The 55,269-nt window shown below is 71.8% G+C and carries 54 protein-coding genes and 1 pseudogene (2 of these 55 running past the window's edge); 26 read left to right on the top strand and 29 right to left on the bottom strand.

Features of this window, described 5'->3' with window-relative positions; translation table 11 throughout:
• Both DK427_RS06215 and ubiG read right to left on the bottom strand, forming a co-directional pair.
• Positions 1–59: the 5' end (the start) of an NADPH:quinone oxidoreductase family protein gene (locus tag DK427_RS06215; protein ID WP_109950498.1), read on the bottom strand. The gene continues 913 nt to the left of window position 1, outside the view; only the first 59 of its 972 coding nucleotides appear in the window; its start codon is at positions 57–59; its stop codon lies beyond the left edge, outside the window.
• 87 nt (positions 60–146) lie between these two features.
• Complete coding sequence (ubiG, locus tag DK427_RS06210; RefSeq protein ID WP_109950497.1) at positions 147–920, bottom strand: bifunctional 2-polyprenyl-6-hydroxyphenol methylase/3-demethylubiquinol 3-O-methyltransferase UbiG; 774 nt, start codon at positions 918–920, stop codon at positions 147–149.
• A gap of 170 nt (positions 921–1,090) precedes the next feature.
• Here ubiG and DK427_RS06205 point away from each other — a divergent pair, with 170 nt between their 5' ends.
• The 5 genes from DK427_RS06205 (at position 1,091) to DK427_RS06185 (ending at position 8,299) form a co-directional block, all read left to right on the top strand.
• Positions 1,091–2,326 (top strand): aspartate kinase, encoded by a 1,236-nt coding sequence (locus DK427_RS06205; protein WP_109950496.1) that lies wholly within the window; start codon positions 1,091–1,093, stop codon positions 2,324–2,326.
• Between the two features lie 99 nt (positions 2,327–2,425).
• Positions 2,426–4,693, top strand: a complete 2,268-nt coding sequence (gene ptsP / locus DK427_RS06200) for a phosphoenolpyruvate--protein phosphotransferase (protein WP_109950495.1) — start codon at positions 2,426–2,428, stop codon at positions 4,691–4,693.
• A gap of 60 nt (positions 4,694–4,753) precedes the next feature.
• Entirely contained in the window at positions 4,754–5,839 is a 1,086-nt protein-coding gene (gene prfA / locus DK427_RS06195) for a peptide chain release factor 1 (RefSeq protein WP_109950494.1), read from the top strand.
• An 83-nt stretch (positions 5,840–5,922) separates the two neighbouring features.
• Positions 5,923–6,759, top strand: a complete 837-nt coding sequence (gene prmC, locus DK427_RS06190) for a peptide chain release factor N(5)-glutamine methyltransferase (RefSeq protein WP_109954037.1) — start codon at positions 5,923–5,925, stop codon at positions 6,757–6,759.
• Between the two features lie 508 nt (positions 6,760–7,267).
• Positions 7,268–8,299: a DUF4167 domain-containing protein gene (locus DK427_RS06185; protein WP_109950493.1), complete on the top strand. Its 1,032-nt coding sequence runs from the start codon at positions 7,268–7,270 to the stop codon at positions 8,297–8,299.
• Between the two features lie 162 nt (positions 8,300–8,461).
• Here DK427_RS06185 and DK427_RS06180 read toward each other — a convergent pair whose 3' ends face one another.
• The 4 genes from DK427_RS06180 to DK427_RS06165 all read right to left on the bottom strand — a co-directional run bounded on the left by DK427_RS06180 (position 8,462) and on the right by DK427_RS06165 (position 11,664).
• On the bottom strand, positions 8,462–9,217 hold the full coding sequence (locus DK427_RS06180) for a hypothetical protein (RefSeq protein ID WP_109950492.1): 756 nt from the start codon (positions 9,215–9,217) through the stop codon (positions 8,462–8,464).
• 7 nt (positions 9,218–9,224) lie between these two features.
• On the bottom strand, positions 9,225–9,950 hold the full coding sequence (locus DK427_RS06175; protein ID WP_109954036.1) for an RlmE family RNA methyltransferase: 726 nt from the start codon (positions 9,948–9,950) through the stop codon (positions 9,225–9,227).
• Positions 9,947–11,050, bottom strand: coding sequence for a Ppx/GppA phosphatase family protein (locus tag DK427_RS06170; RefSeq protein WP_109950491.1), 1,104 nt, complete (start codon positions 11,048–11,050; stop codon positions 9,947–9,949). Before DK427_RS06170 ends, DK427_RS06175 begins: the two co-directional genes overlap by 4 nt.
• A 143-nt stretch (positions 11,051–11,193) precedes the next feature.
• Positions 11,194–11,664 (bottom strand): response regulator, encoded by a 471-nt coding sequence (locus DK427_RS06165; RefSeq protein ID WP_109950490.1) that lies wholly within the window; start codon positions 11,662–11,664, stop codon positions 11,194–11,196.
• A 309-nt stretch (positions 11,665–11,973) separates the two neighbouring features.
• Between DK427_RS06165 and DK427_RS27315 the strand changes: the two genes are divergently transcribed.
• From DK427_RS27315 to DK427_RS06145, 4 genes are all read left to right on the top strand, one after another.
• Positions 11,974–12,780, top strand: a complete 807-nt coding sequence (locus DK427_RS27315; protein WP_109950489.1) for a cold-shock protein — start codon at positions 11,974–11,976, stop codon at positions 12,778–12,780.
• 138 nt (positions 12,781–12,918) lie between these two features.
• Entirely contained in the window at positions 12,919–13,173 is a 255-nt protein-coding gene (locus tag DK427_RS06155) for a hypothetical protein (RefSeq protein WP_109950488.1), read from the top strand.
• A gap of 204 nt (positions 13,174–13,377) precedes the next feature.
• Positions 13,378–14,589 carry a L,D-transpeptidase family protein gene (locus tag DK427_RS06150; RefSeq protein WP_245930966.1) on the top strand — a complete coding sequence of 404 codons (1,212 nt, stop codon included), beginning with the start codon at positions 13,378–13,380 and terminating at the stop codon, positions 14,587–14,589.
• Between the two features lie 213 nt (positions 14,590–14,802).
• Positions 14,803–15,693: an MBL fold metallo-hydrolase gene (locus DK427_RS06145; protein WP_425452555.1), complete on the top strand. Its 891-nt coding sequence runs from the start codon at positions 14,803–14,805 to the stop codon at positions 15,691–15,693.
• Between the two features lie 153 nt (positions 15,694–15,846).
• On the opposite strand, the gene DK427_RS06140 is transcribed toward DK427_RS06145, so the two are convergent.
• From DK427_RS06140 to DK427_RS06125, 4 genes are all read right to left on the bottom strand, one after another.
• Positions 15,847–17,313 (bottom strand): amino acid permease, encoded by a 1,467-nt coding sequence (locus tag DK427_RS06140; protein ID WP_109950486.1) that lies wholly within the window; start codon positions 17,311–17,313, stop codon positions 15,847–15,849.
• Positions 17,314–17,405: 92 nt separating this feature from the next.
• Positions 17,406–18,077, bottom strand: a complete 672-nt coding sequence (locus DK427_RS06135) for a TenA family protein (protein ID WP_109950485.1) — start codon at positions 18,075–18,077, stop codon at positions 17,406–17,408.
• Positions 18,078–18,124: 47 nt separating this feature from the next.
• Positions 18,125–18,799 carry a response regulator gene (locus DK427_RS06130; protein WP_066928120.1) on the bottom strand — a complete coding sequence of 225 codons (675 nt, stop codon included), beginning with the start codon at positions 18,797–18,799 and terminating at the stop codon, positions 18,125–18,127.
• Entirely contained in the window at positions 18,796–20,244 is a 1,449-nt protein-coding gene (locus DK427_RS06125; protein ID WP_425452554.1) for an ATP-binding protein, read from the bottom strand. Before DK427_RS06125 ends, DK427_RS06130 begins: the two co-directional genes overlap by 4 nt.
• 102 nt (positions 20,245–20,346) lie before the next feature.
• On the opposite strand from DK427_RS06125, the gene DK427_RS06120 reads away from it, so the two are divergent.
• Positions 20,347–21,303, top strand: coding sequence for a DUF6925 family protein (locus tag DK427_RS06120; RefSeq protein ID WP_245930819.1), 957 nt, complete (start codon positions 20,347–20,349; stop codon positions 21,301–21,303).
• A 189-nt stretch (positions 21,304–21,492) separates the two neighbouring features.
• Entirely contained in the window at positions 21,493–22,443 is a 951-nt protein-coding gene (locus tag DK427_RS06115; protein WP_109950483.1) for a hypothetical protein, read from the top strand.
• A 128-nt stretch (positions 22,444–22,571) separates the two neighbouring features.
• Here the strand turns inward: DK427_RS06115 and DK427_RS06110 are convergent, their stop codons facing one another.
• From DK427_RS06110 to DK427_RS06090, 6 genes are all read right to left on the bottom strand, one after another.
• Positions 22,572–23,186 carry a 2OG-Fe dioxygenase family protein gene (locus DK427_RS06110; RefSeq protein ID WP_109950482.1) on the bottom strand — a complete coding sequence of 205 codons (615 nt, stop codon included), beginning with the start codon at positions 23,184–23,186 and terminating at the stop codon, positions 22,572–22,574.
• 46 nt (positions 23,187–23,232) lie between these two features.
• The gene (locus DK427_RS06105) at positions 23,233–23,805 is read right to left on the bottom strand and encodes a hypothetical protein (protein ID WP_109950481.1); all 573 of its coding nucleotides are present in this window, start codon (positions 23,803–23,805) and stop codon (positions 23,233–23,235) included.
• 56 nt (positions 23,806–23,861) lie between these two features.
• Entirely contained in the window at positions 23,862–24,215 is a 354-nt protein-coding gene (locus tag DK427_RS26090) for a hypothetical protein (RefSeq protein WP_162559696.1), read from the bottom strand.
• Between the two features lie 372 nt (positions 24,216–24,587).
• Positions 24,588–25,568 (bottom strand): tetraacyldisaccharide 4'-kinase, encoded by a 981-nt coding sequence (gene lpxK, locus DK427_RS06100; RefSeq protein WP_109950480.1) that lies wholly within the window; start codon positions 25,566–25,568, stop codon positions 24,588–24,590.
• On the bottom strand, positions 25,568–26,869 hold the full coding sequence (locus tag DK427_RS06095) for a 3-deoxy-D-manno-octulosonic acid transferase (protein ID WP_109950479.1): 1,302 nt from the start codon (positions 26,867–26,869) through the stop codon (positions 25,568–25,570). Before DK427_RS06095 ends, lpxK begins: the two co-directional genes overlap by 1 nt.
• Complete coding sequence (locus DK427_RS06090) at positions 26,866–27,639, bottom strand: lysophospholipid acyltransferase family protein (protein WP_109950478.1); 774 nt, start codon at positions 27,637–27,639, stop codon at positions 26,866–26,868. The genes DK427_RS06095 and DK427_RS06090 overlap by 4 nt, the downstream gene beginning before the upstream one ends.
• Before the next feature lie 286 nt (positions 27,640–27,925).
• On the opposite strand from DK427_RS06090, the pseudogene DK427_RS06085 reads away from it, so the two are divergent.
• Together DK427_RS06085 and DK427_RS06080 are read left to right on the top strand one after the other, a co-directional pair.
• A pseudogene (locus tag DK427_RS06085) lies at positions 27,926–28,030 on the top strand (VIT family protein); the annotation flags it as partial.
• 167 nt (positions 28,031–28,197) lie between these two features.
• Positions 28,198–29,127 carry a metallophosphoesterase family protein gene (locus DK427_RS06080; protein WP_109950477.1) on the top strand — a complete coding sequence of 310 codons (930 nt, stop codon included), beginning with the start codon at positions 28,198–28,200 and terminating at the stop codon, positions 29,125–29,127.
• A gap of 38 nt (positions 29,128–29,165) precedes the next feature.
• On the opposite strand, the gene DK427_RS26660 is transcribed toward DK427_RS06080, so the two are convergent.
• Together DK427_RS26660 and DK427_RS06070 are read right to left on the bottom strand one after the other, a co-directional pair.
• The gene (locus DK427_RS26660; protein WP_204165279.1) at positions 29,166–29,324 is read right to left on the bottom strand and encodes a hypothetical protein; all 159 of its coding nucleotides are present in this window, start codon (positions 29,322–29,324) and stop codon (positions 29,166–29,168) included.
• A 254-nt stretch (positions 29,325–29,578) separates the two neighbouring features.
• The gene (locus DK427_RS06070) at positions 29,579–31,123 is read right to left on the bottom strand and encodes an acetolactate synthase large subunit (RefSeq protein WP_109954034.1); all 1,545 of its coding nucleotides are present in this window, start codon (positions 31,121–31,123) and stop codon (positions 29,579–29,581) included.
• A gap of 175 nt (positions 31,124–31,298) precedes the next feature.
• Between DK427_RS06070 and DK427_RS06065 the strand changes: the two genes are divergently transcribed.
• The 5 genes from DK427_RS06065 (at position 31,299) to DK427_RS06045 (ending at position 36,094) form a co-directional block, all read left to right on the top strand.
• Positions 31,299–32,897, top strand: coding sequence for an ABC transporter substrate-binding protein (locus tag DK427_RS06065; protein ID WP_109950475.1), 1,599 nt, complete (start codon positions 31,299–31,301; stop codon positions 32,895–32,897).
• Between the two features lie 125 nt (positions 32,898–33,022).
• Positions 33,023–34,441: an amidase gene (locus DK427_RS06060; RefSeq protein WP_109950474.1), complete on the top strand. Its 1,419-nt coding sequence runs from the start codon at positions 33,023–33,025 to the stop codon at positions 34,439–34,441.
• Between the two features lie 18 nt (positions 34,442–34,459).
• Complete coding sequence (gene nthA, locus DK427_RS06055; RefSeq protein WP_109950473.1) at positions 34,460–35,101, top strand: nitrile hydratase subunit alpha; 642 nt, start codon at positions 34,460–34,462, stop codon at positions 35,099–35,101.
• The gene (gene nthB / locus DK427_RS06050) at positions 35,098–35,763 is read left to right on the top strand and encodes a nitrile hydratase subunit beta (protein ID WP_109950472.1); all 666 of its coding nucleotides are present in this window, start codon (positions 35,098–35,100) and stop codon (positions 35,761–35,763) included. Before nthA ends, nthB begins: the two co-directional genes overlap by 4 nt.
• A 10-nt stretch (positions 35,764–35,773) precedes the next feature.
• Positions 35,774–36,094, top strand: coding sequence for a nitrile hydratase accessory protein (locus DK427_RS06045; RefSeq protein ID WP_109950471.1), 321 nt, complete (start codon positions 35,774–35,776; stop codon positions 36,092–36,094).
• A 69-nt stretch (positions 36,095–36,163) separates the two neighbouring features.
• Here DK427_RS06045 and DK427_RS06040 read toward each other — a convergent pair whose 3' ends face one another.
• Complete coding sequence (locus DK427_RS06040) at positions 36,164–37,036, bottom strand: chorismate mutase (protein ID WP_109950470.1); 873 nt, start codon at positions 37,034–37,036, stop codon at positions 36,164–36,166.
• 54 nt (positions 37,037–37,090) lie between these two features.
• Entirely contained in the window at positions 37,091–38,329 is a 1,239-nt protein-coding gene (locus tag DK427_RS06035) for an acyltransferase family protein (protein ID WP_109950469.1), read from the bottom strand.
• 297 nt (positions 38,330–38,626) lie between these two features.
• Between DK427_RS06035 and metX the strand changes: the two genes are divergently transcribed.
• Both metX and metW read left to right on the top strand, forming a co-directional pair.
• The gene (metX, locus tag DK427_RS06030; RefSeq protein WP_109950468.1) at positions 38,627–39,841 is read left to right on the top strand and encodes a homoserine O-acetyltransferase MetX; all 1,215 of its coding nucleotides are present in this window, start codon (positions 38,627–38,629) and stop codon (positions 39,839–39,841) included.
• Positions 39,838–40,521: a methionine biosynthesis protein MetW gene (gene metW / locus DK427_RS06025; protein WP_109950467.1), complete on the top strand. Its 684-nt coding sequence runs from the start codon at positions 39,838–39,840 to the stop codon at positions 40,519–40,521. Before metX ends, metW begins: the two co-directional genes overlap by 4 nt.
• A gap of 111 nt (positions 40,522–40,632) precedes the next feature.
• Here metW and DK427_RS06020 read toward each other — a convergent pair whose 3' ends face one another.
• The gene (locus tag DK427_RS06020; RefSeq protein WP_109954033.1) at positions 40,633–41,649 is read right to left on the bottom strand and encodes an alpha/beta fold hydrolase; all 1,017 of its coding nucleotides are present in this window, start codon (positions 41,647–41,649) and stop codon (positions 40,633–40,635) included.
• 142 nt (positions 41,650–41,791) lie between these two features.
• On the opposite strand from DK427_RS06020, the gene DK427_RS06015 reads away from it, so the two are divergent.
• Positions 41,792–43,183 (top strand): MFS transporter, encoded by a 1,392-nt coding sequence (locus DK427_RS06015; RefSeq protein ID WP_109950466.1) that lies wholly within the window; start codon positions 41,792–41,794, stop codon positions 43,181–43,183.
• Positions 43,184–43,270: 87 nt separating this feature from the next.
• Here DK427_RS06015 and DK427_RS06010 read toward each other — a convergent pair whose 3' ends face one another.
• Positions 43,271–43,606, bottom strand: coding sequence for an SWIB/MDM2 domain-containing protein (locus DK427_RS06010; RefSeq protein WP_109950465.1), 336 nt, complete (start codon positions 43,604–43,606; stop codon positions 43,271–43,273).
• Positions 43,607–43,944: 338 nt separating this feature from the next.
• Here DK427_RS06010 and DK427_RS06005 point away from each other — a divergent pair, with 338 nt between their 5' ends.
• Complete coding sequence (locus tag DK427_RS06005) at positions 43,945–44,379, top strand: PRC-barrel domain-containing protein (RefSeq protein WP_109950464.1); 435 nt, start codon at positions 43,945–43,947, stop codon at positions 44,377–44,379.
• 20 nt (positions 44,380–44,399) lie between these two features.
• On the opposite strand, the gene DK427_RS06000 is transcribed toward DK427_RS06005, so the two are convergent.
• The 3 genes from DK427_RS06000 to DK427_RS05990 all read right to left on the bottom strand — a co-directional run bounded on the left by DK427_RS06000 (position 44,400) and on the right by DK427_RS05990 (position 46,653).
• A complete protein-coding gene (locus tag DK427_RS06000) occupies positions 44,400–45,011 on the bottom strand; it encodes a pyridoxamine 5'-phosphate oxidase family protein (protein ID WP_109950463.1) in 612 nt (203 codons plus the stop codon).
• 128 nt (positions 45,012–45,139) lie between these two features.
• Entirely contained in the window at positions 45,140–46,021 is an 882-nt protein-coding gene (locus tag DK427_RS05995) for a transporter (RefSeq protein ID WP_109950462.1), read from the bottom strand.
• A gap of 122 nt (positions 46,022–46,143) precedes the next feature.
• A complete protein-coding gene (locus DK427_RS05990; RefSeq protein ID WP_109950461.1) occupies positions 46,144–46,653 on the bottom strand; it encodes a hypothetical protein in 510 nt (169 codons plus the stop codon).
• 80 nt (positions 46,654–46,733) lie between these two features.
• On the opposite strand from DK427_RS05990, the gene DK427_RS05985 reads away from it, so the two are divergent.
• Positions 46,734–47,444, top strand: coding sequence for an SIR2 family NAD-dependent protein deacylase (locus DK427_RS05985; protein WP_109950460.1), 711 nt, complete (start codon positions 46,734–46,736; stop codon positions 47,442–47,444).
• A 217-nt stretch (positions 47,445–47,661) separates the two neighbouring features.
• Positions 47,662–47,883, top strand: coding sequence for a hypothetical protein (locus DK427_RS05980; protein ID WP_109950459.1), 222 nt, complete (start codon positions 47,662–47,664; stop codon positions 47,881–47,883).
• A gap of 291 nt (positions 47,884–48,174) precedes the next feature.
• Here the strand turns inward: DK427_RS05980 and DK427_RS05975 are convergent, their stop codons facing one another.
• The 3 genes from DK427_RS05975 to DK427_RS05965 all read right to left on the bottom strand — a co-directional run bounded on the left by DK427_RS05975 (position 48,175) and on the right by DK427_RS05965 (position 51,485).
• Positions 48,175–48,552 (bottom strand): hypothetical protein, encoded by a 378-nt coding sequence (locus DK427_RS05975; RefSeq protein ID WP_109950458.1) that lies wholly within the window; start codon positions 48,550–48,552, stop codon positions 48,175–48,177.
• 108 nt (positions 48,553–48,660) lie between these two features.
• Positions 48,661–51,012 carry a xanthine dehydrogenase family protein molybdopterin-binding subunit gene (locus DK427_RS05970; protein WP_109950457.1) on the bottom strand — a complete coding sequence of 784 codons (2,352 nt, stop codon included), beginning with the start codon at positions 51,010–51,012 and terminating at the stop codon, positions 48,661–48,663.
• On the bottom strand, positions 51,009–51,485 hold the full coding sequence (locus tag DK427_RS05965; RefSeq protein WP_109950456.1) for a (2Fe-2S)-binding protein: 477 nt from the start codon (positions 51,483–51,485) through the stop codon (positions 51,009–51,011). The genes DK427_RS05970 and DK427_RS05965 overlap by 4 nt, the downstream gene beginning before the upstream one ends.
• A 539-nt stretch (positions 51,486–52,024) precedes the next feature.
• Here DK427_RS05965 and DK427_RS05960 point away from each other — a divergent pair.
• On the top strand, positions 52,025–52,270 hold the full coding sequence (locus tag DK427_RS05960; protein WP_109950455.1) for a hypothetical protein: 246 nt from the start codon (positions 52,025–52,027) through the stop codon (positions 52,268–52,270).
• 196 nt (positions 52,271–52,466) lie between these two features.
• Here the strand turns inward: DK427_RS05960 and DK427_RS05955 are convergent, their stop codons facing one another.
• The gene (locus DK427_RS05955) at positions 52,467–54,455 is read right to left on the bottom strand and encodes a potassium transporter Kup (protein WP_109950454.1); all 1,989 of its coding nucleotides are present in this window, start codon (positions 54,453–54,455) and stop codon (positions 52,467–52,469) included.
• 317 nt (positions 54,456–54,772) lie between these two features.
• Between DK427_RS05955 and DK427_RS05950 the strand changes: the two genes are divergently transcribed.
• Positions 54,773–55,269, top strand: partial view of a MarC family protein gene (locus tag DK427_RS05950; protein ID WP_109950453.1) — the 5' portion only. It continues 199 nt past the right edge of the window; 497 of the gene's 696 nt are visible here — the first part of the coding sequence; the start codon lies at positions 54,773–54,775; its stop codon lies off the right edge, out of view.

Here is a 55,269-nt window from a genome sequence, read left to right as displayed (position 1 = left end):
ACGGTCTCGAGGCCGAGATCCTCCGGCTTGCCCAGCCTCGTGCACAGCAGCGCCCGCATCGCGTCCTCCCCGTCGTCTCCCGGCGATGCCCCGGCAAGCGCCGCCCCGCAAGAGGACTTTCGGGCCGGGTCCGGGGATCAGGCCGATCAGGCCGGCTTCTCGGCCGCGACCATGTAGTTCACCGCCGTGTCCCGGCTCTGGCGCCAGCCGTCGTTGAGCGGGTTGTAGACTACCCCTTGTGTATCGACCGGCGTGACGCCGCCCGCACGCAGCATCCCCTTCAATTCCTCGGGGGTGATGAACTTGTCCCAGTCGTGCGTGCCCTTCGGCAGCCAGCCGAGCACGTACTCGGCCCCCACGATGGCGAGCGCGAAGGAGCGCAGCGTCCGGTTGATGGTGGCGGCGAACAGGAGGCCGCCGGGCTTCACTGCCGCGCAGGCCGCCCGCAGGAAGGCCTGCGGGTCGGGCACGTGCTCGATCACCTCCATGGCGAGCACCACATCGAAGCGGGCGCCCTCGGCCGCCACAGCCTCGATCGTGTCGGCGCGGTAGTCGATGGCGAGCGCCCCGGCCTCGGCATGGGCGCGCGCTACCGCGAGGTTCTGGCCCGCCGGCTCCAGCCCGGTGACGTTCGCGCCGAGGCGCGCCAGCGGCTCCGCGAGGATGCCGCCGCCGCAGCCGATATCGATGACGCTGAGGCCCTCCAGCGCGAAGGGCCGGTCGGTCTCGCGGCCGTGGTGCCGGCAGACCCGGTCGCGGATGTAGGCGAGGCGCACCGGGTTGAAGCGGTGCAGCACCCGCATCGGCCCGGCCTCGTCCCACCACGTCGCGGCGAGCGCGTCGAAACGCGCCACCTCCGCCGGGTCTACCCGACCGGATTCGACCCGGCCCGCCGTTCCTTCCGTGCCTGCACCGGCCATGCTTGCCCGATCCGTTCCGTGACGCCCGACTTTAGACTGCCTCCGACCTGGCGGCCGGCTTGTTGACAGCCCCTCCCCCCGCTTGTACCCGCCCAAACCCGAGCCGGTACAGCCGCCGGGCCCTGTCCGCGGCACCGGGACGCTTCTCTAAGACACAACGCGGACGCGACATGCCCCGTCTGGTGATGAAGTTCGGCGGCACGTCCGTCGCCAACGTGGATCGGATCCGCAACGTGGCCGCCCACGTCGCCCGCGAGGTCGCGGCCGGCTACGAGGTCGCGGTCGTGGTCTCGGCCATGTCCGGCAAGACGAACGAGCTCGTCGCCTGGGTGAAGGACGCCGACCCGCTCTACGACGCCGCCGAGTACGACGCGGTCGTGGCCTCGGGCGAGCAGGTCACCTCGGGGCTGCTGGCCATCGCGCTCAGGAAGATGGGCATCCCGGCCCGGTCCTGGCAGGGCTGGCAGATCCCGATCCTCACCTCCGACGCGCACGGCTCGGCCCGCATCGCGGAGATCGACGGCGCGCGGCTCGATGCCAGCTTCAAGCGCGGCGAGGTCGCGGTGATCGCCGGCTTCCAGGGCATGCACGCCGAGACCGGCCGGCTCACCACGCTCGGCCGCGGCGGCTCGGACACCAGCGCGGTGGCGGTCGCCGCCGCCATCGGGGCGGAGCGCTGCGACATCTACACGGACGTGGACGGCGTCTACACCACCGACCCCCGCGTCGTTCCGAAGGCCAAGCGCATGGAGCGCGTGACCTTCGAGGAGATGCTGGAGATGGCCTCGCTCGGCGCCAAGGTGCTGCAGGTCCGCTCCGTCGAGCTCGCCATGGTGCACCGGGTGCCGACCACCGTGCGCTCCTCCTTCGATCCGCCGGACGCCGCGCGCCCCGGTACCCTCATCTGCGACGAGGACGACATCGTGGAACAGCAGATCATCACCGGGATCGCCTTCTCGCGCGACGAGGCGCAGATCACGCTGCGCCGCGTGAAGGACAGCCCCGGCGTCGCCGCGGCGATCTTCGGCCCGCTGGCGGACGCCAACATCAACGTCGACATGATCATCCAGACGGTCTCGGGCGACCAGTCGACCACCGACATGACCTTCACGGTCCCGGCCGCCGACTACGAGCGCGCCCGCACGGTGCTCGACCAGCAGGCGGAGACGATCGGCTTCGCGCAGATCGAGGGCGCCACCGACGTGGTGAAGGTCTCGGCCATCGGCGTCGGCATGCGCTCCCACGCGGGCGTGGCCGCCAAGGCGTTCCGGGCGCTGGCCGCCAAGGGCATCAACATCCGGGCGATCACCACCTCGGAGATCAAGTTCTCGGTGCTCATCGACGCGGCCTATACGGAGCTTGCCGTTCGCACGCTCCACTCGCTATACGGCCTCGATCAGGCCTGAACCCCGGGGGGAGGGCGCCGCGCGGCGCATGCCGTCTGGCGTCAAGGTTGCAGGGCTGGTGAACGCCGAACCGGCCCCTGACGCTGGAATGACGAGACGATGCCCGCTGCGCCCGGAGGCCCGCGCCTGCTGCTGCGCCGCCTCCGCGAAGCGATGGCGGAGCCGGTCAGCGCACAGGCGCGCCTCGACCGCATCGTCGTCGTCCTGATCGCCGCCAACGTCGTGGCCGAGGTCTGCTCGGTCTACGTCCTGCGCGACGACAACACCCTCGAACTCTTCGCCACCGAGGGCCTCAACCGCGAGGCCGTGCACCTCACCCGCATGCGCGCGGACGAGGGCCTCGTCGGCCTGATCGCCAAGACCGCCGAGCCGCTGGCGCTCTCGGACGCCCAGCAGCATCCGGCCTTCTCCTACCGTCCGGAGACGGGCGAGGAATCCTTCCACGCCTTCCTGGGCGTGCCGCTCTTGCGCGCCGGCAACACGCTCGGCGTACTCACCGTCCAGAACAAGACCTACCGGGTCTACTCCGAGGAGGAGATCGAGGCGCTCCAGACCACCGCTATGGTGCTCTCGGAGATGATCGCCTCGGGCGAGTTGCAGGCGCTCGCCCCCGATGCGGGCACCGCCGCGCGCCGCGCGGTCAGCGTGCGCGGCACGGTGCTGGCCGAGGGGATCGGCCTCGGTCACGTGGTGCTGCACGAGCCGCGCATCGTCGTGAAGACGCTGATCGCCGAGAACAGCGAGCGCGAGATGAGCCGCCTGGAGGCGGCGATCGAGAACGTGCGCTCGGCCATCGACGACCTCGTCGAGCGCGGCGACAAGCTCGGTACCGCCGAATCGCGCGAGGTGCTGGAGACCGTGCGCATGTTCGCGCACGACAAGGGCTGGCTGCGCCGGATGCGCGAGGCGGTGGGCTCCGGCCTCACGGCGGAAGCCGCGGTCGAACGGGTGCAGTCCGACAACCGCGCCCGGATGATGCGCCAGAGCGATCCCTATCTGAGGGACCGCCTGCACGATCTCGACGACCTGACGAACCGGCTGCTGCGCGAGCTGATCGGCCAAGAGATGATCGGCTTGGCCGGCTCCATCCCCGAGAACGCGATCCTGGTGGCCCGCTCGATGGGCCCGGCCGCGCTCCTCGACTACGAGCCCGCCCGCCTGCGCGGCCTCGTGCTGGAGGAGGGCGGCCCGACGAGCCACGTCGCGATCGTGGCCCGCGCGCTCGGCATCCCGGCGGTCAGTGAGGTCGAGAACGCCTCGGCGCTCTGCGATGCCGGCGACGCCATCATCGTGGACGCGGTGGCGGGCGAGGTGCATGTCCGGCCGGGCCCCGAGATCGAGGCGGCCTATGCCGAGATGGTGCGCCTGCGCGCCCGCCGGCAGGAGCAGTACCGGGCGCTGCGCGACGTGCCGGCCGTCACCCGCGACGGGGTGCGGATCGGCCTGCATCTGAATGCCGGCCTGCTGGTCGATCTCACGCACCTCAACGAGACGGGCGCGGAGGGGGTCGGCCTGTTCCGCACCGAATTGCAGTTCATGGTGGCGCAGCGCATGCCCTCGGCGGCCGAGCAGCAGGCGCTCTACCGGGCGGTGCTCACGGCGTCGGGCGACAAGCCGGTCACGATCCGGACGCTCGACATCGGCGGCGACAAGATCCTGCCCTACATGCCCAAGCTCGAGGAGGAGAACCCGGCGCTGGGCTGGCGGGCGATCCGCATCGGCCTCGACCGGCCGGCGCTGCTGCGCGTCCAGTTGCGCGCCCTCCTCAAGGCCTCGGACGGGCACCCGCTCAAGATCATGTTCCCGATGGTGGCGACCGTGGACGAGTTCGTCCGGGCCCGGGCCATCGTCGAGCGCGAGAAGGCGCATCTGCGCCGCCACGGCTACGCGCTGCCCGCCGACTGCAAGCTCGGCGCGATGATCGAGGTGCCCTCGCTGCTGTTCCAGATCGACGAGATCGCGCGGGAAGCCGACTTCCTCTCGGTCGGCTCAAACGACCTGATGCAGTTCCTGTTTGCGGTCGACCGCGAGAATCGGCGCGTGGCCCACCGCTTCGACCCGCTCTCGGTCGCGGCGATCCGCGCCTTCCGGCTGATCGCCGAGCGCGCCGAGGCCGCGGGCTGCCCCGTGACCGTCTGCGGCGAGATCGGCGGGCGCCCGCTCGACGCCATGGCGCTGATCGGCATGGGGTTCCGCAACTTCTCGATGTCGCCGGCCGCGATCGGCCCGGTGAAGGCGATGGTGCTCAGCCTCAACGCGGGCGCGGTCACCGCACTCATCGACGTCGAGATGGCCCGCGGCCACGACGGCGACAGCCTGCGCCCGGCGCTCGCAGCCTTCGCCAAGGCGCACGGCGTGCCCATCTAGGGGGCAGGCGCCCCGCGCGTCCGCTTCTCGCCATTCCTTCGTCACGAACATGCCAGGGCGATGATCCCCTTTCCCCCCGAGCGCCTCGACGCGATCCTGACCCGTCACGACATCGTCACCGCGACGCTCGCGGCCGGCACCCTCGAGTCCGACGCTGTGGTGCAGCTCTCGCGCGAGCTCTCCGACCTCGACCCCGTGGTGGCGGCGATCCACGCCTACCGGGCGGCGGCCGCCAACCTCGCGGGCATCGAGGCGATGATCGACGAGCCCGGCCAGGATTCCGAGATGCGCGCGCTCGCCGCCGAGGAGAAGCCGGAGGCGGAAGCGGCTCTGGAGCAGGCGCACCGGGCCCTGCAGCTGATGCTGCTGCCCAAGGACGCGGCGGATGAGAAGAGCGCGATCCTCGAGGTCCGCGCCGGCACCGGCGGCGACGAGGCGGCGCTCTTCGCGGGCGACCTGTTCCGGATGTACGCCAAGTACGCCGAGTCCAAGGGCTGGCGCGTCGAGGTGATCTCGGAGAGCGAGGGCACGGTCGGTGGCTACCGCGAGGTGGTGGCCGAGGTGAAGGGCCGCGGCGTCTTCGCGCGGCTCAAGTTCGAGAGCGGCGCCCACCGGGTCCAGCGCGTCCCCGACACCGAGACGCAGGGGCGCATCCACACCTCCGCGGCGACCGTGGCGGTGCTGCCCGAGGCCGAGGAGGTCGACATCGCCATCAACGAGGCCGACCTGAAGATCGATACCATGCGGGCTCAGGGGGCGGGCGGCCAGCACGTCAACAAGACGGAATCGGCGATCCGCATCACTCACGTCCCCTCGGGGATCGTGGTGTTCGTGCAGGAGGAGCGCTCCCAGCACAAGAACCGGGCGCGCGCCATGGCGCTGCTCCGGTCGCGGCTCTACGAGGCCGAGCGCACGGCCAAGGATTCGGCCCGCGCCGCCGACCGCAAGGCCCAGGTCGGCTCCGGCGACCGCTCGGAGCGCATCCGCACCTACAACTTCCCGCAGGGGCGCGTGACCGACCACCGCATCAACCTGACCCTCTACAAGCTGGAAGAGGTGCTGGCCGGCCCGGCCTTGGACGACCTCGTGGACGCGCTGGTCACCGAGCATCAGGCGGAGCTGCTCGCCGCCGAGGGGATGGCGTGAGCGGAGACGCAGGGCACGACGCGCCCTCCCCGCCCCCCTCTGCGGGGGAAGGGCTCAAGCCCGACACGTCCCGCCGCGGCGCCCTGCGATATCTGACCGAACACCTCGCCGCCCACGGCATCGCCAACCCGGCGGGCGAGGCGCGCTTCCTCGTCCTCGACCTGCTCGGCTTGGAAAGCTTCGATCTCGTCGGCGCGGGCGCGGCGCCGATCGGTCCGCATGGCGCCGCGCGCCTCGCGGACGCCCTCCACCGCCGCCTCGGCGGGGAGCCGGTGGCGCGCATCGTGGGGGCCTGGGAGTTCTGGGGCCTGCCGTTCCGGCTCTCGCCCGAGACCCTGGTGCCGCGCCCCGACACCGAGACCCTGGTGGACGCAGCCCTCCGCCTCCGCCCCGACCGGAGCGCGCCCCTGCGCATCCTCGATCTCGGCACCGGCAGCGGCTGCATCCTGACGGCGCTGCTCCACGAATACGCCCGCGCCTTCGGGGTCGGCCTCGACCGCAGCCCCGGCGCGCTTCGCACCGCCCGCGCCAACGCGGCGCTGAACGGCGTGGGCACCCGCGCCGCATTTCTCGCCGGGGATTGGTGCGATCCGCTCGCCGGCCCCCCTTTCGATCTCGTGGTCTCGAACCCACCTTACATCGCGACGCCGGTCATCGCGGGCCTCGCCCGCGAGGTGCGGGAGCACGATCCGATGCCGGCCCTCGACGGCGGCGCGGACGGGCTCGTGGCGTACCGGCGCATCCTCGACGCGCTGCCGGCCCGCCTCGCCACGGGCGGCGCGGCGCTTCTGGAGATCGGGTTCGATCAGGCGGCGGCTCTGGACGATCTGGCCGGGCGCAGAGGCTTCGATCGGCGGACGGTGGTACGCGATCTTGCCGGCCACGACCGCGTCATGATCCTGACGCAGGAGATATTGTGAATCCGGCTCGGCAAGGTGCCGGCACCGCGACGCGGGCGCCGAGACTCGACCGCGGAGTCTCGACCGCCAAGACTCATGAACCCCAGGATCTGCAACGGGTTGGAAAAAATGCTTGTTGCTTTTCCCGATCGCCGTTAAAGTCGGCTTGCAGATCGCGAACGTTTCGTTAAGACGAGCGGGTGTAAGGTCGGCGACGATCTCCTCCGCCGAATTGTTCGCCGATCTTCTGGCTTCCGGACAAGCGCGTTCCCGATCCAGCGCCGCGGTCCGGTGCCGCTCGAGCCTGACAATCGACCGGCGTCCTGGACGCCGACAGGAGCCCGAGGCATCGGGCAGGCGGCCGCAAGGCCGGCGGATGACCGAGGTCATCCCGGCGCGGTCCGCACGGGCGAGCCGCCGCAGGAAGCGGGCGCGGCTTCCCGCGGGGACATCCCGACGCCGTACACCAGACGCCTTTCGCGTGAACGAGGGTCATCTGAGACCGATGAGACCAAACCAGAACCGACGGATGCGCGGCCGCAACCGGCCGAAGGGCCCCAACCCGCTGACCCGTTCGTACGAATCCAACGGCCCCGACGTTAAGCTCCGCGGCACCGCCCAGCACATCGCCGACAAGTACGCCCAGCTCGCGCGCGACGCGCTCGCTGCCGGCGATCCGGTCGCGGCGGAGAACTACTTCCAGCACGGCGAGCACTATTTCCGCATCATCTCCGGCGCGCAGGAGCAGAACCGGCCGCAGGCCGGCCTCGGCTACGCCCGCCAGTCCTTCGAGGACGAGATGGAGGAGGGCGACGAGGAGGGTCAGGGCTCGGGTCCGAACGGCCAGGGCTACGGCGCCTACGGCGACGAGTACGGCGATCCCGGTCAGCAGCCCCAGCCCTACGAGTCCCGGCCCGACTACCAGCAGGACGGCCGGCAGAACCGGAACGAGCGCCGCGAGCGCTTCCAGAACAACCGCAACGAGCGTCCGCGCTACGAGAACCAGGGCCGTCAGGACGGGCGCCAGGACTACCAGCCGCGCCAGGACTACAACCGGCAGGACGGGCGCCCCGACAACCGCCAGGACAGCCGTCAGGACAACCGCCACGAGGGCCGTCAGGACACCCGCGACAACCGCTTCGAGAACGGCCGCGGCGAGTTCCAGCGCGGTGAGCGTCAGGAGCGCCCCGAGCGTTCGGATCGCGACCGTCAGGAGTACCGGCCGGAGCGCCAGGAGCGGCCTGAGCGTCAGGAGCGACCTGAGCGGCAGGAGCGCGCCGAGGCCCGAACGGAGCAGCCGCGCGAGAGCAGCCCCCGCCGCGAGCGGCGCCGCGAGGAGCCCCGCGCCGTCGAGGACGCGCCCGCCGGCCTGCCCGCCTTCCTGATGACGCCCCCGCGCCCGGCCCCCGCTCCGGAGCCGCAGCCTGCCGAGGCCACGCCCGCGCCGACCGAGGCCTCCGAGGAGGCCCCCGCCCCGAAGACGCGCCGCCGCCGCCGCCCCCGCTTCGAGGGCACGGAGGGTGAGGCGCCCGCCAAGGCCACGGCCGACTCGGCCGAGTGATTGTTCTGGACAGGACGAGGCCGCCCCGGGAGACCGGGGCGGCCTTTTTCGTGGGCGCTGTCCGAGAAGCTCAGGGGTTTGGACAGAGGGCACCGGTTCCTCGCGTCCTCCCTCTCCCCTCGGCGGGGGAGGGAGAGTGCGGGAGCGTGCGAAGGTGTCGGCCTACGGCAGGGACAGCCCGTCCCGCGCCGCGGCCCAGTCCGGATAGGCCCGCACGCTGTGCACGAGCCGCCGGTGGCGCTCGGCCTCGCCGAAGGGGGCGAGCTCCCAGTCCCAGGACAGCGGCGCCGGGGGCAGCGAGACGCCGAACAGCAGGTCAAGACGATCGGTGACCCGGCCCGCGCGATCCTCCGTGCGCTGCTCGGTATCGGTGACGAGGCAGACCCGGCCCGGCAGCCGCCCCAGGGCCGCCAGATGGGCCGCGACGATCTCCGCGCCGAGACGCTCCGGCACCGGCAGCCCGGCGGCCTCGTGCCGGTCGACCGGCACGACTGGCAACTGCGTGAGGAGGTTGGCCGAGACCGTGAGGTCGGCCCGCCCGCAGAGGTCGCCGACAGGATCGCCCGCTCCCGTCAGGTCCGCCGTGACGAGGCGGACATGGCCGAAGCGCCGCGCGGCCAGCCGCGCGCTCAAGGGGTGGACGGCATCGACCAGGACGACCCGCTCGAACGCGGCGGCGAGTTCGGCCAGCGGCACGTCCGCGAGGGGGCCGGAGCCCAGCACCACCGCCTCGCGCCGCAGCGGGAGGTCGGCGCAGGCCGCCAGCACCGCAGCCCGGGTATGGGCCGCGTGGGGGGCCCATACCCGGCGGCAGCGGCGGGCGCGGGCGGAGAGCAGCACGCTCTCGCGCACGTAGCCGAGCCGGCGGTGCCGCCAGGGCGCGGGGGTGGCGAGCCAGAGCGCGAGGTCCAGCAGCACGGACGCCCTACTCCGTGTCCGCCTCCAAAGCCCGGCCGGCCGGGCCGCGATAGCCCGTGGCCAGCACGTAGAGCTCGCTCGAATCGGCCCGGCTCGCCGGCGGCTTGATGTGGCGCACCAGCGCGAAATCGCGCTTGAGGTCGGTGAGCAGCGCCCCCTCTGTGCCGCCCTGCAGAACCTTGGCGAGGTAGGCGCCCCCCGGCGCCAGGATCTCGCGGGCGAACTCGGCCGCGGTCTCGGCCAGCCCGATGATGCGCAGGTGGTCGGTCTTCTTGTGGCCGGTGGCGTTGGCCGCCATGTCGGACATCACGAGGTCGGCGGGGCCGCCGAGCAGCGCGGTCAGCCGCTCGGGTGCCTCCGGATCGAGGAAGTCGAGGGTGATGAACTCGACGCCCGCCATCGGCTCGATCTCCAGGAGATCGATGCCGACGACCTTGCCCGCGGGTCCGACCACCCGGGCCGCGACCTGCGACCAGCCGCCGGGCGCCGCCCCCAGATCCACGATCCGCTGGCCTGCCTTGAGCAGGTGGAAGCGCTCGTCGATCTCCAGGAGCTTGTAGGCCGCGCGCGAGCGGTAGCCTTCGCGCTTGGCGCGCGCCACGTAGGGATCGTTGAGCTGGCGCTCCAGCCAGCGCTTCTGCGAGACGGTGCGCCCGCGCGCGGTCTTCACCCGCTGCTTCAGGTCGCCCCGCACGCCCCCGGTGGAGCCGGCTCCGCCGCGCCTGTCGCTCACCGCCAACCCCCGCGGCGCCAGACGCCGTCCTCGCGCATCATGTTCATCAGGAGCCCTTCGCGTAAGCCCCGGTCGGCGATGCGCAGGCGATCGGAGGGGAAGGCGCGCCGGATCGCCTCCAGGATGGCGCAGCCGGCGAGCACGAGATCGGCCCGGTCGCGGCCGATGCAGGGGTTGTCGGCCCGCTGCTCCAGGCGCGTGTCGAGCAGGTCGTCGATGGCGCCCGCCACCTCGTCCTCGCTCATCCAGAGCCCGTCGACGCGCCTGCGTTCGTAGCGGGCGAGGCGCAGGTGCATGGCGGCGATCGTCGTCACCGTTCCGGAGGTGCCGAGCAGGTGGAAGTGGGGTGCGGTCGCGGCCGCGGCGGCGCGCAGCGCGAAGGGGGCGAGCAGCCCCACCACTTCCTCGACCATGCCCTCGAACATCAGCCGGGTCACCTCGGCGCCCCCGTGGCGCTCGGCCAGCGTCACCACGCCGACGGGCAGGGAGTCCCAGGCGCGGATGCGCAGCGTCGGGTCGGTCGAGGGGTTGGCCGCCGAGCCGTCGAGCCACGCGATCTCGGTGGAGCCGCCCCCGATGTCGAAGATCACCACGGATTCCGCCCGCGGGTCGGCGAGCGCGGCGCAGCCCGTCACCGCGAGGTAGGCCTCGGTCTGCCGGTCCACGATCTCGAGATCGAGCCCCACCTCGGCGCGCACCCGCTCGACGAAGGCCGCCCCGTTCACCGCGAGCCGGCAGGCCTCGGTGGCGATGATCTTGGCGCGCCGCACGCCGCGGGCCTGCATCTTGGCCCGGCAGATGCGCAGGGCCTCGACGGTGCGCTCGATCGCCGCCTCGCTCAGCCGGTCGGAATTGCCCAGCCCTTCGCCGAGCCGGACGATGCGCGAGAAGGCGTCGATGACCCGGAAGCCGCTGGAGGCGGGCTCGGCGATCAGCAGGCGGCAGTTGTTGGTGCCGAGATCGAGCGCCGCGTAGGCGGGATTGCGCCGGCCCTCGCGCCCAGAGGGCCTCTCGCCGATTCTCTCGCCTTGTCGCTCGCGGAAGCCCCCCGCGCCGTGGGCGGGGCGGGCCGGCGCGGCAGCGGCGCTCTCGTCCCTCATCGGCGCTGTTCGAACTCTCTCACACCGGCCCCGGCAGACCGCCCGGCCGTCATTCGGGATTGAGACTACAGGCTTGCCCGTGAAGCGCAATCGCCAGATGGGACGCGGGACCACCGTCCGAGATGGGCCAGGGGCCTTGCGCGTCAGGCGATCGCCTTCAGCGCCGCTTGACGCGGGGTGGGACGCAGCAGGCTCTTCACCTGGTTGTAGGGCCGCGGCCGGTTGATCACCTCGTCGAGGCGCGACCACAGCGTCTTGGGCGAGAAGGGCTTGGCGATGATCTCGTTGACGCCGAGCGAGATCGCCCGGTCCACCACGTTGCGGCGGGGCTGGGCCAGCATCAGGATGATCGGGATCGTCGGGCAGGGCGAGGTCGAGGGCGTGCGGGCCAGCCGGATGAACTCCTCGCCCGAGAGGATCGCGAGGTCCCAGTCGATGATGCTGATGTCGGGCTTGCTCTCGGCCAGGACGCCGAGCGCCTCGGCCCCGTCGGGCGCCTCCAGCACGCGCTTGATCCCGACGCGCATCAGCATGTCGCGCACGATTCGGCGGATGTAGAGGCTCTCGTCCACGACGAGGGCGGAGATGTCGGGGAAAGTGGGCGTCGCGATCATCGCGGGGTCCAGGTGGGAGCTCGGAACCGAGCCCCCGCACCCTAGTCCGGAAGGATTACGGACTTTGCTAACGCCTTCGAGAGACAGGGCCGAGCCCGGCCGCGCCGCTCTGCAATGGAGACGAAAATTTAAACTTGCCGTGCCCGTCGCGCCACAAGGACCTTGCAGTCAAGGCCCGATTGCGTCAGGACTGAGGCGTTGGTCTTGGTTACCGCGACCGAGAGTGATGGTAGTGCGGGGCGTGGGCTGTCGAGCCGGCACGCACGCGGTATGCTGGACGTGCGGCGGGACGGTTTTTGCGAGCTTTCTATGGGACGTGGTCGTGATTTTCGGGGGCCGCAGAAGCGCGGCTTCGATGAGGGTTCCGAGCCGAGCTGGCCGGATCAGGCACCGCCGAGCGGCGGGTACGGCGGTGGCGGCTACGGCGGCGACCGCTTCGGCGGCGGCGGCGGTGGTGGTTTCGGCGGCGGTGGCCGCTTCGGTGGCGGCGCGCCGCGTGGCGCCGGCCCGGCCCAGGCCCCCTCGGGTCCGGAGCGTGATGCCACGGTGAAGTGGTTCAACAAGGAGAAGGGCTTCGGCTTCGTCGAGCTGGGTGACGGCTCGGGCGACGCCTTCCTCCACATCCGCGCCGTCGAGGCGGCCGGCCACGACGATCTGCAGCCGGGCACCAAGCTGACGGTCCAGACGGCGCAGGGCCAGAAGGGTCCGCAGGTCACGAACGTCACCAGCGTCGACACCTCGACGGCCGAGGCTCCGGCCCCGCGCCGCGAGATGCGCCCGCGCACCGGCGGCTTCGGTGACCGGGGCGGTTACGGCGATCGCGGCGGCTACGGCGGCGGTGATCGCTTCGGCGGCGGCGACCGTTTCGGCGGCGGCGGTGGCGGTGGGCGCTTCGCCTCCGGCCCGTCGGTCGAGATGACCGGCACCGTGAAGTGGTACGACCCGGCCAAGGGCTTCGGCTTCGTCTCCGTCAACGACGGCGGCAAGGACGTGTTCGTGCATCGCTCCGCCCTGTCGCGCGCCGGTCTCGACTCGCTGGCCGAGGGCCAGCAGGTCACCCTCGGCGTGGTCGAGGGCCAGAAGGGCCGCGAGGCCCAGAGCATCACGGTCGACTGAGCGACCGATCCAGCGGATCCGCGGCGGCCTCGCTTCCGCCGCGATCCCGACGTGACATCAGACGGCGGTCCGGAGCGTCCGGGCCGCCGTTTTTCGTGCTCGGTCCACGGCCGGGACATCATCGCGAGAGAGCCCCGGATGCGCCGTGCCCTGCCCTGCCTCGCCCTGCTGCTCCTCGCCGGCCCGGCGGGGGCGGAGGACTTCACCGGCTTCTACGCCGGGGTGAACGCGGGCTACGCCTTCGGGCGGGACGGCGGGCGCGGGCCGGCCTTCGTACCGGGCGCGCCGGGGGCGGCGCCCGGCACAGACCTTCCGCCGAGCGCGGCCGGCGCCGCGCGCCAGATGCAGGGCGCGCCCCGCCCGGTGAGCGACGCTCCGCGCCTGCCGCGCTGAAGGCACCGGCCTCGTTCCGCGAGATCGCCTCGCGCGTCTCCCGGCACGGGGATGAGGCCCCCTGCCCTGGACCGAGACGCTGCGCTTCGCCCGCTTGCGGAGCCTCACGCCCGCCGCAATACCGGTACAGAATCGTTAACCGTGCCCGCACGACGATGCGCCGGCATCGCGCCGCGCGCCGCGGCGATCCCGTCCGGGCCGTTCATGCCGCCGCCCCTCCGCCGCCTCCTGCCGATCGCCCTGCTCGCCGGCCTCGCGGCGGCTCCGGCGGCGCGCGCGCAGAACGCCAAGGCCGAGGCACCGATCCCGGCCGCCACCGTGGCGTTGATGCAGGCCAGGGGCACGGACCCGTCGAGCCCGGTCCTGTTCCGGGCCTATAAGAAGGAATCCGAAATCGAGGTGTGGAAGCGGGGCCCCGGCGGCCGCTTCGTCCACGTCAAAACCTTTCCGATCTGCCGCTGGTCCGGCCAGCTCGGGCCGAAGCGCCAGACCGGCGACCGCCAGACGCCGGAGGGGTTCTACACGGTGCCCAAGCGCCAGATGAACCCGAACTCGCGCTACTATCTCTCCTTCGACATCGGCTACCCCAACGCCTACGACCGCGCGCATGGCGGCACCGGTTCGGCCGTGATGGTGCACGGCGTCTGCTCCTCGATGGGCTGCTTCGCGATGACCGACCGATCGGTCGGCGAGATCTACGCCATCGCCCGCGACGCCCTCAAAGGCGGGCAGGCCGCCTTCCAGTTCCAGGCCTACCCGTTCCGGATGAGCGCCGAGAACATGGCCCGGCACCGGGCCGACCCGAACTACGCCTTCTGGCAGCAGCTCAAGGAGGGCGCGGACCGGTTCGAGGCGACGGGCGAGGAGCTGCAGGTCGGCGTCGAGGGCGGACGCTACGTCTTCGCGCCCGCGCGGGATCCGGCCAAGGAGGTGGCGGTGGCGACACGCCGGGCGGCGGAAGCCGCCCGCATCGCCGCGCTCGTCCACGACGGGACGCCGGCGGTTCGCACCACCTACTCGGACGGCGGCCAGCACGCCTTCTGGGCCTCGCTGATCAGCCGGGGCGCGCCGGTCGGCGAGATCAGCCGGCCGGAGGCGCTCGCCTATGCGGGCCAGGAGGTGGTGGTGATCCCGGGCTTCCGCCGGCCGGCCCCGCTGGCGGAGGCGGTCTGGGCCGCGTGGATCGCGCCGGACGCGCCGATGGGCGATCTGCGCGCGCGCGGGCACGTTGCCGCCTACGCCCGCGCGCCCGACAGCTTCGCCGCCCGCTTCGCCGCGCCGGCCCGCTACGCCGACGCCCTGCCGAGGCTCGTCGCGGCCACCCTCGCAGGCACGCTTCCGCCCATCCCGGCGACCGGAGCGGGGCCGGCGCCCGGGCCGTTGGCAGCTCTCCAAGACCGCCCCGAAGACCGCTGAGATGACCCGCGCACGCCCGGATCACGCCCCCGGCGTGTGCGTGCGCGCACATTGCGGGCCGCGGAATACCCCCACCTTTCCCTCAACCACAGAGCGACAGATCCCGACCGCTCTTGTCTCAAGCGGCGCAAGCGCATTGACGCCGGACCGGCTGATGCGGCCTGATCACGGAGACGACCGGGACCGATGCCTGAACCACGACCCGTTATGATCATGTCGAACAGTCCTTGCCAGGACGGCGGCCTCACCCTGCGTTTCTGGGGTGTGCGCGGCTCAACGCCCGTCTGCGGTCCCGATTACGCCGAGTTCGGCGGCAGCACCCCCTGCCTGGAGGTGCGCTGCGGCGAGCGCCTGTTCCTGATCGACGCGGGCTCCGGCCTGTTCAATTGCGGCCAGCACCACCGGGCCGACCTCCCCAAGGAGATCGACCTGCTGTTCAGCCACCTCCATTTCGACCACACTGGCGGCCTGCCCTTCTTCAAGCCGGCGGTGTTCGACGCTGAGCGGGTGATCAACACCTATTGCGGTAACCTCGACGGCGCCTCGGCCGAGGCGAGCCTCGGGCGCCTCTACGCGCCGCCGCTCTTCCCCGTCACCCTCGACATCCTGCCCTGCCAGTTGAGGCACCACGGCTTCCGGGCGGGCGAGACCCTGACCTTCGCGGACGGGATCACAGTCGACACCCTGCTCCTCAACCACCCGCAGGGCTCGGTCGGCTACCGCTTCGACCACGGCGGCAAGCGGCTCTGCGTGATCAGCGACATCGAGCACAGCGATCCCTGGCCGAATCCGGAGCTGAAGGCCTTCGTCGAGGGGGCCGACCTCCTCGTCTACGACGGCATGTTCACCGATTGCGAGTACCCGACCTGCCGCGGCTGGGGGCACTCGACCTGGCAGAAGGGCGTCGAACTGGCGCGCGCCGCCGACGTGAAGGCGCTCGGCATCATCCACCTGCACCCGGCCCACACGGACGCGATGCTGCGCCGGGTCGAGGCCGAGATGCAGGCCGAGATGCCGACCGCCTTCATCGCCCGTGAGCGCGCGCTGATCGACGTCGGAACGATCGGGACGCCGCGCCCGCGGGTTGTCGCGCGCATCGCCTGAAGGCGCGACGCTCTCTCTCCCCCTCTGCGGGGAGGGTGCAGAACAGCGCTCCGTCTTTCATCTCTGCTCAGTCCACTCCGGAAGCCGGGTTCCCCTCTCCCGACCCGCTTCGCGGGCCACCCTCCCCCGCAAAGGGGGGAGGGAGATCGCACGTTACGCCTGCTCCCGCCCGATCCGGCTGTGGCGGCGGCTCCAGCCGAAATAGATCGCCATGCCGATGGCGAGCCAGATCAACAGGCGCAGCCAGGTCTCGCCGTCGAGCGACACCATCATGGCCATGCAGGTGAGGATGCCGAGGATCGGCACGAGGGGCACCAGCGGGGTGCGGTAGGCGCGCGGGGCGTCGGGCTGGGTCCGGCGCAGGATCATGACGCCGACGCAGACCAGCACGAAGGCGAGCAGCGTGCCGATGCTCGTCATGTGGCCGAGCTGGGTAATCGGCAGGAAGCCGCCGAGCGCGCCCGTGAACACCATGAAGAACAGGTTCGAGCGGTAGGGCGTCTTCCAGCGCGGATGCACCCGCGAGAACAGGCCGGGCAGCAGACGGTCCTGGGACATGGTGTAGAAGACCCGGCTCTGGCCGAGCAGCAGCACCAGGATCACGGTGGAGAAGCCCGCGATCACACCGAGTGTGACGAGCGATTTCAGCCAGGGGAACGGCGTCTGGCCGATGGCGGTGTTCACCGGGGCGCCGTCGCCCCGCATGGCGTCGTAGTGCACGAGGCCGGTGAGCACGCCCGCGAACAGGATGTAGATGACCGTGCAGATCGCGAGCGAGCCGAGAATCCCGATCATCATGTTGCGCTGGGGGTTCTTGGCCTCCTGCGCCGCGGTCGAGACCGCGTCGAAGCCGATATAGGCGAAGAAAACCACGCCGGCCGCCCGCATGATGCCGCTCCAGCCGTACTCGCCGAAGGTGCCGGTGTTCTCGGGGATGAAGGGCACGTAGTTCTGGGCCTTCACGTAGAAGGCGCCGAGCCCGATCACCACCGCCACCACGGCGAGCTTGATCGCCACCACGATCGCGTTGACGCGGGCCGATTCGCGGATGCCGATCATCAGGAGCGCCGAGGCCGCGACGATGATCGCGATCGCCGGCAGGTTCACGAGGCCGGTCCCGGTGGTGCCGTCGGCCAGTTTGTAGGTCTCGAAGGGCGAGTGCACGAGTTTTGCCGGCAGATCGATGCCGAGTTGGTGCAGGAAGCGCACGACGTACTGCGACCAGCTCACCGAGACGGTGGCGGCGCCGACCGCGTATTCGAGCACGAGGTCCCAGCCGATGATCCAGGCCACGAACTCGCCCATCGTGGCGTAGGCGTAGGTGTAGGCCGAGCCCGCCACCGGGATCATGCCGGCGAGTTCCGAGTAGCACATGCCGGCAAAGCAGCAGCCGATCGCCGCGATGGCGAAGGAGATGACGACGGCCGGCCCCGCGTGCTGCGCGGCCGCGATGCCGGTGAGGGAGAACAGGCCGGCGCCGATCACCGCGCCGATGCCGAGCCCGATCAGGCTCCAGGGGCCCAGCGTGCGCTGGAGCGTGTGCTCGCCCGCCTCGGCATCGGCGTTCAGCCGCTCAAGGGATTTCGTCCGTGTCAGATCACCCAAAGCGCCCGCCGCCATCCGCCCCCCCGCCGTTCGCTCGTGACGGACTTGCGTCACAGGCTTGCCAAGCTAGCGGAATGCGGGAGCCCTGCCAGTAGGTTGCGGCCGGCTTACACCGGCCAGCCGGCTTGCCTGTAGGCGCCATCCCAGAACATCCATTCGAGGCGCGTCGCGTGGGTGAAGGCCCGATGCATCCGCTGGGCCAGGGCGGGCGAGGCGTCCGCGGCCGAGGCGTCGGTCGCGGCGATCACCCGATCGACGGCCAGCGAGAAGTCCTCGCCCGCATAGGTGTCGATCCAGGCCCGGTAGGGGTTGTCGGCGGCTGCCCGGGCGTGGATGTCGCGCCCGACCTCCCGGTAGATCCAGAAACAGGGGAGGAGCGCTGCGAGCACCACCGGGTAGGGCTCGGCGTGGGCAACGGCCAGAAGGTGGCTCACGTAGTGGTCGCATGCCGGGCTCGGCGGCGTCGCCGCGAAGGTCTCGGGGCCGATGCCCTCCTGCCGGAAGAAGCCCTCGTGCAGGCTGCGCTCCACCACCACGGCCTCCTCGGCGGCGCGGGCGAACAGCACGAACGCGTCCGGGTCCGGCGCCTTGGCGGCGGCGAGCGCCAGCGCCCGGCCGAAGCCCAGGAGGTAGTGGGCGTCCTGCAGGATGTAGTGGCGGAAGCGCGCCCGGCTCAACGTGCCGGCGGCGAGCTCCGCGTTGAAGGGCATGGTGCGGATGGTCTCGTAGAGGGCGGCGTTGCGCGCCCAGGCTTCCCGCGAGAACACCGGTCCACCCATCCTGATCACCCTCCGTCCGCAGAACCCGCGCGGCCAAGCCCCAAAAATCAGCCCTGGCGCTGGGCGTGGGTGACCGCGACGTGGATGAGTTCGGCGAGCGTCCGCACGCCGAGCTTCTGGCGCATCTGCGAGCAGGCGTTGGTGACGGTCTTGTAGCTGACCGAGAGGTCGGCCGCGATCGCGCCGTAGGACTTGCCCTGGGCGAGACGGGCCAGGATCTGCTGCTCGCGGGGGGTGAGCTGGCTCTCGGGGGTGCGGCGCGCGTCGGTGCGCAGCATCGCCACCTCGGTGGCGAGGCGCCGGTCGAGATAGACCTCGCCGGCCCGCACCCGCTCGAAGGCGTCGAACAGCTCGGCCGAGGCGTGGTCCTTCAGCACGTAGCCGAGCGCCCCAGCCTCGAGCGCGCGCGCCACGATGACGGGATCGTTGTGCATGCTGAAGACGAGGATGCGCGTCCCCGGCTCGACCGCGCGCATCCGGCGGATCAGCCCGAGGCCGGCCAGCCCGCTGCCCTGGAAGGTTAGGTCGCAGATCACGATCGGCGGGCGGAGGCGATGGAAGATGCGGTAGCCGCCCACCACCGTGGTCGCCTCGGCCACCGTCTCGATGCCGGCATCCTCCAGCACCCGGCGGCAGCCCTGGAGCACGATCGGGTGATCGTCGATCACGAGGACCGGCAACCGCGTGCCGGCGATTCCCGCCTTCGTGGCGATGGCGTTCATGGCGCTTCCACCGTGCTGGCATCCTCGCCCCGGTCGGACGGGACCGGGATGCTGATCCGGACAACAGCCCCCGGCGACGCGTTGTCAAGGGCAAAGCTTCCGTCGAGCGCGCCGACGCGCTCGCGCATCCCCGAGAGTCCGAGCCCAGTGCCGTGGTCGGGGCTCACCCCGCTGCCGTTGTCGCGCACGCTGACCACGAGGCGCCCGTCCCGCTCGGCGGCCTCCGCCACGACCTCCGTGGCGGCCCCGTGGCGCACGGCGTTGGTCATGCTCTCCTGGATGCAGCGGAACAGGGTGAGATCGACGAGGTCGCCGTAGCCCGGGCCCAGATCCGCGAAGCGTCCGATGAAGCGGGTGCCCGGATGGCGCCGGCTGAAGTCGCGTACCAGCAGGTCGAGGCAGGCGGGCAGCGGCACCTGTCCCAGCGCGTGCGGGCGCAGGCGGTTGAGGAGGTCGCGGTTGCGGCCCTGCACCTGCCCGACGATGCCGGCGATCTCGGCGGCCCGCGCCGCGAGCTTGTCGCGGGCGGGCTCGGCCTCGCCCGCGGCGATGCGGGCGATCGAGGCGGCGGTGGCCTCAAGCGCGAACAGGCAGGGACCGAACTCGTCGTGGAGTTCCAGCGCGATGCGGCGGCCCTCGTCGTCCTGCGCGGTCAGCAGCTGGCGGTTGAGGCGGCCGTTGGCGGCGCGAGCCTCGCCCAAGGCCTCCGCCACCTGGTTGAAGCGGGCCGCGATCACGGCCAGCTCGCGCGTCTCCGGCAGGGCGAGCCGGGCGGTGTAGTCGTGCCGCTCCAGCTGGTTCAGGCCACGGGCGAGGCTTCCGAGCGGCGCGAGCACGCGGCCCGCCGCGAGGTAGAGCGCGACCAGCATCGCCGCGTTGATGCAGAAGGTGGTGATGGAGAGGGCGCGCGCGTAGCTCCAGATCTCGTCGATCTCGTCGAGCGGCTGCGTGGTGATGCGGGCCGAGCCGATCTGGCGCCCGCCGGCCACGATCGGCAGGGTGTGCTGCTCGATCGGCGGGGCGATCAGGTCGGCGAACCAGGCGGGCGCCGCCTTCTCGGGCCGCGGGCGCCCGACAGGCTCGCCGACCTGATCGCCGTCGGTGTCGATCACGCTGACCCGGACGTGGCGGAGCGCCTGGAAGCGCAGGTCGAGGGCCTGCAGCAGGGGATCGGGCGCGGCGTCGGCGAGCCGGATCGTGTCGGCCACGAGCGACTCGACGGTGGCGAGCGAGGCCCGGGTCTCGACCTTCACGGCCGAGCGCGCGTTGAGCACGATGACCGCGCAGGAGATCAGGGCCGCCAGCACGTCGATGGCGAGCACCACGGCGATCAGGCGCCGCCGTGTCGACCAGCCGGACCAGGGCAGCGCGCGCGAGGGCGCGTCGCGCGCGGGGGCGAGGGGCGCGTCGGATCGGGGCTGGACGGTCGGGGCGCGGGCGGTCACCCGGCGAGCCTTGATCCAGGCGCGCGGCCTTGTCCATCCGGCGCGGGCGCGGTTGAACGCGCGCCCACCGCGGCGTAGCGACCGGGGCATGAGAATCCCGTGATGCGGTATCCGCCGACGATGCGGCACCCGCCGACCGACACCGCGCTGCGCGACCTGATCCTCGCCCAGCTCGCAGAGCCCGGGACCGCGTGGAGCCTCGGCACCTTCGGGGCCGCCGCCGAGTTCCGGCGTGGCCCCGACGAGCCCGCCCGGCCGCTCGCGGACGGCCGGCTCGGCCTGTGCACCGCCCGGGGCGGGATCGCGCTCGTGCCGCACCCGGATCTCGTGCCGGTCGCCTACGAGACGGCCCTGCCGGGCGGCTGGAGCCACGCGGTGGCGCTCTGCCTGCCGGAGACCGCCCTGCCCCACCCGCGCCGGGGCGCCGTCACCGCGCTCGGCCTCGACCGCGAGGCGCTCGATCCGGACGCGCGGGACGAGCCCCTGTTCGATCTCGGCCTCGGTCTCGGCCCCGTCGCGCTGCTGGCCCGGGCCGGCGACGCGGAGGGGCGCGCCCGCCTGGCGGCGCTCGGCGGCGCGCCGCTGCCCGACCCGGACGCGTTCGTGGCGGCGTCCGGCCGCGCGGGGCACCCCGCTCTGGTCTTCGCCGGGCCGCTGGGGCGCGTCGAGGTGCTGCGGAGCGATGGGCCGCCACCGGGACCGCGCGCCCACGCGGTCGCCCAGGTCCTGCGGCTCGGGCGGACGCACGTCGCGACGGCGCCGATCCCGCCCGGCCTCGTGCCCTGCGCCCACATCCAGCCGCCGCACCCCCTGCGGGACGGTGCCGGCGCGCCCTGCCCGTTCCGTCGGGCGCACCACGACGCCTTCCAGACCCTGCTGGAGCGCTGGGGCGATCCGGCGCTGGTCGCCCTGAAGCGGCACCGTCTGGGGCTCGGGCCAGACCCCGGCCTCGCGCCGGACCGCCGCACCCGGGCCGTCGCCCGGGTGGCGGCCGCACAGATCGAGGCGGGCGCGTATCCGGAGCCGCGCGGGACCCGCGGCGAAGTCACCGAATGTTAATCGCGCTTCCCGTACACAGGGTTACCTGTTCCCGAGCGGATTCCGTGCACGGCTCGGCGGCCGACATCTTTGCGCCGTATTGTCGGCCCTGAGTGTTCGCCGGAGATCGCCTTCGGGAACACCTGAGGCGGACGGCCGGGTTCGGGGGAGCGGCCGTTCGGATCCGCGTCGCGCCCAGAGACCCCGTCCATGAACGAACTCGCTCTCGACCCCACCGAAACCCGCCAGCCCCGCGCGGCCGCGCCGGGCACGCCGCCCGCTCGCCGTCTCGGGCGCGTCGCCCTGGCCGTCACCCTCGGTGTGGCGGGCGTCGGCGCCTTCGCGGCGGCCTCCGCCTTCATGTCCGACCTGACCGGCTCGCGGAGCGCCCCGGTGCCCCCGGCAGCCGCCCGGCAGAGCGCCGCCGACTGGCCGGACCTGATGAAGGACGGGCTGCCGGCACTCGCCACCGGCAGCCTGCCCGCCGCGGACGCGCCCCGGCAGATCGCGCTGCCCACGGCCTATGCGGCACCCGAGGCGGCACCCGAGGCGGCGCCCGCCCCGGCCAGCGCGGCGGCTTCGCCCGAGCCGGCGCCGGCTACCGCGCCGAACGCTCCGGTGGCGGCGCCCACGGTGGAAATTCCGCCCAAGGTTGCGGTCGCACCAAAGCTCGCGGCTGCGCCTGCCAAGCCCGCGCCCACGATCGAGAACGCGCCGGTGATCGCCTCCGCCCGTCAGGCCGGCGTCCTGCCGCCGCCGAGCCGCACCGCGCCGACCGTCGCCGCGCGCCCGGCCGAGACCGTGCGCGCTCGCACCGCCAGCACCAGTTTCGCGGCCCTGCCGCCCGCTCCGGACAAGGCCGCGGCCGAGAAGCCCGCGGCGCGCCCGGCCCCCGCGGAGAGCCGCAAGGACCCGGCGAAGCGCGAGGAGGCGAAGGCGGAGGCGGCCGAGCCCGCGCGGAAGAAGCCCGAGAAGGCGGTCACCGCGCGCAAGCCCGCGCAGACCGCGGTCGCGTCGGCCGAGCCAGCGGCCCCGGCCGAGCCCGAAGAGACGGAGGTGTTCGGCATCAAGGTGCCGACGCTCGCCGCCACGGGCCGCAAGATCGGCGCGAGCGTCGAGGCCCTGGGCGACGTCGTGAAGGGCCTGCCGGACAAGTTCTGAGACATCGACACCGTCACGAAGCTCGGGCCGGCGCGACGTCCCTACCGGCGCGACTTCGGGCTGAGACTTCGGGCCGGAAGACCTGCTCCGCAATCCTCCCCTCGGCGCCTCGCGACGGACGCCTCACCTCAGTCGATCATGTCGACGACGATCATATCGCGGTAGGCTGGCTGATCGGGATAGTTCGCGATGATGCCGGTCGCCATGTGATAGAGCGATTCGTCATCAAAACATATCAGCTCCCCCGGCAGGATGATATCTTCGTACAGGACCTCCTCCCCCCGAGGATCCGATGAAACGATCGAGATACCGCCCGATATGTTTTTCCTTTCCACGCAGATGTGCAACGATCTTTTGAATCCATCTCTGTGAAAAGGAGGCGAGTTATCACCGATCGTGTCACAACTGCATGTGACTCTGATGAAATTCATTCCGATCCGATAATCTCGAATCTGAAATGGCAGCACCATCTCGAGGACGTCGGTCACGGATCGGGCGGCGGACAGGAGCACGTCCTGAAATCGAGGATCGAGACTCTCGCCGGGATTTCGCGAGAATACGCTTGTCAGGTCGGGCTCGTATCTCCAGGCCCCAGCCTCGAATGCGAATCCAAGGATTGCCTTGAAGCGCGTCCCCTTTCTCATCTCGGAGTAAAATCGCTCATCCGGCGGAAGATCCGAGAAGATGTGCCGAACCTCATCCGTCAATACAGGGGCAGCCGGACACCAGAACATCTGTGACATCGCAATACTCCCTTCTCATGTCATCTGACATTTTGGGATTTCCGCCTCAGCACAGATCCACGGAGAATACGATGGTGCTCTTTCTCTGAATGGCGAATGGGCACGAGACCCTGATCGCACCCGCGATCAAAGACATCTCGCTGGAGGGATGCAAAGGACCCTGCCGGGGAAAGACATTGCTCTCGAACGGCAGTATTCCGGCCGAGTAAGAGGTGACACGCTTCGGTTCTATTTGCGGATCGACATAAAATTCATACTCTGCACTCGTACAGTTCCTATATACTGTTTGAACCGCGTTGATCGTCTGGCCGTCGGCGGTTACGCGCAGGAAGTTGAAGGAAATATCGATGTAGGTCTTCCGGATCCGCTCCTCGGTGAAGGCCGCCAAGTCGAACTCGTACTCATAGGCAGCCAGTCCGTTCTCATGCTCGACGCGCTTGGGTCTCGGCAACGGAAGCGGCCGGCCCCCGACGGCCATTTCGGAGACTTCGAACGTGTTATCGAACTTCTCGAACAGGCTTGGTTCGATATGATGCCGAACAAAGCACTCCGGTCGATTCGCGTAGACAGTCAGAAGCTGGTCATCCGTGACGCACACGACGATGCATTTGCTCGGCACCTGATCCAGGCCGAATCTGACACGATTATGCTACGGAAAGCCATTCCTCCGCCATCCTAGTCAGCGAAATCGTACGACCTGATATATATGCTGCACCGATATTCGTAATAGGCATCCTTGAATACCTCAGACCGGATGGGGACGAGAGCCTCACCGATGAATTGGTTGAGGGATTGCTCAAGCGAGATTTTTGCCAGCCGATTCTCGAATGGCTTTGAAAGCAGATAAACAAATCCTGCCGTCACCAATCCTTGCGCAAGAGCCAGGACGATATACTTTGCGATCCACAGGCGATGATTTCCTTCGCTTAAATCCTTATCACCGATAAAATATATCGACGCAAAATTGAGGAGCGCCCCACTTGCGAGCATGGCGGCACTGATCGAAGTGACGTTGTCCTTGATTGCCACCGATACAACCTCTCGACAAAGGACGATCAACAATGATCCATCTAAATAGCAAAAACTTGCCTCTATCTCAGACCAAATCCTCGATTCTATCGGTACGACAGAGCCACGCCCCGTCTATGCTGCGCCTCTCCATCTCGAAAATCTGAAATGCTTGCCGCACCAGACACGGGCTTTGCGCGAAAAATCAATATCCCTTGATCACATGGACATGCGACCCATGATTCCGCAAGATCGCCACGCGCGATCAATTGCGTCTTTCCGTGTCCGCTTCCCATCCGGATCGGGTCCCCGGTCGGCCGCGCGATGAGAGGTCGTGCGACGCACTGAGGCGAGGCGCGATCGGAACGCATCCCACGGCGTCCGCAACCACCGTCACACAGGCGGGCACACGCCCCGCACATGCGCCCGCAGCGCCGCCTCGTCATGGAAGCGGAGTCGCGCGGGCAGCACGCGGACGCGGCCCGCGAAGGCCGCCGGCAGGCGAACCGCGTCCTTCTCGGTGGTGACGAGATCGGCGCCGAGGCGCGCCGCCTCCGCCGCGAGGGCGGCGAGGTCGCCCGCGCCGTAGGGGTGATGATCGGGAAAGGCACGGGTGCCGGCCAGCTCCGCCCCGCTCTCCCGCACGGTGGCGAAGAATTTCTGCGGACGCCCGATGCCTGCGAAGGCCAGCACGCGCCGGCCGGCGAGCGCGCCGGGCTCGGCGGCGAGCCGGGCCCGGTGCACCGGCAGCCCACGCCGCAGGGCGGCCTCCGCCACGGCCTCGCCGGGGGCCCCCTCCCCGATCAGGATGACCCCGCCGACATGCGGCCACTGGCGCGCCAGCGGCGCCCGGAGCGGCCCCGCCGGGAAGGGCAGCCCGTTGCCGATGCCGGCCCCCGCATCGACCACCGCGAGGGCGAGATCCTTGGCAAGCGACGGGTTCTGCAGCCCGTCATCCATCACGATCATGTCGGCGCCGGCCTCCGCGCAGAGGGCGGCGCCCGCCACCCGATCGCGCGCCACGATCGCGGGCGCACGGGCCGCGAGGAGGAGCGGCTCGTCGCCGACATCCGCGGCCCCGTGGCGCGCGGGATCGACCGCGACGGGGCCGGGCAGGCGCCCGCCGTAGCCACGGCTCAGGAAGGCGGGCCGGGCGCCGAGATCGCGCAGGATGTCGGCGAGCGCCAGCGCCGCCGGGGTCTTGCCCGCGCCCCCCAGGGTGAAGTTGCCGAGACAGAGGACCGGGCAGGGTCCGCGGGCGCCGGGGCGCGCCATCCGCGCCGCGGTGAGCCGGCCGTAGAGCGCGCCGAGCGGCCGGAGCGCCAGGGCGGCCGGGTGGTGCGGGCTCCCGTCCCAGAAGCCGGGCGGACGCATCAGGCCTGGAGGGCGGCGAGCTTCATCTGCGCGAGGAAGGGCTCCAGCACCGCCAGCGTCCGGGTCACCGCCCCCTCGAAGGGCCGGAGCGCCCGCTGCCCGGCCTCGGCCACGGCCGCGCGCCGCCCCGCATCGGCGAGCAGGTCGCCGACTCCTTGGGCGAGCGCGTCCGCGTCGGCCACGGCGAGCGCGCCGCCGGCCGCGTCGAGAGCGCCGTAGATCTCGGCGAAGTTCTGCGTGTGCGGCCCGTGCAGCACCGCCGCGTCGAGGCGCACCGGCTCGATCGGGTTCTGGCCGCCGCGGCCGACCAGCGAGCCGCCGAGGAAGGCCACCGGGCACAGGCGGTAGAACAGGCCGAGCTCGCCCACCGTGTCGGCGACATAGTACGCCACGCCCGGATGCGGCCGCCCCCCGGCCGAGCGGCGGGCGCTGCGCAGGCCGGCAGTGGCGGCCGCCTCGGCCACCGCCTGGCCACGGCCCGGATGGCGGGGCGCCACGATGGTGAGGAGGTCGGGGAAGCGGTCGGCCAGGCGCGCGTGCGCCGCGGCGACGGCCGCGTCCTCGCCCGCATGGGTGCTCGCCGCGATCCAGACCGGGCGCTCGCCGATCATCTCGCCCAGATAGGCGAGCTGCTGCCGGTCGGCCGGCGGCACCGCGGCGTCGAACTTCAGGTTTCCGGTCACGCTCACCCGCGGCGCGCCGAGGCGCACGAAGCGCTCGGCGTCGTCCCGCGTCTGCGCGAGGCAGACGGCGATGCGGGAGAGGAGCGCGCGCGCGGTGCGGGGCGAGCGCTCCCAGCCGCGGAACGAGCGCTCCGACATGCGGCCGTTGACGAGGATCAGCGGGATGCCCCGCTCGTGCAGGCCCACGATGACGTTGGGCCAGATCTCGGATTCGGCCACCAGCGCGAGGTCAGGCTGCCAGTGGTCGAGGAAGCGCCCGACCCAGCGCGGGGCGTCGAGCGGCATGTACTGGTGCACCGCCCCGGCCGGCAGGCGGGTGCCGATCAGCTCGGCGGCCGTGCGGGTGCCGGTGGTGACGAGCACCGAGAAGCCGCGGGCGATCATCCCCTCCACGAGGCCGACGAGCGACAGCGCCTCGCCGACGCTCGCCCCGTGCATCCAGGCCAGCGGGCCGACGGGGCGCGCCCGGCCGGGCAGGCCGCGCCGCTCGGGCAGGCGCCGCCGATCCTCCTTGCCGCGATGCGCCCGCCACGCGAGGAGCCCCGCCACCGCGGGCTCGCCGAGCCGCAGGCCGACCCGGTAGGCCCGGAGCGGCAGGGTGAGCGGCGGCGCCCTCACGCGGGGCTCCCCGCGGAATTCTGCGCCGCCTGCTCGGCCGACACCCCGAGCCAGTTCGCGCCCACCCGGTCCGGCCGCCCGACGAGGGCGTAGGCGCGGTCGTGCACCCGGTTCATCTCGGCCTCCAGCCGCTGGCGCAGGTGCTCGAACGCCTCCGCCTCGACCTCGCGCGGCACCCAGATCGGCTCGCCGAACACCACGGCACCGCGGCCGAAGGGCAGGCCGAGGCAGGCCCGGTCCCAGGAGTTGAAGCGGATATGCCGGCTCGTCACCACGGCGACCGGCACGATCGGCCGGCCGGAGAAGCGGGCGAGCGTGAGGATGCCGGCATCGGCCCGCCGGGAGACCTTCGGCACGTCGGCGCTGAAGGCGACGATCTCGCCGGCTTTCAGCGCCTTCAGCATGGCGCGCAGGCCCTCGGCGCCGCCCTTGGCGCGCGCGTCGCGCACCACCCGGCCGCGGGCGCCCGAGGCGCGGATCACCCGCACGCCCATCCGGGTGAGCGCGATGGTGTTGATGTTGCCGTCGGGGTTGCGCGAGATGATCGTGGCGATCCGGTCCTGCGGGCGGCGGGCGAACGACACCATGATGTGCTGGCCGTGCCACATGCCGGCGATGAAGGGGCGGTGCCCGTCGATCCAGGCGTCGCCGCCCGCAGGCTCGACCGTGAAGCGGTTCGTGCGCCGCACGAATCCCAGATAGGCCGCGGCGAGGGCCCCCAGCGCGGTCTGAACGGCCGGCTGCCGGCTGATGCGTTTGAGAAGGCTCATTGTCGCTTCTGAACCCGCCGGGGCGGACGGGTGGCTGGGTGTCGATGCCGGGACGGCGAGGCAGGCTTTCACCGGAGCTTTGTGCCGGAACTGAGGAGGCGGCCAATCCGCCTGCCGGATCATCTATCCCTGGGCCGCGCGGCCGAGCAACCGACCGTGGATTGTGAAGCGCGGGCCTCGCACCACCGCACGGCGAGGCTGACCGCGACGTCCTCGAACGCCTTGTCTGAAATGGCCTTCCATGCCGATCCCGGCGAATCACTCCTCGCTCGACGATCCGGCGGAGCGGCAGCGCGCCTTCGTGCTTCGATACTTCCAGCCGGGGCTCGCCGGCCTGATCGACGGTTCGGTCTCGACGCTCGCGCCGATCTTCGCCGCCGCCTTTGCGACGCCCTTCGGGCGGGCGGCGCAGCAGGTTCTGCTGGGCGGCGCGCTGGTGCTCGCGACCGACATGGCGATCGGCAGCGCATGAGCAGTGCATGAGGAGTGCCCGAGCGTCGCCCGATCGACGCCCGCGCCGCTTGACGGGCGCGCCTGGAGCCGCGATGCGCGGGGGCGATGCCGGATTCCGCGCCCTTCCGCCTCGCCCATCTCAGCGACCCGCATGTCGGGCCGCTGTCGCGCCCGCGCCTGCACCAGCTGCTCGGCAAGCGCGCCACCGGCTACGCCAACTGGCGGCGCGGGCGCTCGCGCAGCCACGACATGGCGGTGCTCTCTGCCCTGGTGGCGGACCTGCGGGCACAGGCGCCCGACCACGTCGCCTGCACGGGCGACCTCTGCAACATCGGCCTGCCGAGCGAGTGGGCGACGGCGCGCGCCTTCCTGGAGGCGCTGGGCACGCCGGACGCGGTGAGCTTCGTGCCGGGCAACCACGACGCCTACGTGCGCGGCTCGCTGGAGGGCCTGCTCGGCCAGTGTGACCGCTGGACGGCCGACGACGGCGGCTGCGGCAGCCGCTTCCCCTACCTGCGGCGGCGCGGGCCGATCGCCCTGATCGGGCTCTCGACGGCGATCCCGACGATCCCCTTCGCGGCGACCGGACGCCTCGGCGCGGCGCAGATCACGGCGGCCGAGGTGCTGCTGCGGGCGCTCGCGACGGAGCCCGGCCGGCCCTGCCGGGTGGTGATGATCCACCATCCGCCTCATCCCGGCGGCGCCTCGGCGGGGCGCGAGCTACGGGACGCGCAGGCCTTCACGGCGATGATCGCGCGGGCAGGCGCCGAGCTGATCCTGCACGGCCACAACCACGTGGCGAGCCTCGCCACCGTAGCGGGACCGGGGGGCCGCCCGGTGCCGGTCGTCGGCGCCGCCTCGGCCTCGGCCCGGCCCGGCGCGCACGGCCCCTCGCCGGCCCGGCGCGCGGCCTACGTGCTGTTCAGCTTCGCGCGGGCCGGCGACCGCCACGTGATCTCGGCCCGGCAGCGCGGGCTCGATGCGGACGGGAACATGGCGGATCTCGGCGCGCTCGCGCTCGACGGGGCGGTCTGAGGGCGAGGAGCGCCGCCTCGCGGGCGGCGCCGCGGGCGTCAGGCGCCCGCCGAGACCAGGCCCTGCTGCTGGCGGGCGATGCTCGCCTCGTAGCGCTCGGCCTGCAGGCGGGTCAGGCCGGAGATCAACGCCGTCATGCCGCGGTAAACAGTATAGGTTCCGTCCTGGGTCGGGCGAACGCGAATCATCTCGGACATCGGAGCCATCCTGTGTTGGATCATTGCCTCTGGACGACGCTTTTCTTCCAACGCACGGTGCGCGGAGGAATTATTCTCCTTCTGTCTCCTTGAAACGGCTTGCGAGATTGGAACGTTAACGCAACGAAATCGCTGCGCAAGTGATTCGCGGTCGTTCTGCGTAAGTATTTCCGCTGCAGCGCAGTAGAGGCGGCGCACGCGCCGAAGAGGCCGGTCTAGACCGCTTCCATGACGTCCCGGCGACGGGGCCCTGCCTACAGCGCCACCTCGATCAGGAACGGCCCGCGCCGCGCCAGCGCGTGGGCGAACACGTCGGTGAAGGCCTCCAGCGTCTCGACGCGGCGCGCCTCGACGCCGTAGCCGCGGGCGAGGCTGACCCAGTCGACGGGCGGGTTGTCGAGCGAGAGCATGCCGAGCGCCTTCGGGCCGGGATTGTGCGCCCCGACATTGGCGAGTTCGCCCCGCAGGATCGCGTAGGCGCGGTTCGACCAGATCAGCGTCACCACGTCGAGGCGCTCGCGCGCCTGGGTCCAGAGGGCCTGGGCGGTGTAGAGGGCGCTGCCGTCCGCCTGGAGGCCGATCACCTTGCGGCCGCGCGCCGCGACCGCGGCGCCCGTCGCCATCGGGATGCCGACGCCGATCGCGCCGCCCGAGAGCTGGAGCCAGCTGTGCGGCGCCGCGCCGTGGGTCGCGCCGAAGAAGTTGCGGCCCGTCGTCAGCGATTCGTCGCAGACGACCGCCCCCTCCGGGATCAGCGCGCCGAGCACCCGGCCGATCGTGTCGTCGCCGAGCGGCCCGGCGGTCGGAAGTTCCGGGCGCGGCGGCGGGGGCAGGTCGATCTCCCCCGGCGCGCCGACCGCCTCGGCCAGCCGCTCCAGCGCCTCGATCTGATCCTCATCGGGGGTGGCGAGCGTCACCGTCTCGCAATCGGGATGGGTCAGCACGCTCGGCTTGCCCGGATAGGCGAAGAAGCCGACCGGCCGCGTGGCGCCCACGAGGATGACCCGCCGGTAGGGCGCCAGCACCGCGATCGCCTGGTCGATCGGGTAGGGCAGCCGCTCGATCGGCACCTCGCCCGCGCCGCGGTCGATCCGGGCGTTCGACGTCATGGCCAGCAGCTTCGCCCCGGTCTTCCGGGCGATCCGGGCCGCGATGCGCTTGGCCTGGCCGCGCAGCGCCCGGTCGCCGAGATGCAGCAGGGCCGGCTCGCCGCTGGCGAGCGCGGCGGCGGCCGCCGCCACCGCGTCCTCGCCCGCCCGCGCCCGCTCCGGGACCGGCGGGACGGGGGCGACGCCGGAGCCCGGCTGCCAGGCGGTGTCGGCGGGCAGGATCAGGGTGGCGATCCGGCCCGGCGCGGTGCGGGCGGCCTGGATCGCCGCCGCCCCGTCGGCCGCGACCTCAAGGGCGCTCGCGCCGGTGCGGGTCCAGGCCGAGACGGTGGCGGCGAGCGCCTCGATGTCCGAGGTCAGCGGCGCGTCGTACTGCCGATGATAGGTCGCGTGCTCACCCACGATGTTGACCACCATCGAGCGGGCGCGGCGGGCGTTGTGGAGATTCGCCCAGCCGTTGGCGAGGCCGGGGCCGAGATGGAGCAGCGTCGAGGCCGGCTTGTCGGCGACGCGGCTGTAGCCATCCGCCGCCCCCGTCGCGCCGCCCTCGAACAGGAACAGCACGCACGCCATGCCCTCGACCCGGTCGAGGGCCGCCACGAAATGCATTTCCGAGGTGCCGGGATTGGTGAAGCAGACCTCGACGCCGCCCGCCACAAGGGTGCGCACAAGGCTCTCGGCCCCGTTCATCGGCTCGGACACGGCACGGCTCTCCTGCACCGGGTGCACCCGGCCCCGCCTGCATGGTGGCGCGCCCGCGCGAGGCGGCAAGCCCTAGCCTTGGGACCGGGCCTGCGCGGGAAGCGGGAAGCATGGCCTGCAACTTGCGGGCGAGCAGGCGTCCGCAATCCACCGTTGAGTTTTCATGACGCTCAAACGTGCACTGGCCGGTCTCCTGCTGCTCGGCGGCCTCGCGGCACCGGCAGAGGCCCAGACGACGCTGCGCATCGCCATGACGGCGAGCGACATCCCCACCGCCACCGGCATGCCGAACAACGGCTTCGAGGGGATGCGCTTCCTCGGCTACCCGGTCTTCGAGTCGCTGGTTCTCTGGGACCTTGCCAGGACCGACAGGCCGGCGGGGCTGCGGCCCGGCCTCGCCACCCGCTGGGAGCAGGCGGCGGACGATCCGAAGACCTGGATCTTCCACCTGCGCGAGGGCGTCGCCTTCCACGACGGCGCCCCCTTCGACGCCGACGCGGTGATCTGGAATCTCGACCGCTACTTCCGGAACGACAGCCCGCAATTCGAGGCGCCGGCGGCCGGGATCACCCGGGCACGGGTGCCGCTGCTCGCGACCTACCGGAAGATCGACGACCGCACGGTGGCGATCACCACCACGCAGGCGGCCTCCTACTTCCCCTACATGGCGGTCTACATCCTGTTCACCTCGCCGCGCTCCTTCGCGGCGGCCGGGGGCGACTGGAGCAAGGTCGCGGCCCTGCCGGCGGCGGGCACCGGCCCGTTCCGGATCACCCGCGTCGCCCCGCGCGAGGCGGTCGATCTCGCCCGCAACGATGCCTACTGGGACGCGGAAAAGCGCGCCCGGGTCGAGCGCGTGCGCCTGATGCCGATCCCGGAGGCGAATGCGCGGTTGGCCGCGCTCCGCGCGGGTCAGGTGGATTGGATCGAGGTGCCGGCCTCGGACGGCATACCGTCGCTGAAGGCCGCGGGCTTCACGCTCACCGCGAGGTCCTACCCCCATGTCTGGCCGTGGATGTACAACATCGGCGCCAAGGACAGCCCGCTGAAGGACGTGCGGGTGCGCCAGGCGCTGAACTACTGCATCGACCGCGACGGCATCGTGGCGCTGCTCAACGGCACGGCCGAGCCGGCCCGCGGCTGGCTCAAGGCGGGCGACCCGGATTTCGGCGCGCCGCAGAACCGCTACGGCTTCGACCCGACCAAGGGCCGGGACCTGCTGGCGCAGGCCGGCTTCGACGCGAGCAAGCCGCTGCGCTTCAGCGTGATGGTCTCGACCTCGGGCTCGGGACAGATGCTGCCGATGCCGATGAACGAGTACCTGCAGGAGAACCTGAAGCAGGCCTGCGGCGTCGAGGTGTCCTTCACCGTGGTCGAGTGGCAGGTGCTGCTGAACGCGGGCCGGGCGACCCCCGACAGCCCGAGCCTGCAGGGCGCGATGGCGCTCAACATCTCGTCGCCCTCCTCGGACGCCGGGGTGATGGCCCGCTACTTCGCGTCCGACCGCTTCCCGCCGAACGGCTTCAACTTCCCGAACTGGCGGGATGCGGCCTTCGACGCCGCGATGAAGCAGCTCGCCGAGGCGCGTGCGCCGGAAGCGACCGCGGCCGCGACCCGCGCGGCCCACGAGCGCCTCGTGGACGATCCGCCCTGGCTCTACGTGGTGCACGACCTCAACGCCCGGGCGATGTCGCCCCGGGTCACCGGCTTCGTATCCCCCCAGTCCTGGTTCATCGACCTGACCCTGGTGGGGATGAAGTAGCGCAAGGCCCGCCACCCGAGCGCGGCGCGTCCCTGCTCCCGCGCGGGGGCCCGTGCCTCTTGGTTGCGTACCTCTTGGCTGAATGCGGGACTCCCGTTCCCGAACGGTACCAGAAAGCGATTGCGATGACCGACACCCCGACCGATCTCTCGCTCCTCTCGGCCAAGGCGCTGGCCGAGGGCATCGCCGTGCGGCGCTTCTCCCCCGTCGACGCGGTCGAGGCGCTGCTCGCGCGCATCGACGCGCAGGAGCCGAAGCTCCGGGCCTTCACGGAGGTCTACGCCGCCGACGCGCGGCTGGCCGCCGAGGGCGCCGACCGGGCGATCCGCTCCGGCCACGCGGTGGGGCCGCTGCACGGCGTGCCGGTGGCGCTGAAGGACCTCGTCGATCTCGACGGCCGCATCACCATGGGGGGCTCGGCCGCCCACCGGGCGCGGGTCGCCCGCGGCACCGCGACGGTCGCCCGGCGGCTGATCGCGCAGGGCATGATCGTGCTGGGCAAAACTCACACGGTCGAGTTCGCCTACGGGGGCTGGGGCACAAACCAGCATCTCGGCACGCCCTGGAACCCCTGGGATCCGCAGACGCCCCGCACGCCCGGCGGCTCCAGCAGCGGCACGGGCGTGGCGGTTGCCGCCCGGATGGCGCCCTGGGGGCTCGGCACCGATACCGGCGGCTCGGTGCGGCTGCCGGCCGCCTTCTGCGGTCTCACCGGGCTGAAGGTGACGGTCGGGCGCATCTCGACCCACGGCATCGTGCCGCTCTCCACCACCCTCGACACGCCGGGGCCGCTCGCCCGCACGGTGGAGGACGCGGCGCTGCTCTATCGGGCGATGTCGGGCCCCGACCCGCTCGATCCGACGACGCGGGGGATCATGCCCCAGGACCCGCTGCCGATTCTGCACCGCGGGGTGCGCGGCCTGCGGCTCGCCCGCATGCCCGAATCCGAGCGCGAGGGCGTCGATGCCGCGGTGCTCGCGGCCTACGACCGGGCGCTCGACACCCTGGCGGATCTCGGCGCCGAGATCGTCACGATCCGCCTGCCCTTCCGCTTCGCCGACCTGTTCGCTCTGAGCCAGATCACCAACGCCGAGGCCTACGTCACCAACGGGGCGCTGGCCGAGGATCCGGCGAGCCCGCTCGGCGACGCGGTGCGGGCGCGCATCATCGCCGGCGCCAAGCTCTCGGCCCAGGACTACCTCGCGACGATCCGGCGGCGCGAGGCGATGAAGCGGGATTTCGCCGAGGCCCTGGAGGGCTTCGACGCCGTGCTGACGCCCACCACCGAGACGCCCGCCATCCCGCTCGACAGCGTGGACGAGGACCACCTGCCCTCGCGCTTCTGCCGCTTCGGCAACCTGCTCGACCTCTGCGGGCTGGCCCTGCCGAGCGGCTACACCGAGACCGGCCTGCCGCTCTCGCTGCAGATCGTCTGCCGGGGCTACGACGAGGCCACGGCGCTCCGCATCGGCCAGGCCTACCAGGGCGCGACCGACTGGCACCTGCGCCTGCCACCGAATATCCTTGCCGCCATCCAGGGTTGAGGCGAGGCAGGGGCGGCCATGGCGCACGACCACCACGAGCACGACCATCCGCACGATCACCCGCGGGGCAGCGAGCTGACGCCGGTCGAGGCGCGGGTGCGGGCGCTCGAATCGCTCCTGGTCGAGAAGGGCTACGTGGAGCCGGCCGCCCTCGACGCGCTGGTCGAGATGTACGAGACGAAGGTCGGCCCGCACAACGGCGCCCGGGTGGTCGCCCGGGCCTGGACCGACCCGGCCTTCCGGGCGCGGCTCCTCGCGGACGCCACCCCGGCCATCGCCGAGCTCGATATCGGCGGGCGTGGCGGCGAGCACATGGTGGTGGTGGCCAACGCGCCGGGCGAGCACAACCTCGTCGTCTGCACGCTCTGCTCCTGCTATCCCTGGCCCGTGCTCGGCCTGCCGCCGGTCTGGTACAAGGCGCCGCCCTACCGGGCCCGCGCGGTCATCGACCCCCGCGGGGTGCTGGCCGAGTTCGGGCTGCACCTGCCCGAGAGCACCCGCATCACAGTCTGGGACTCGACCGCCGAGACCCGCTACATGGTCCTGCCCGAGCGCCCGGCGGGCACCGAGGGCTGGGACGAGGCGCGGCTGGCCAGCCTCGTCACCCGCGACGCGATGATCGGCACGGGTCTTCCGAAGCTGCCGGAGTTGGCGGAATGAACGGCGCCCAGGATCTCGGCGGCATGCACGGCTTCGGCCCCGTGCGGCCGGAGCCCGACGAGCCGGTCTTCCACGCGGATTGGGAGCGGCGGGTCTTCGCGCTGGCCATGGCCATGGGCTTCACCGGCACGTGGAACCTCGACGGCTCGCGCGCGGCGCGCGAATCGCTGCCGCCGGCCGAGTATCTCGCGTCGAGCTACTACGCGATCTGGCTCCGGGCGCTGGAGAGACAGGTCGCCGCCCACGGCCTCGCCAGCCCCGGAGAGATGGCGCGCGGCGTCTCGGAGGCGCCGGCCCGGCCGGTGGCGCGGGTGCTGACGGCGGAGATCCTGGAGCCGCGCTTCCGCGCCGGCTTCCCGAGCGACCGCCCGGCCCCGGGGCCTGCCCGCTTCGGCGTGGGCGACGCGGTGCGCGCCCGCAACCTGCACCCGGCGGGCCATACCCGCCTGCCGCGCTACGTCCGGGGCCGTCTTGGCCGGGTCGAGCGGGTGCACGGCGCCTTCGTGCTGCCCGACACCCACGCGACGGGCGCGGGCGAGAACCCGGCCTGGCTCTACACCGTGGCCTTCGCCGCCGCCGAGCTGTGGGGGCCGGACGCCGATCCGAACCAGCGGGTGATGGTCGAGATGTTCGAGCCCTATCTCGACGCGGTCGCTGCGTGAGGGACGTTGCGTGAGCGCGCCGGAGCCCCGCCCCTTCGCGGCGCCCTGGGAGGCGCAGGTCTTCGCCCTGGTGGTGGCCCTGCGCGACGCGGGCGTGTTCACGGGGTCCGAATGGGCCGCGGCGCTTGGCCGGGCGATCCGCCCCGGGGACGACCCGGAGGCGGCCGCCGATTACGGGCGCTGGCTCGTCGCGCTGGAGGCGCTGCTGGCGGAGCGCGGAATCGCCGCCCCGGAGGGCGTGGACGCCCGCCGCGATGCGTGGCTGCGCGCCGCCGCGGCGACGCCCCACGGACAGCCGATCCGCCTGGAGAACGACCCGCAGCGGACCTGACGGCGCGCCTCAGAGGTCCCGGTTTCGAAAGGTCGAGACCTTTCGCGGGTGCAGGGTGGAACCCTGCGTTCAGACCCGGAAGCGCGCGGCGTGGCTGCCGGTCTCGTCGAGGAGCGTGACGCCGGCGCCGGCCCGGTCGAGGGCCTCGCGCAGCGGCCGCGCGCCGACGCCGCCCGGCAGGGCGAGGAGCAGGCGCTCGGTCTCGCCCCGGGCCTTGGCCCGTCCCACAACCTCGCCGTAGAGGTCGTGCAGCGCCCGGTTCGCCTCCTCCGGCCAGGACGCGGCCCGGACCGCGTAGAGCACCCAGTCGCGCTGCGCCGCGCTCGGGTCGTCGAGGGGCTTGGCCACCACGAAGACCGGCGTGCCGGCCGGGTGCGCCGGCCGCTCGATGAAGGGCAGGCGGGCGATCACCTTCGGGCGGCCGTCGCCGATCAGCCCCTCCCACCACGCCTCGCCCTTCGGCGGGTGCGCGGCGCCGTTCGGGGCCCGGCTCTCGAACCGGAAGATGCCGAGGTCGCCGCGCGAGGCCGCCACCGCCTCAATCACCGCCGCGCAGGTCGGGTGGGGCCGGTAGGGCACCGTGAAGCCGAAATGGAAGCGGGCGGAATCGCGCATCGCCGGGTCGCCCGCCGAGACGTCGGCGTGGACCGAGAACGGCGCCTGCACGTAGGTGAAGGTGGCGATGATGACCCGCCAGATCCCCTCGACGGTGTCGAGCGGCAGCAGGCCCCGGTGGCGCTCGGCCACGCGGCGCATCATCGAGGCCTCGCGCCCCGGCCGGAAGGCCGAGCCGGAGGCGGTGGTGCCCTTCACGGCGATCAGCCGATCGATGATCGTGCCGCGCTGGATCAGCAGGGCGTGCATCTCGGCGTCGATCCGGTCGATCTCGGCCCGCAGCGCCGCGAGGTCCTCGCCCGGATTGGCTTTGCTGGAGAAGCGCATCGTGCTCGCGTGTATGGCCGGACCGCGGCCGGCCCTCCGTGGTGAGGACCTCCTTTACGATTCCCGCGGGCCGAGGGCCAGCGGCAGCGCCGCGCCCGCCGGAACAAGACCGCCCCGCTGAACGGACGGTGTGCCGAGCGCCGAGGCGACGGATGTCCCGGCCTCCGCCGCGGAGGAGACGGCGGCGACGGAGGCTGTGTCGAGCAGCGTCCGGCCGCGCCGCAGCAGGCTGGCTGGCGTGCGCAAGGCCGCCGAGGGGCGCACGAACAGGCAGGCGGCCGGCGTGCTGCGCAGGGACCGCTCCAGGGCCAGCGGCAGGAGGATGCCGGCGGCGGTCAGTACGAGGCTCGCGGTGCCGACGTCCAGCGGCACCCCGTAGCGCACCATCGCCTCCCGCAGGACGGCGACTGGTAGGAAGGCCGCGAGGTAGATCACGATCGAGCGATAGCCCGCATAGGCGAGTGCCGGGCCGGCGACGCTGCGCTCCAGCAGCGTCGCGAGGGCGATCACCCCGAACACGCCGAGCGCGCCGAGCGGCAGCACCACAAGGGGCGCGTCCGCGACCGTGGCGACCCGGAGAGTGGGGACGATGCCGAAGATCAGCAGGCCGTTGACGAGAAGCCAACCCGTCGTGAACCCAGCCGCGAGCCGGGGCCGGGCGCGCATCGTCTGCCCGAAGCCGATCACCTGTGGGGCGAGGCGGTAGCCGGCGTAGAAGAACAGGTAGGTATCGCAGGCGACGTCGAGGATGTGCCACCCGCTGGCAACGTCGCTCCCCGCGAGGCCCAGCGCGACGCCGAGGACCACAGGCGGCGCAACCCGGTCGACGAGCCGCGTCACCAGGGAGAACAGGGCGAGCGCGTAGAGGAACCACAGGGTCGAGAACGGCTCGACATAGCACCACGCGAAGTGGTCCAGGGTGCCGGTGAGCGTGCCGCCGCCGAGATGCGGGAAGCGGATGACCTCCTGGATCAGCAGCCACAGCGTGTAGAAGTACAGGTAGTGGAACACCCGCCGTTCGAGGAACGGGCGCCAGCCCGAGGCCAGGGCCCGGCCGAGGAACAGGCCCGAGAGCGCGAAGAAGGTCGGCATCCGGAAGGGCTGGGCGAAATCGGCGATCGCGTGGGCGTAGCCCTGCGCGCCGAGGGCCGCCTCCAGGCCGAAAGTGGCATGCATCAGCACGACGAGCCCGATGCACAGGCCCTTGGCGATCTCGACCCAGGCGAGCGGCGCGCGCGCCGGTGCGGCCGGATCGGGGGCGGACCGCGAGACGGATTGGGAGACTGCGCGCATCGATCATCCACGCCGGCCGGAGCGATCATCCGACAAAGCATCTGCGCCCGGCAGCGGTGAAGAATCGTGAAAAGCCGGCTTCACGCCTCGGATCAGCCTTAACGCCCTCTCAAACCTCCTCTCGGCGCAGCGCCGGCCGCGCGGGCCTGCGGTCATTCCCGGCCGTCCCATCCCGCTTCCGCAGCCCTGCCTTTCGTTGACGCCCCCGGCCCCGCATACTACCTCCGGCGGTCACACGAACGTGCGGCGCGCCCTGCACGTGTTCTCCGAAAGGGCGCGCCCGCCAGACGAACGGTCATGGACAACGCCCCCGACATCGCCCTGAGGCCGGCCCAAGCGGCGGAGCCCGGCCGCGGGATGCGCCCGACCCCGGAGCGCAGCCAGGCCCTGGAGCCGCAGAGCCCGGTCGCCCACTTCGGTGCCGACCGGCCGCTCGCGATGGATGCCGGGGTGAATCTCAGCCCCTTCCAGATCGCCTACCAGACCGCCGGCACCCTCAACGCCGACCGCTCCAACGCGGTGCTGATCTGCCACGCGCTCACGGGTGACCAGCACTTCGCCCACCGCCATCCGGTGACCGCAAAGCCCGGCTGGTGGGAGACGCTGGTGGGGCCCGGCAAGCCCGTCGATACCGACCGCTACTTCGTGGTCTGCTCGAACGTGATCGGCTCCTGCATGGGCTCGACCGGCCCGGCCTCGCTCGACCCGGCGACGGGCCGGCCCTACGGCCCGGACTTTCCCCTCGTCACCATCCGCGACATGGTCCGCGCCCAGGCGATGCTGATCGAGCATCTCGGCATCCGGGACCTGTTCCTCTGCATCGGCGGCTCGATGGGCGGGATGCAGGTGCTGCAATGGGCGGCGCTCTACCCCGAGCGCGTCTTCGCCGCGATGCCGATCGCCACGGGCCCCCGGCACTCGGCCCAAAACATCGCCTTCCACGAGGTCGGCCGGCAGGCGATCATGGCCGATCCCGCCTGGGCGGACGGGCGCTACCTCGAGGCTGGGCAGCGGCCCACCAAGGGGCTCGGCGTCGCCCGGATGGGCGCGCACATCACCTACCTGTCGGAGGCCGCGCTGCACCGGAAGTTCGGGCGCCGCTTCCAGGCCGGCAGCGCGCCGACCTTCTCGTTCAGCGCCGACTTCCAAGTGGAGAGCTACCTGCGCCACCAGGGCCTGAGCTTCGTCGAGCGTTTTGATGCCAACGCCTACCTCTATCTCACCCGGGCGATGGACTATTTCGACCTCGCGGAGGACCATGGCGGCGTGCTCGCCAACGCCTTCCGGGGCACCAGGACGCGGTTCTGCGTGATGTCCTTCACCTCCGACTGGCTGTTCCCGACGCGCGAGTCCCGTGCCATCGTGCACGCGCTGAACGCCGCCTCGGCGCCGGTCGCCTTCGTGGAGGTCGAGAGCGACAAGGGCCACGACGCCTTCCTGCTCGACGAGCCGGCGATGTACTCCGCCGCCAAGGGCTTCATCGACGCCGCCGCCCGGGCGCGCGGGCTGTGAGCGGGCGGGCGGCGGCCGACGCGCCCTGGGACGCGACGCAGGCCCTGCCGAGCGAGGGCGGCGCGCGCGTCGACCACCTCGTGGTTCTGGGCTTGGTGCCACCGGGCGCGCGGGTGCTCGACATCGGCTGCGGCGACGGCACGCTGCTGGCGCTCCTGCGCGACCGGCGCGGCGTGGACGGGCGCGGCATCGAGCTGTCGCGGGCGGGCGTCAACGCCTGCCTTGCCCGCGGCCTCTCGGTGATCCAGGGCGACGCCGACACGGATCTGGCCGCCTACCCGGACGACGCCTTCGACGTGGTGGTTTTGTCCCAGACCATCCAGGCGACGCGCAATCCCCGGATCGTGCTGGAGCACCTGCTGCGCATCGGCCGGCAGGTGATCATCTCCTTCCCGAATTTCGGGCACTGGCGGGTGCGGGCCGAGCTCGCCTTCCGCGGGCGGATGCCGGTGACCGAGATCCTGCCGGAGGCGTGGTACGAGACGCCCAACATCCACCATTGCACCATCCGCGACTTCGTCGGCCTGTGCCGGGAGGTCGGCGCGAAGATCGAGACCGCGGCGGCGCTCGACGCACGCGGGCGCCCGATGCGCCTGGCGATGCCCTGGTGGTTCTGGAACCTGATCGGCGCGCAGGGCGTGTTCCTGCTCCGGCGAGACGGCGAAACCGGGGGCCGATAGCCCCCCGGGCAGGCCTGCGGAGCGATACATCCATGTCCGACGGACCGCTTCGGGCATGCGGGCCACGAACCGCACTGCTCTCCCTTCCCTCCGCGGGTGAAGGAGAGTGCATCAATGCCCGTCTAGGAACTCCAGCACCCGGGCGTTGAACCGGTCGGCGGCCTCCATGTGGACGAGGTGGCCGACGCCCTCGAACACCTCCGCCCGTCCGTTCGGCATCCGGGCGGCCAGCGCCCGCGCGTTCTCGGCGTTGCGGCCCATCTTGGCGGCAAGCTCCGGCGGGGCGTAGGGCTTGCCGGGGGCGTTGCGGTCGTTGCCGCCCATCAGGAACAGGGTCGGTGCCTGGACCAGCGGGATCTCGTGTACCACCGGCTGGCCCCAGATCGCCTGGTAGGAGTTGACGAAGGACTGCAGCCAGCGCGGGTACTCGCCGGAGCCCTTCACCCGCTCGCGGATCTCCACGAACGGCTCGATCGCCGATTCCGGCAGCGAGAGCGCGTAGCTCGTCATCAACTGCCTGCGGTAGGCCGCGGCGGTGAGTTCGCCCTCGCGCTTCAGGAGCACCTCGTTCCCGACCGGCGGCACGCTGAACCGGTAATCCTCCAGCCCGATCGGCGCCTCCAGCACGAGGCTGTTGACCCGCTCGGGCGCGTTGCGGGCGAGCCGCACAGCGAGCATGCCCCCCATCGAGTGGGCCACCACATCGACGCGGCGCAGGTCCAGCGCGTCGAGGAGCGCCACGGTGTCGGCGGCCATCCGGTCGAAGGTGAAGGGGCCGACGGGCTTGGCCGACTTGCCGAAGCCGAGCTGGTCGGGGACCACGACCCGGTAGCCCGCACCCGAGAGCGCCGCGATCACCGGTGCCCAGTAGCTCGACGGGAAGTTGCGCCCGTGGAGCAGCAGCACCGCGCGGCCGTTCGGCGCCCCTTGCGGGGCCACGTCCATGTAGGCGAGGCGCTGGGCCTCGCCGTCGCGGCTCAGCGGCAGGTAGGCGACCGGATAGGGATAGGCGAAGCCCTCCAGCGCGATACCGAGCGGCTCGGGCGCCTGCGCGGCGGCGGGCAGCACCTGCGCGAAGGAGGCACAGAGGGCGAGGCAGAGGGCGGGAAGCAAGGGGGGACGGCGCATGTCGGCTCCGGTTCGGTCCGCGCCCGGCAACACGCAGAGGTTGCCGGACACGCGGGGTGACATAGGGCACATCCTCCGCCTCGACGGGAGGCGGCCCGCAGGCGACAGGGTGGCATCGACGCAACCGGGGAGCGTGCAGGGGATGGCCGAGGCGGCCGGGCAGGTGGAGGGCGGCCCGCAGGACGGGCTGCCGGTGCGCGAGCGGCTGCTCGCCATGTTGGCGATCGCGCTCGCCATGACCATGGCGGTGCTCGACGGCGCTATCGTCAACGTGGCGCTGCCCGTGATGGCGCGCGACCTCTCGGTCTCGGCGGGCGACGCGATCTTCGTGGTCAACGCCTACCAGATCGCCGTCACCGCCGCGCTGCTGCCGCTGGCCTCGCTCGGCGACATCCTGGGCTACAGGCCGGTCTATCTCGGCGGGCTCGCGGTCTTCGTCGCGGCCTCGCTCGCCTGCGCGCTGGCCCCGAGCCTCGACCTTCTGGTGCTGGGTCGGATCGCGCAGGGGCTCGGGGCGGCAGGCGTGATGAGCGTGAACATCGCGCTGGTGCGCTTCGTCTACCCGCACCGGATGATCGGGCGCGGCGTCGGCAACGTCGCCCTGGTGGTGGCGGTGGCCTCGGCGGCCGGGCCGACGGTCGCGGCGGCCCTCCTCTCGGTCGCCGCCTGGCCCTGGCTGTTCCTGGTCAACATCCCGGTCGGGCTGCTGGCGCTGGCGGTGGCCTCCCGCACCCTGCCGGCGACGCCGCGCAACGGACGGCGCTTCGACGTCGTCAGCGCCGGGCTCAATGCCCTGACCTTCGGACTGCTGATCGTCGGCATCGACGGGCTCGGTGAACCGGCGCGGCGGCCATGGGCGCTCGCCGAACTCGCCGGAGCACTCGTCGTCGGCACCGTCTTCGTGCGCCGTCAGATGCGGCTCCCCGCGCCGCTCCTGCCGGTCGATCTTCTGCGGATCCCCGCCTTCGCCCTGTCGATGGCCTCCTCGATCCTGGCCTTCTCGTCGCAGCTCATCGCCTACATCGCCCTGCCCTTCTACTTCCAGGACGTGCTGCATCTCTCGGGTAGCCAAGCCGGCTTCCTGCTGACGCCGTGGCCGCTCGCCATCGCGCTCGCGGCGCCGATCTCGGGGCGGCTGGCCGACCGCTACCCGCCGGGGCTGCTCGGCGGGATCGGGCTCGCCGTGATGGCGGCCGGCCTCGCCGCGCTGGCGCTGCTCCCGCCCGAGCCCGGCACCCTCGACATCGTCTGGCGGCTCGTGCTGTGCGGGCTCGGCTTCGGCCTGTTCCAGTCGCCGAACAACCGCGTCATCATCACCGCCGCCCCGCGGGAGCGCAGCGGCGGCGCCAGCGGCATGCAATCGACGGCCCGGCTCACCGGCCAGTCGCTCGGGGCCGCCCTGGTGGCGGTGGTGTTCGGGCTGACGCACGGGCGGGGAGCGAACGCGGCCATCGGCGTCTCGCTCTGGTGCGCCGTGATGCTGGCGCTCGCTGGCATCGTCACCAGTGTGCTGCGGCACAGGCCGGATCGCTAGCGGCCCGGCCGGTGCAGAGGCCCGGGCAGCGACCCGGGAATGTCCCGCGAGCGAGGGGTCGCCCGCGGCTTCGACCTGGATTTGGACTCAGGACTTGAGGTGCGCGGCGAGATGCTTGTTCATCTCGAACATCGTGCACTTGTCCTTGCCGAAGACCTTCTTGAGCTTGTCGTCGGCGACGATCTCGCGCTTGTTCTCCGGGTTCTGGAGATTGTTCTTCTTGATGTAGTCCCACACCTTGCTGACCACCTCGCCGCGCGGCAGCGGATCGGTGCCGACGATGGCGCCGAGCTCGGGCGACGGCTTCAGGGGCTGCTGCAGGGCGTTCGGCTTGGCGCCGGCCTCGGCCTTGGTCGCCTTCGGGGCAGCCTTGCTGGCCGCGGGCGCAGCCTTCTTCGCCTTGTCCGTCGTCTTGGTCGCCATGGGATTCCTCCGCTTCACGGGCCGCGGACCCGGACGATGGGACCACAGCCGGGGCAGCATAGCAGCAACAACTAAGCCGTGCGGCCAGCGTTCCAAGGGGAAACCGGAGGCAGAAGTCCCCTCATCCACAGCGCAAGCACCCCGCGCGCGCCAGAGGCGGCCGACATCCGTCCACGGCGGGGATTGCGGAGGCGGCTTGGGGCCCGCCGGTCCCGTCAGCTTACGCCCCGCGGGATGGATCCGCGGGAGCGGAACCGCGCCCGCCGCTCGTGCGCTTAACTCCCGGTCCGCATGGCGGGCCGGACACCCACCTGCGCGGACGACCAGCGGAAACCCACATGCCCACGGACCTGCCGAACGAGCGCACCATCCGGAAGCCCGGATCGATGGAGCTCGATCCCACCGCCGAGCCGGTGGCCATCGACGAGACCGCGCGCCTGATCGCCTCGAACAAGGTCGAGGGCACGGCCGTCTACGACCGGCAGGGAGAGCATCTCGGCACCGTGCACAACTTCATGGTCGACAAGGTCTCGGGGCAAGTGGCCTACGCGGTGCTGGCCTTCGGCGGCTTCCTGGGGCTCGGCGAGAACCACCACCCGCTGCCCTGGCGGGCCCTGACCTACAGCACCGAACTCGGCGGCTACGTGGTCGACATCGATCCGGGCGCGCTCGCGGGCGCCCCGAGCCACGGCCCCGGCGAGGACGGCTTCGCGGATCCCGCCTATGGCGGGCGGGTCGACGAATGGTACGGCAACCGCCTCGTGCCGGCCTGAGCGGGGCTCCCGGCCGGCCCTCAGTACAGGCGGTTGCGGTAGCCGTCCTCGATTGAGCGATCGGTTTCGGCGGCGTCCATGCCGGCGATCTGGTCGGCGTAGATCTGCCCGAGCGTCGGGAAGTCCGGCCGCGGACCCGCCCCGCGCGTCCAGAGGTCCGAGCGGATCACGGCCTTGCCGCAGTGGAAGAACACCTCCTCGACACGCACCCGCAGCGCCGCGCAGGGCAGCCGCCCCTGCGCGGAGAGCGGGGCGAGCGCCTCCGGATCCGTGACGATCTCGGCGCGCCCGTTGATCCGGAGGGTCTCCTGGAGGCCCGGCACGAAGAACAGCAGGCCGAGCCCGGGATTCTCGGCCACGTTCAGCATCGTGTCGACGCGACGGTTGCCGGGTCGGTCCGGCAGGAGGAGCGTGTGCGCGTCCGGGACGGCGACGAAGCCCGGCGCGTCCCCGCGGGGCGTGGCATCGCAGCGACCCTGCGCGTCCGCCGAGGCCACGACGCAGAAGGGCGAGAGCGCGATGAAGGCGCGGGCGTGCCGGTCGATCCGGTCGAGCTGCTTGGCCTGCGAGCGCTCCGTGGGCTCGCCGTAATGGGCGCGGATCGCCGCGCGGTCCGGTTCCTCAGACGTCATCCCTTCCCCCCGGCAGCGAACGGCATCGTACCATGCCGGATGGCCGCCCCGCACGACGATCCGGCGCCTCCGCGCACTCGGCCGGTGCGTCCGCGGGCTCCGGCCCGATCGAGGACGCGGCCTGGGCGCTACTCCGCCTGCCGGCGCGTCACCAGGGTGCGGTTCGGCTCGGCCTCGCCCTTGTCCTGGTAGAGGGGCACGATGGCGCGCAGCCAGCCGCGGACCTCGCGGCCGCCGTAGTTGCGCTCGATCACGTCGTGCGTGACGTAGGCCTGGAGGTTCACGGGCCCGAAATTGTAGCCGACCAGGCCGCCCACCGCGATCTGACCCTGCGGCCGGTAGCTCGCCACGCCGGTCGGCAGGTCGGTCGAGCCGAAGGCGACCGCCCCGACCTGCCACTTGCCGAACTTCCGCGTCGCCGTGAGATCGAGGTTGAGGTAGTCCGGGTACAGGGTGCCGAAGGGCGAGCGGGTGTCGAGGAAGACGCCGTAGAGAAGGTTGGCGGTCAGGTTCCAGTCGTTGCCGGTGTAGCTCAACGCGAAGCGGTGGCTGAGCGAGGCCGACTGGGTCAGGAAACGGGTCTCGATCGGCAGGTAGCCGCCGAACAGGTAGCTGACGCCGAGGTCGCCCCCGAGGTCCCAGGCGAGCTGGGCGGCGAGCAGCGGCTGGCCGATGCCGCTCTGGTAGCGCGCGCCCTGCGCGCTCGCGGCCGCCACCGGCTGTGTGAAGAAGAACTGCAGCCGCGCGCCCGCGACGTTCCAGGGCGTCGCCCAGGCGAAGGTCGGCAGGTTGACGTTCGTCGCCGAGTCCTGCGGCAGGGTCCCGCGCACGCCGAAGCTCGACAGGTTGACGAAGTAGAGGCCCACGGGGAGCTGCGCGCCGACCGGCAGGCCGACCGTCTGGCCCGGCTGGGCGGCGGAGCCGGCGAGAGCCGGGCCGCCCGCGCCCAAGAACCAGGCGGCGAGCACCGCCCGCGCGCTGTCGCGCAGGCTCGAGCCGGATCCGGTCATCGCGTCCTCCCTTGCCGGATGCCGCCTCGCGGGGCCCGTCAAGGTTGGACGACCGTCGGCACTCCCCTCATCCCGGCGACGGGGCACGACGTGCGCGGCGACACGGCATCGTCACGCTCGGATCACCGATGCCCGGATCCCGGTTGGCGCGCGCGGGCCTCGTCCGGCCCGTCATGGCGGCCTGCGACCAGCCAGTAGACGAGGCCGGCGGCGGCACCCGCCAGGAACAGGATCGCGGTGAGCCGGGCCTCGGCGAGCGGCGCGCTGCCGGGCCGGGCGGCGCCCCGTCCGAGCCAGGGCAGAGACGCGGTGAGCAGGCCGCAGCCGGCCCCGTACCAGGCGAGGCCGCGCAGGCGCAGGGTCTCGCCAAGGGCCGCGACCAGTACGGGCGGCACCACGAGGAGCCAGAACAGCGCCCGGGCGAGACCCGCCAGCAGCAGCGCCAGCCCCTCCGGCGGCAGGCCGGCCGACAGGTCGGAGAGCGCCCCGTCGAGCCCGGCGAGCGCGCCCGCGGTGAGCCACGCGCCCGCCACCGGATCGACGAGCAGCGCCAGGACGAGCACGCCCGTGCTCGTCGAAATCGCGAGGAGCAGGGCGAGGCCCGCCACGAAGAGGCGACCGAGAAGGTTCATCGCGGATGACTCGTCCGGGGTCGAGGGCCGCGGCAGGCGGGACGCCTTGCGGGCCGGCCCTCATGCTATAGCTGGCGGGCATGCTCGGACAGCCGCGACAGATCTTCGTCCTCACCGGAGCCGGCGTCTCGGCCGAGAGCGGGCTCGGCACGTTCCGCGACCGCGGCGGTCTGTGGAGCCGCTTCGACCCGATGCGGCTCGCCACGCCCGAGGCCTTCGCGGCCGATCCGGACCTCGTGCTCGACTTCTACAATCACCGCCGCCGCGACGCGCGCGCGGCCGAGCCGAACGCCGCGCACCGGGCGCTCGCCCGCGCAGCCGACACCCTGGCGGCGCGGGGCGGGCACCTGTTCCTCTGCACGCAGAACGTCGACGACCTGCACGAGCGCGGGGGCTCGGCGGAGGTGGTGCACATGCACGGCGAGTTGATGAAGGCGCGCTGCACCGCCTGCGGCACGGTTTCGGAGCGGCGTGAGGACATCCTGCGCGCCGATCCCTGCCCGCATTGCGGCGCGGCGGCGCTCCGGCCGGACGTGGTCTGGTTCGGCGAGATGCCCAAGCACCTCGACCGGATCGAGGCGGCCCTGGCGCGGGCCGACCTGTTCGTGGCGGCCGGCACCTCGGGCTCGGTCTACCCGGCCGCCGGCTATGTCGGCCTCGCGCGGGCGCGCGGCATTCCGACCTGCGAGCTGAACCTCGATCCGTCCGACAACGCCGATGCCTTCGATGCGGCGAGCTACGGCCCGGCGAGCGAGACCGTCCCGGCCTTCCTCGCGGAGCTGGGTCTATAGAGACGACGAAGTGCTAGATGCCTGACAAAACTTGCAGTTTTCTTCTCTAACCGCGCCACTGACTTGCGCACGATGCGCTTTTTCGGCCCGAATCATGTGTCGGCCAAGTGTCAAGACATGGACCGTTCTGCGTCCCGGGGGTTACAACCGTCGAGCTTGGGCGAGTCGTCGCGGTCGCGCCCAGGCTCGTTGAAGCCACAGGGGGACGAGAAGACCCATGCAGAACTTCACCGTAACCGCCCGCGAGCGCGATACCGTTCTGGCAGCCCTGCGCTACTACCAGTTCTACCGGATGCAGGGGCATCCGTTCGATCCACGCCAGGATCACCTCATCGACGCCATCGCCAGCCACACCGGCGAGGCCCTCGACCTCACCGAGATCGACGATCTCTGCGCCGGCATCAACGGCAACGAGCACGCGCTCGCCGTCAACGCCTAGACGACGTCGCCGCCTTCCGCGACGCGGCCGGTCGGGTGCAGAGGCGGCGCGCAGCGCCCCGAACCCCGACCACAAGGCCCTAGCTCCGGGGCGAGCGGTCCGCCCGCTCCTCCCCGGAACCCTCCCCCTTCTCAGGCCGCCCCCGGGGATTGCGGCGCCCCGGCAGGATCTTCGCTGCACCGGGACGAGGGCGCGCAAAGCCCCGTCACGGATGACCGCCTAGTCGCGGCGGGGCGAGAGAACCCGCGCCCGGCGACGCGCTAATTTGGAGCCGATTCGGACGTGCGCCCCTCAGGGCGCCGCCTTCAACGCCTGCTCGGCCCGCGCGACCGCGGCCTCGCAGCCCTTGGAATCGCCCTTGGAATCCGCGGTGCGGGCCTCGTCGAGGGCGACCTTGGCCTGCTGCGCCGCGTCCCCGCCCTTGCCGGCCTGGGCCGCCTTGTCGGCGGGGGCCGCGCGCGGATCGCTGCCGCCGGCCGTGCCCGTGACGCCCTCGCCCTCGCGCCGCGCCGCCGTCTCCTTGCCGCTGGTGGAGGCGGAGATCGCCTCGGTCGCCTCGCCCCGCACCTGCTTCGACAGGGCGTCGATCCGCTGCGAGCACGGCGAGGCCAGCGCCGGAGCGCAGAGGGTGCAGGCCAGGGCCGCCGCGAGCCACGCGTTACGCTTCATCCCGAACGATCCTCTCGGAAGACAAAAAAGGGGCCGCGGGATCCCTCGATCCCGCGGCCCATCAACGTTCCGTGCAGCCCTGCGGCTCCCCGATCAGCCGCTGGTGCCTCAAGCGCTGGTCGCCTGCGCGCGGATCGGCAGCTGGCGCACGCGCCGGCCGGTCGCGGCGAAGACCGCGTTGGCGATCGCCGGCGCGATCGGGGGCACGCCCGGTTCGCCGACGCCGCCGAGCGGGCCGTCATAGCCGGAGGACGGGATGATGTGCACGCGGACTTCCTTCGGGGCGGCGTCGATCCGGACGATCTCGTAGCCGTCGAAGTTGTTCTGCTGCGCGCGGCCGTCCTTGAAGGTGATCTCGGAGGTGAGCGCGAGACCCATCCCCATGATCACCGCGCCCTCCATCTGCGAGCGGATGCGCTCCGGGTTCACCTGGGGCCCGCAATCGACCGCGATGTCGATGGCGTTGACCTTCACCTCGCCCTTGGCATCGACCTCCACCTCGGCCGCCGCCGCCGTGTAGGTGACGAAGCTGTAGTGGCCGGCGATGCCGAGCCCGCTTCCCTTCTCCAGCTTGCGGCCCCACTTGGCCCCGTCCGCCACCGCCTCGATCACCCGGCGCAGGCGCCCGGTCTCGATGGGGTAGCGCTTCGGGTCCTCGCCGTAGTTCCAGACGTCGCCGATCTCGATCGGGTCGATCTTGCGGGCCGGTCCGATCAGCTCCAGCAGGTACTCCTTCGGGTCGCGGCCCGCCTTGTGGGCGAGCTCGGCCACGAAGGACTGGATCGCGAAGGCGTGCGGGATGTTCGAGACCGAGCGGAACCAGCCGATGCGGACATGGGCGGGCGCCGCCGGGTTCTCCAGGCGGATGTTCTTGATGTTGAGCGGGTTGTTGACGAGCCCCATGCCGAGCTCGAACGGCAGCTCGTGCTTCGGGTCGGGCGCGAAGATCGAGCCGATGGTCGGCGCGACCGAGCGGTGGAGCCAGGCCACCGGCATGCCCTTCTCATCAAGCCCCGCCTCGATCCGCTCGACCGAGATCGTGTGGTAGTAGCCGTGGTGCAGGTCGTCCTCGCGGGTCCAAGTCAGCTTGACCGGGGCACCGTCAACGGCCTGGGAGCAGAGCGCCGCCTCGACCACGTAGTCGGGCTTCGACTTGCGGCCGAAGCCGCCGCCGAGCAGCGTCACGTTCACCCGCACCTTGTCGGCGGGCAGGTTGAGCCGCTTCATCAGGCGGTCGTGCGCCGCCTGCGGCCCCTGTGTGCAGGCCCAGGCCTCGCACCGGCCGTCCTTCACCCGCGCGACCGCGGCCGGGGGCTCCATCGGCGCCTGGGCGAGGTGGGGCACGAAGTACTCTGCCTCGTGGCGCGACTTGGCCTTGGCCATCGCCCCGTCCACGTCGCCCTGGTTGCGCACCACCTTGCCGGGCTGGCGGGCGGCGGCCTCCAGCTCCTTGCGGAAGGCGTCGGTGTCGTAGGTTGCGTTCGGGCCGTCGTCCCAGGTGATCTTGAGCGCGTCGCGGCCCTTCATGGCCGCCCAGGTGTTCTTGGCGATCACCGCGATGCCGCCGAGCGGCATGAACTCGGAGGGGATCTCGCCGCCCTCGATCCGAACCGTCTTGACGACGCCCGGCACCTTCAGGGTCTCGGCATCGTCCACGCTCTTCACCTTGCCGCCGTAGACCGGCGGGCGGGCGATCACGGCGTAGAGCATCCCGTCGAGCTTGATGTCGGCCCCGTAGACCGCCTTGCCGGTGGTGATGTCGTGGTTGTCGATCAGCCCGATCTTGCCGGTGCCGATGTAGCGGAAGGCCTTGGGGTCCTTCAGCGTCACGCTCTCGCGGGCCGGGACGGCCAGCGCTGCGGCGGCCTCGGCCACGTCGCCGTAGCCGAGCTTGCGGCCCGACTTGGCGTGGAGGAGCTGGTGGTTCTCGGCCCTGACCTCGGAGGCCGGCACGCCCCACTGCTTGGCGGCGGCCTGGATCAGCATCAGCTTCGCGGCGGCGCCCACGTGGCGGAAATGCTGGAAGAAGTGGCGCAGCGAGCGCGAGCCGTCGGTGTCCTGGTTGCCGAAGCGCTCCTCGTCGCCGTAGGCCTGGGTGACCTTGACCTTGGCCCAGTCGGCATCGAGCTCGTCGGCCACCACGAGGGCGACCGAGGTCCGCACGCCCTGGCCCATCTCGGAGCGGTGGTTCGTCACCGTGACGGTCCCGTCACGCGCGATGGCCACGAAGATCTTCGGGTCGTCGCGCCAGCCGTGCGGCATGCCGTCGGCGCCGAACTTCTTGGCCTTCTGCTCCTCGGTCTGGCCCTCGTCGGCGCGCGCCCGGTCGGAGAGCGAGAGCGCCAGCACGAGGGCGCCGAGGCCGCCCAGCACGCCGCGGCGGCTGGCATTGGCCAGGATCGGGGTTGACGCGGCGGCGCCGCTCTCACGCTCGGCCATCATCTTGAGTTCGTGGATCACAGGCGCTCTCCCTTGCTGGCGGGCGCCTGACCGGCGGCCTGATGGATCGCCGCACGGATGCGCGGGTAGGTGCCGCAGCGGCAGATGTTGCCGCTCATCGCCTCGTCGATCTGCTGGTCGGAGGGCTTCGGCGTGTCCTTGAGCAGGGCGGCCGCCTGCATGATCTGGCCGCACTGGCAGTAGCCGCACTGGGCGACGTTGAGGTCGCGCCACGCGGCCTGGACCGGGTGGTTGCCGTCGGGCGAGAGCCCCTCGATCGTCACGACCTCCTGGCCCTCGGCCGCCGAGACCGGGGTGACGCAGGAGCGGGCGGCGGTGCCGCCGAGATGGATCGTGCAGGCGCCGCAGAGCGCGGCGCCGCAGCCGAACTTGCTGCCGACGAGGCCGAGCTCGTCGCGCAGGTACCAGAGGAGCGGCATGTCGGGATCGCCGTCGAAGCTTCGCGGCGCTCCGTTCACGGTGAGTTTGATCATCGCTTCGTCCTTCTCGCCCGCAGCGCGCGAGCGCTGACGGCCCCGCCTCGGGGACGGGCCTCGATGGATCCAACCGGCGCGGCGCCCGCGGGGTCCGGGCCACCCGGATTTCCGGGCAAGCCGGGACGAGGGCCGGCCGCGGCACGGCCCGTGGGCCGGATCGCGGCGCCCCCCCGGTGCGCGCTCTCAGGTCAGAATAAGAAGCGTTCTAGACATGCCGATGTCGCCGGGCAACGCGGGCATGAGGCCGCACGAAGCACGAGGCCGGCGCCCAGCGCATGGTATGTGACGTTCCGCACACGCCATGCCGTGAGACCCGCGACCCGGGCGAGCGACCGTCCCGGCAACGGCCGAGGCAACCGCGACCGATGCCCCGCGTTATCGAAGCAGCACAAGCTCGGCCGTAAGACGATTCCAGGCCATCAACAGGAAAGGCCCGGGGCTGTCCGATCCGGCAAGCATTCGATCACCTGCTCACCGCCATCCTACGGCGCCGCGGAACGGCGCAACCAGCATCGCGAACGGAAAGTCCTGAGATCATGAAGGCACTCGGCGCCCTCACCCTCATCGCCCTCCTGGCCGCTGGCCCGGCGCTGGCCGAGCCCAGCGCGGCCCAGCGCGCCGCATGCACGCCGGACGTGATGCGCCTGTGCGCCTCCGCCATCCCGAATGTCGGCGCGATCAAGACCTGCCTGCGCGCCCAGCGCGCCAGCCTGAGCGCCGAGTGCCGCGTGGCGGTGGATGCGGGCGAGGGCCAGCGGACGCGGGCGGCGGCGCGGTCCTGAACCACGTAACTCTCCCTCCCCCCTCTGCGGGGGAGGGTGGCCCCTGCGTGAGCAGGGGTCGGGAGAGGGGACCCCAGTTTCAGGCACACGCGCGGCCTTCATGCAGGGCACAGCCCAACCCTGAAGCGTCGCTCCCCTCTCCCGACCCGCTTCGCGGGCCACCCTCCCCCGCAGAGGGGGGAGGGAGAGCGGAGCCCTACACCGTCACCTGCGTACCGACCTCGACCACGCGCCCCGTCGGGATCTGGAAGAAGTCCGTGGCGTCGTTGGCGTTCTTGGCCAGCGTGATGAAGATGCGGTCCTGCCAGAGCGGCATGCCGGAATGCGCCGCGGGCCGGATCGAGCGGCGCGAGAGGAAGAACGACGTCGCCATGATGTCGAACTTGAAGCCCTGGCGGCGCAGCAGCGTCAGGGTCTTGGGAATGTTCGGCGTCTCCATGTAGCCGAATTTCATCACCACCTTGTAGAAGTGCGGCCCGATCGGCTCGATGCGGACCTTGTCGGCCTCGTTCGAGCGTGGGGTGTCGACCGTCTCCACGGTGAGCACGACGTTCTTCTCGTGCAGCACCTTGTTGTGCTTCAGGTTGTGCAAGAGCGCGGCCGGGGCGATCTCGGGATCGCTCGTCAGGAAGACGGCGGTGCCGCGCACGTGGTGGGGCGGGCTCTTCTCCAGCATGCCGACGAGTTCCTGAATCGGCACGTCGGTCTTGCGGGTCTTGTTGAACAGGATCGTGACGCCCCGCACCCAGGTCCACATCAGCACGATCAGGCCGCCCGCGAGGATCAGGGGCACGTAGCCGCCCTCGAAGACCTTGAACAGGTTCGAGAGCAGGAACAGGAACTCGATCACGATGAAGGGCAGCATCACCGCCGCCGACAGGAGGGGCGACCAGTGCCACATCCGCCACATCACCAGATAGGTCATGGTGGCGGTGAGCAGCATCGTGCCGGTGACCGCGATGCCGTAGGCCGAGGCCAGCGCCGAGGAGGTGCGGAACACCACCGCCAGCGCCACGACGCCGAGCAGCAGCAGCGTGTTGATCTGCGGCAGGTAGATCTGGCCCGAATGCGACTCGGAGGTGTGGCGGATCTCCATGCGCGGCAGCAGGCCGAGCTGGATCGCCTGGCGCGAGAGCGAGAAGGCGCCGGTGATCACCGCCTGGCTCGCCGTGACGGTGGCGAGCGTGGCCAGGATCACCATCGGCAGCAGGCCCCATTCGGGCACGAGCTGAAAGAACGGGTCCGAGGTGTCGGGCTTCTCCAGCACGAGGGCGGTCTGGCCGAGATAGTTCAGGGCGAGCGAAGGGAAGACCAGGCCGATCCAGGCGACCTGGATGGGCTTTCGCCCGAAATGGCCGAGATCGGCGAAGAGCGCCTCGGCGCCCGTGACCGCCAGGAAGACGGCGCCGAGCGCGATCAGCGCGCCGCTGCCGTGGCCGAGCAGGTAGTGCACCGCGTACCACGGGTTGAAGGCCGCGAAGACCACGGGGTTGCGCGCGATGTGCGGCAGGGCGGCGGCGGCGAGCGCCAGGAACCACACCACCATCACGGGCCCGAAGAAGGCCGCGACCTTGCTGGTGCCCCGGCTCTGGACCAAGAACAGGGCCACGATGATCACCACCGTGATCGGCAAGACGTAGTGCTCGAAGGCGGGGGTGACGAGCTTCAGGCCCTCCACCGCGGAAAGCACGGAGATGGCGGGCGTGATCACCGCGTCGCCGTAGAACAGGGCGGCGCCGAGAAGCCCCAGCGTCAGCACGATGCGCGAGCCGCCGAGCGCCTTGCGGGCCAGCGCCATCAGCGAGAGGATGCCGCCCTCGCCGTTGTTGTCCATGCGCAGCAGGATGACGACGTACTTGACCGTGACGATCAGGAACAGCGCCCAGAGGATCAGCGAGGCGGTGCCCAGCACCTCCTCGGCGAGCAGGATGTTGTCGGAGCGGGACGGCCCCAGGGCCTCGCGGAAGGCGTAGAGCGGGCTCGTGCCGATATCGCCGTAGACGACGCCGACCGAGCCGACGACGAGCCCCCAGAAGCCCGCGGGCCGGTGGCCGGTCTCGTCGTCGAGGGAGCCCGCGGGGGTCGTCAGGGTCTCGGTCGGGGCAGGCCCGGCACCGGGCGCGGGGCCGGGCTGGTCCGCGGCCCTGGGGTCTGCCGGGACGCTCGGATTGGCGGATTGCGTCATCGGATGTGATCGAGGCTCAGGCCTGTCCGGCGCTTCGCTGGAGTGATCGGGATCCTCACAGGAGGATGCGACGGGAACGCGGGAAGCACAGCCGGCCGCGCACGGCCGGAACAGCCGGCGCACAAGGGATCTGAGGCGCTAGCTAGCACGCCCCCGCCCGGCCGGGAACAGTCCCTCTGCCGAGCAGGATTGAGGCCAGACCGAGGTCGCGTGCGCAGCGAATCCGTCCGTTCGGATCCGGCGCCCGCTCCGCACCCGAGCCCGCGATGCTATAGGCGGCCGCGTCACGGGGATCATCACTGGAGCGGTCGCGCAGCATGAGCATCGAATCGGCCGTCCAGAGCTTCCTGTTCGCGCTCTCCAGCCTGTTCTCCATCGTCAACCCGGTGGGCGGGGCGCTGATCTTCGCGCAGGTGACGGCGGCCAACAGCCACGCCGAGCGCGTCGAGCTGGCGCGGCGGATCGGGGTCTACGCCGCGCTGGTGATGCTGGCCGCCCTGTGGGCCGGGGCGCCGATACTGAACTTCTTCGGCGTCTCGCTCGGCGCGCTCCGGATCGCCGGGGGCCTCGTCGTGGCGGCCTCCGCCTGGGGCCTGCTCAACCGGCCGGAGGCGCGGGAGGCCCGCAAGCAGGCGGAGGTGGGCGGCGAGGTCGGGCCGAAAGAGGCGGCCCGCAGCCGGGACGCGCTGGCCGAGATCGCCTTCTTCCCGCTCACCCTGCCCTTCACCACCGGGCCCGGCACCATCGCGGTGGCGATCACGCTGGGCTCGAACCGACCCGGACCGATGGCGGACCGGCTCGGTTTCTACGTCGC

The organism is Methylobacterium radiodurans (assembly GCF_003173735.1).
Lineage (GTDB): Bacteria > Pseudomonadota > Alphaproteobacteria > Rhizobiales > Beijerinckiaceae > Methylobacterium > Methylobacterium radiodurans.
The sequence above is the reverse complement of the archived record's forward strand: the minus strand, read 5'-3'. Positions and strand labels throughout refer to the sequence as shown.

What these genes read in the sequence shown, in the direction of transcription:
- ubiG (WP_109950497.1), bottom strand. Translation starts at nt 920, where the DNA reads ATGGCCGGTGCAGGCACGGAAGGAACGGCGGGCCGGGTCGAATCCGGT.
- DK427_RS06205 (WP_109950496.1), top strand. Translation starts at nt 1,091, where the DNA reads ATGCCCCGTCTGGTGATGAAGTTCGGCGGCACGTCCGTCGCCAACGTG.
- ptsP (WP_109950495.1), top strand. Translation starts at nt 2,426, where the DNA reads ATGCCCGCTGCGCCCGGAGGCCCGCGCCTGCTGCTGCGCCGCCTCCGC.
- prfA (WP_109950494.1), top strand. Translation starts at nt 4,754, where the DNA reads ATGATCCCCTTTCCCCCCGAGCGCCTCGACGCGATCCTGACCCGTCAC.
- DK427_RS06185 (WP_109950493.1), top strand. Translation starts at nt 7,268, where the DNA reads ATGCGCGGCCGCAACCGGCCGAAGGGCCCCAACCCGCTGACCCGTTCG.
- DK427_RS06170 (WP_109950491.1), bottom strand. Translation starts at nt 11,050, where the DNA reads ATGAGGGACGAGAGCGCCGCTGCCGCGCCGGCCCGCCCCGCCCACGGC.
- DK427_RS06165 (WP_109950490.1), bottom strand. Translation starts at nt 11,664, where the DNA reads ATGATCGCGACGCCCACTTTCCCCGACATCTCCGCCCTCGTCGTGGAC.
- DK427_RS27315 (WP_109950489.1), top strand. Translation starts at nt 11,974, where the DNA reads ATGGGACGTGGTCGTGATTTTCGGGGGCCGCAGAAGCGCGGCTTCGAT.
- DK427_RS06155 (WP_109950488.1), top strand. Translation starts at nt 12,919, where the DNA reads ATGCGCCGTGCCCTGCCCTGCCTCGCCCTGCTGCTCCTCGCCGGCCCG.
- DK427_RS06150 (WP_245930966.1), top strand. Translation starts at nt 13,378, where the DNA reads ATGCCGCCGCCCCTCCGCCGCCTCCTGCCGATCGCCCTGCTCGCCGGC.
- DK427_RS06145 (WP_425452555.1), top strand. Translation starts at nt 14,803, where the DNA reads ATGTCGAACAGTCCTTGCCAGGACGGCGGCCTCACCCTGCGTTTCTGG.
- DK427_RS06140 (WP_109950486.1), bottom strand. Translation starts at nt 17,313, where the DNA reads ATGGCGGCGGGCGCTTTGGGTGATCTGACACGGACGAAATCCCTTGAG.
- DK427_RS06135 (WP_109950485.1), bottom strand. Translation starts at nt 18,077, where the DNA reads ATGGGTGGACCGGTGTTCTCGCGGGAAGCCTGGGCGCGCAACGCCGCC.
- DK427_RS06130 (WP_066928120.1), bottom strand. Translation starts at nt 18,799, where the DNA reads ATGAACGCCATCGCCACGAAGGCGGGAATCGCCGGCACGCGGTTGCCG.
- DK427_RS06120 (WP_245930819.1), top strand. Translation starts at nt 20,347, where the DNA reads ATGCGGTATCCGCCGACGATGCGGCACCCGCCGACCGACACCGCGCTG.
- DK427_RS06115 (WP_109950483.1), top strand. Translation starts at nt 21,493, where the DNA reads ATGAACGAACTCGCTCTCGACCCCACCGAAACCCGCCAGCCCCGCGCG.
- DK427_RS06110 (WP_109950482.1), bottom strand. Translation starts at nt 23,186, where the DNA reads ATGTCACAGATGTTCTGGTGTCCGGCTGCCCCTGTATTGACGGATGAG.
- lpxK (WP_109950480.1), bottom strand. Translation starts at nt 25,568, where the DNA reads ATGCGTCCGCCCGGCTTCTGGGACGGGAGCCCGCACCACCCGGCCGCC.
- DK427_RS06090 (WP_109950478.1), bottom strand. Translation starts at nt 27,639, where the DNA reads ATGAGCCTTCTCAAACGCATCAGCCGGCAGCCGGCCGTTCAGACCGCG.
- DK427_RS06080 (WP_109950477.1), top strand. Translation starts at nt 28,198, where the DNA reads ATGCCGGATTCCGCGCCCTTCCGCCTCGCCCATCTCAGCGACCCGCAT.
- DK427_RS26660 (WP_204165279.1), bottom strand. Translation starts at nt 29,324, where the DNA reads ATGTCCGAGATGATTCGCGTTCGCCCGACCCAGGACGGAACCTATACT.
- DK427_RS06070 (WP_109954034.1), bottom strand. Translation starts at nt 31,123, where the DNA reads ATGAACGGGGCCGAGAGCCTTGTGCGCACCCTTGTGGCGGGCGGCGTC.
- DK427_RS06065 (WP_109950475.1), top strand. Translation starts at nt 31,299, where the DNA reads ATGACGCTCAAACGTGCACTGGCCGGTCTCCTGCTGCTCGGCGGCCTC.
- DK427_RS06060 (WP_109950474.1), top strand. Translation starts at nt 33,023, where the DNA reads ATGACCGACACCCCGACCGATCTCTCGCTCCTCTCGGCCAAGGCGCTG.
- nthA (WP_109950473.1), top strand. Translation starts at nt 34,460, where the DNA reads ATGGCGCACGACCACCACGAGCACGACCATCCGCACGATCACCCGCGG.
- nthB (WP_109950472.1), top strand. Translation starts at nt 35,098, where the DNA reads ATGAACGGCGCCCAGGATCTCGGCGGCATGCACGGCTTCGGCCCCGTG.
- DK427_RS06040 (WP_109950470.1), bottom strand. Translation starts at nt 37,036, where the DNA reads ATGCGCTTCTCCAGCAAAGCCAATCCGGGCGAGGACCTCGCGGCGCTG.
- DK427_RS06035 (WP_109950469.1), bottom strand. Translation starts at nt 38,329, where the DNA reads ATGCGCGCAGTCTCCCAATCCGTCTCGCGGTCCGCCCCCGATCCGGCC.
- metX (WP_109950468.1), top strand. Translation starts at nt 38,627, where the DNA reads ATGGACAACGCCCCCGACATCGCCCTGAGGCCGGCCCAAGCGGCGGAG.
- DK427_RS06020 (WP_109954033.1), bottom strand. Translation starts at nt 41,649, where the DNA reads ATGCGCCGTCCCCCCTTGCTTCCCGCCCTCTGCCTCGCCCTCTGTGCC.
- DK427_RS06015 (WP_109950466.1), top strand. Translation starts at nt 41,792, where the DNA reads ATGGCCGAGGCGGCCGGGCAGGTGGAGGGCGGCCCGCAGGACGGGCTG.
- DK427_RS06010 (WP_109950465.1), bottom strand. Translation starts at nt 43,606, where the DNA reads ATGGCGACCAAGACGACGGACAAGGCGAAGAAGGCTGCGCCCGCGGCC.
- DK427_RS06005 (WP_109950464.1), top strand. Translation starts at nt 43,945, where the DNA reads ATGCCCACGGACCTGCCGAACGAGCGCACCATCCGGAAGCCCGGATCG.
- DK427_RS06000 (WP_109950463.1), bottom strand. Translation starts at nt 45,011, where the DNA reads ATGACGTCTGAGGAACCGGACCGCGCGGCGATCCGCGCCCATTACGGC.
- DK427_RS05995 (WP_109950462.1), bottom strand. Translation starts at nt 46,021, where the DNA reads ATGACCGGATCCGGCTCGAGCCTGCGCGACAGCGCGCGGGCGGTGCTC.
- DK427_RS05990 (WP_109950461.1), bottom strand. Translation starts at nt 46,653, where the DNA reads ATGAACCTTCTCGGTCGCCTCTTCGTGGCGGGCCTCGCCCTGCTCCTC.
- DK427_RS05985 (WP_109950460.1), top strand. Translation starts at nt 46,734, where the DNA reads ATGCTCGGACAGCCGCGACAGATCTTCGTCCTCACCGGAGCCGGCGTC.
- DK427_RS05980 (WP_109950459.1), top strand. Translation starts at nt 47,662, where the DNA reads ATGCAGAACTTCACCGTAACCGCCCGCGAGCGCGATACCGTTCTGGCA.
- DK427_RS05975 (WP_109950458.1), bottom strand. Translation starts at nt 48,552, where the DNA reads ATGAAGCGTAACGCGTGGCTCGCGGCGGCCCTGGCCTGCACCCTCTGC.
- DK427_RS05965 (WP_109950456.1), bottom strand. Translation starts at nt 51,485, where the DNA reads ATGATCAAACTCACCGTGAACGGAGCGCCGCGAAGCTTCGACGGCGAT.
- DK427_RS05960 (WP_109950455.1), top strand. Translation starts at nt 52,025, where the DNA reads ATGAAGGCACTCGGCGCCCTCACCCTCATCGCCCTCCTGGCCGCTGGC.
- DK427_RS05955 (WP_109950454.1), bottom strand. Translation starts at nt 54,455, where the DNA reads ATGACGCAATCCGCCAATCCGAGCGTCCCGGCAGACCCCAGGGCCGCG.